Source organism: Aeromonas intestinalis, assembly GCF_054052485.1.
On sequence record NZ_JBSTYK010000001.1, the window covers coordinates 172,743 to 229,554 of the forward strand.

At 61.9% G+C, this 56,812-nt stretch carries 54 protein-coding genes and 1 pseudogene (2 of these 55 only partly in view); 33 read left to right on the forward strand and 22 right to left on the reverse strand.

What is annotated here, in order from left to right; all coding sequences use genetic code 11:
* The 8 genes from ACW5W7_RS00710 to ACW5W7_RS00745 all read left to right on the forward strand — a co-directional run.
* Nucleotides 1-138: the 3' end of an anthranilate synthase component 1 gene (locus tag ACW5W7_RS00710; protein WP_456500430.1), read on the forward strand. 1,524 nt of this gene lie to the left of the window's left edge; the window shows 138 of its 1,662 coding nt (coding positions 1,525-1,662); the start codon falls outside the window, past its left edge; it ends in the stop codon at nt 136-138.
* The gene (locus ACW5W7_RS00715; protein ID WP_456500431.1) at nt 131-730 is read left to right on the forward strand and encodes an aminodeoxychorismate/anthranilate synthase component II; all 600 of its coding nucleotides are present in this window, start codon (nt 131-133) and stop codon (nt 728-730) included. Before ACW5W7_RS00710 ends, ACW5W7_RS00715 begins: the two co-directional genes overlap by 8 nt.
* A gap of 10 nt (nt 731-740) precedes the next feature.
* A complete protein-coding gene (gene trpD, locus ACW5W7_RS00720) occupies nt 741-1,754 on the forward strand; it encodes an anthranilate phosphoribosyltransferase (RefSeq protein WP_456500432.1) in 1,014 nt (337 codons plus the stop codon).
* Nucleotides 1,755-1,834: 80 nt separating this feature from the next.
* Nucleotides 1,835-3,268: a bifunctional indole-3-glycerol-phosphate synthase TrpC/phosphoribosylanthranilate isomerase TrpF gene (gene trpCF / locus ACW5W7_RS00725; protein ID WP_456500433.1), complete on the forward strand. Its 1,434-nt coding sequence runs from the start codon at nt 1,835-1,837 to the stop codon at nt 3,266-3,268.
* A gap of 85 nt (nt 3,269-3,353) precedes the next feature.
* Nucleotides 3,354-4,547: a tryptophan synthase subunit beta gene (trpB, locus tag ACW5W7_RS00730; protein ID WP_456500434.1), complete on the forward strand. Its 1,194-nt coding sequence runs from the start codon at nt 3,354-3,356 to the stop codon at nt 4,545-4,547.
* Nucleotides 4,544-5,353 carry a tryptophan synthase subunit alpha gene (trpA, locus tag ACW5W7_RS00735; protein WP_456500435.1) on the forward strand — a complete coding sequence of 270 codons (810 nt, stop codon included), beginning with the start codon at nt 4,544-4,546 and terminating at the stop codon, nt 5,351-5,353. Before trpB ends, trpA begins: the two co-directional genes overlap by 4 nt.
* Before the next feature lie 941 nt (nt 5,354-6,294).
* Nucleotides 6,295-6,906 (forward strand): hypothetical protein, encoded by a 612-nt coding sequence (locus ACW5W7_RS00740; RefSeq protein WP_456500436.1) that lies wholly within the window; start codon nt 6,295-6,297, stop codon nt 6,904-6,906.
* Between the two features lie 458 nt (nt 6,907-7,364).
* Complete coding sequence (locus tag ACW5W7_RS00745; RefSeq protein WP_456500437.1) at nt 7,365-8,078, forward strand: hypothetical protein; 714 nt, start codon at nt 7,365-7,367, stop codon at nt 8,076-8,078.
* Between the two features lie 374 nt (nt 8,079-8,452).
* On the opposite strand, the pseudogene ACW5W7_RS00750 reads toward ACW5W7_RS00745, so the two are convergent.
* Nucleotides 8,453-8,603: pseudogene (locus tag ACW5W7_RS00750) on the reverse strand (metal-dependent hydrolase); the annotation flags it as partial.
* Between the two features lie 90 nt (nt 8,604-8,693).
* On the opposite strand from ACW5W7_RS00750, the gene ACW5W7_RS00755 reads away from it, so the two are divergent.
* Both ACW5W7_RS00755 and ACW5W7_RS00760 read left to right on the forward strand, forming a co-directional pair.
* Entirely contained in the window at nt 8,694-8,936 is a 243-nt protein-coding gene (locus ACW5W7_RS00755) for a DUF3297 family protein (protein ID WP_456500438.1), read from the forward strand.
* Nucleotides 8,937-9,098: 162 nt separating this feature from the next.
* Entirely contained in the window at nt 9,099-9,425 is a 327-nt protein-coding gene (locus tag ACW5W7_RS00760) for a hypothetical protein (protein ID WP_456500439.1), read from the forward strand.
* A gap of 201 nt (nt 9,426-9,626) precedes the next feature.
* Here the strand turns inward: ACW5W7_RS00760 and ACW5W7_RS00765 are convergent, their stop codons facing one another.
* The 3 genes from ACW5W7_RS00765 to ACW5W7_RS00775 form a co-directional block, all read right to left on the reverse strand.
* A complete protein-coding gene (locus tag ACW5W7_RS00765; RefSeq protein WP_456500440.1) occupies nt 9,627-10,838 on the reverse strand; it encodes a NupC/NupG family nucleoside CNT transporter in 1,212 nt (403 codons plus the stop codon).
* A gap of 289 nt (nt 10,839-11,127) precedes the next feature.
* Nucleotides 11,128-11,559: a DMT family transporter gene (locus tag ACW5W7_RS00770; protein WP_456500441.1), complete on the reverse strand. Its 432-nt coding sequence runs from the start codon at nt 11,557-11,559 to the stop codon at nt 11,128-11,130.
* 84 nt (nt 11,560-11,643) lie between these two features.
* Nucleotides 11,644-12,285: a DMT family transporter gene (locus tag ACW5W7_RS00775; RefSeq protein ID WP_456500442.1), complete on the reverse strand. Its 642-nt coding sequence runs from the start codon at nt 12,283-12,285 to the stop codon at nt 11,644-11,646.
* A gap of 63 nt (nt 12,286-12,348) precedes the next feature.
* On the opposite strand from ACW5W7_RS00775, the gene ACW5W7_RS00780 reads away from it, so the two are divergent.
* The 6 genes from ACW5W7_RS00780 to tauD all read left to right on the forward strand — a co-directional run bounded on the left by ACW5W7_RS00780 (nt 12,349) and on the right by tauD (nt 18,307).
* Complete coding sequence (locus ACW5W7_RS00780; RefSeq protein WP_456500443.1) at nt 12,349-13,278, forward strand: LysR substrate-binding domain-containing protein; 930 nt, start codon at nt 12,349-12,351, stop codon at nt 13,276-13,278.
* 134 nt (nt 13,279-13,412) lie between these two features.
* The gene (locus tag ACW5W7_RS00785) at nt 13,413-14,513 is read left to right on the forward strand and encodes an ElyC/SanA/YdcF family protein (protein WP_456500444.1); all 1,101 of its coding nucleotides are present in this window, start codon (nt 13,413-13,415) and stop codon (nt 14,511-14,513) included.
* A 345-nt stretch (nt 14,514-14,858) separates the two neighbouring features.
* Nucleotides 14,859-15,833, forward strand: a complete 975-nt coding sequence (gene tauA / locus ACW5W7_RS00790) for a taurine ABC transporter substrate-binding protein (RefSeq protein ID WP_456500445.1) — start codon at nt 14,859-14,861, stop codon at nt 15,831-15,833.
* A 16-nt stretch (nt 15,834-15,849) separates the two neighbouring features.
* Nucleotides 15,850-16,617 carry a taurine ABC transporter ATP-binding subunit gene (gene tauB / locus ACW5W7_RS00795; RefSeq protein WP_456500446.1) on the forward strand — a complete coding sequence of 256 codons (768 nt, stop codon included), beginning with the start codon at nt 15,850-15,852 and terminating at the stop codon, nt 16,615-16,617.
* Entirely contained in the window at nt 16,614-17,456 is an 843-nt protein-coding gene (gene tauC, locus ACW5W7_RS00800; RefSeq protein WP_456500447.1) for a taurine ABC transporter permease TauC, read from the forward strand. The genes tauB and tauC overlap by 4 nt, the downstream gene beginning before the upstream one ends.
* Nucleotides 17,453-18,307 (forward strand): taurine dioxygenase, encoded by an 855-nt coding sequence (gene tauD, locus ACW5W7_RS00805; protein ID WP_456500448.1) that lies wholly within the window; start codon nt 17,453-17,455, stop codon nt 18,305-18,307. The genes tauC and tauD overlap by 4 nt, the downstream gene beginning before the upstream one ends.
* A gap of 87 nt (nt 18,308-18,394) precedes the next feature.
* Here tauD and ACW5W7_RS00810 read toward each other — a convergent pair whose 3' ends face one another.
* The 8 genes from ACW5W7_RS00810 to ACW5W7_RS00845 all read right to left on the reverse strand — a co-directional run bounded on the left by ACW5W7_RS00810 (nt 18,395) and on the right by ACW5W7_RS00845 (nt 26,215).
* Nucleotides 18,395-18,763, reverse strand: a complete 369-nt coding sequence (locus ACW5W7_RS00810) for a DUF1428 domain-containing protein (protein WP_456500449.1) — start codon at nt 18,761-18,763, stop codon at nt 18,395-18,397.
* A 63-nt stretch (nt 18,764-18,826) separates the two neighbouring features.
* Nucleotides 18,827-20,188, reverse strand: a complete 1,362-nt coding sequence (locus tag ACW5W7_RS00815) for an MFS transporter (RefSeq protein WP_456500450.1) — start codon at nt 20,186-20,188, stop codon at nt 18,827-18,829.
* A 177-nt stretch (nt 20,189-20,365) separates the two neighbouring features.
* A complete protein-coding gene (gene cyoE, locus ACW5W7_RS00820; protein WP_349918677.1) occupies nt 20,366-21,259 on the reverse strand; it encodes a heme o synthase in 894 nt (297 codons plus the stop codon).
* Between the two features lie 10 nt (nt 21,260-21,269).
* A complete protein-coding gene (locus tag ACW5W7_RS00825) occupies nt 21,270-21,599 on the reverse strand; it encodes a cytochrome o ubiquinol oxidase subunit IV (protein ID WP_349918678.1) in 330 nt (109 codons plus the stop codon).
* A complete protein-coding gene (locus tag ACW5W7_RS00830; RefSeq protein WP_349918679.1) occupies nt 21,600-22,214 on the reverse strand; it encodes a cytochrome o ubiquinol oxidase subunit III in 615 nt (204 codons plus the stop codon).
* 4 nt (nt 22,215-22,218) lie between these two features.
* Entirely contained in the window at nt 22,219-24,195 is a 1,977-nt protein-coding gene (gene cyoB, locus ACW5W7_RS00835) for a cytochrome o ubiquinol oxidase subunit I (protein WP_349918681.1), read from the reverse strand.
* Nucleotides 24,196-24,198: 3 nt separating this feature from the next.
* Nucleotides 24,199-25,227, reverse strand: a complete 1,029-nt coding sequence (gene cyoA / locus ACW5W7_RS00840; protein ID WP_349918682.1) for a cytochrome o ubiquinol oxidase subunit II — start codon at nt 25,225-25,227, stop codon at nt 24,199-24,201.
* A gap of 544 nt (nt 25,228-25,771) precedes the next feature.
* Complete coding sequence (locus ACW5W7_RS00845) at nt 25,772-26,215, reverse strand: carboxymuconolactone decarboxylase family protein (RefSeq protein ID WP_456500451.1); 444 nt, start codon at nt 26,213-26,215, stop codon at nt 25,772-25,774.
* 119 nt (nt 26,216-26,334) lie between these two features.
* On the opposite strand from ACW5W7_RS00845, the gene ACW5W7_RS00850 reads away from it, so the two are divergent.
* Entirely contained in the window at nt 26,335-27,243 is a 909-nt protein-coding gene (locus ACW5W7_RS00850; RefSeq protein ID WP_456500452.1) for a LysR family transcriptional regulator, read from the forward strand.
* A gap of 88 nt (nt 27,244-27,331) precedes the next feature.
* Here the strand turns inward: ACW5W7_RS00850 and ACW5W7_RS00855 are convergent, their stop codons facing one another.
* Nucleotides 27,332-27,661 carry a DUF3634 family protein gene (locus ACW5W7_RS00855; RefSeq protein WP_456500453.1) on the reverse strand — a complete coding sequence of 110 codons (330 nt, stop codon included), beginning with the start codon at nt 27,659-27,661 and terminating at the stop codon, nt 27,332-27,334.
* Between the two features lie 85 nt (nt 27,662-27,746).
* On the reverse strand, nt 27,747-28,730 hold the full coding sequence (locus tag ACW5W7_RS00860) for a nucleoside hydrolase (protein ID WP_456500454.1): 984 nt from the start codon (nt 28,728-28,730) through the stop codon (nt 27,747-27,749).
* A 284-nt stretch (nt 28,731-29,014) separates the two neighbouring features.
* Between ACW5W7_RS00860 and ACW5W7_RS00865 the strand changes: the two genes are divergently transcribed.
* Entirely contained in the window at nt 29,015-29,593 is a 579-nt protein-coding gene (locus tag ACW5W7_RS00865) for a HutD family protein (protein WP_456500455.1), read from the forward strand.
* A 94-nt stretch (nt 29,594-29,687) separates the two neighbouring features.
* Here the strand turns inward: ACW5W7_RS00865 and azu are convergent, their stop codons facing one another.
* Nucleotides 29,688-30,143, reverse strand: coding sequence for an azurin (gene azu / locus ACW5W7_RS00870; protein ID WP_349918689.1), 456 nt, complete (start codon nt 30,141-30,143; stop codon nt 29,688-29,690).
* A 310-nt stretch (nt 30,144-30,453) separates the two neighbouring features.
* On the opposite strand from azu, the gene ACW5W7_RS00875 reads away from it, so the two are divergent.
* The 8 genes from ACW5W7_RS00875 to ACW5W7_RS00910 all read left to right on the forward strand — a co-directional run bounded on the left by ACW5W7_RS00875 (nt 30,454) and on the right by ACW5W7_RS00910 (nt 41,286).
* Entirely contained in the window at nt 30,454-31,524 is a 1,071-nt protein-coding gene (locus ACW5W7_RS00875; protein WP_349918690.1) for an FAD:protein FMN transferase, read from the forward strand.
* 158 nt (nt 31,525-31,682) lie between these two features.
* On the forward strand, nt 31,683-33,323 hold the full coding sequence (locus ACW5W7_RS00880; RefSeq protein WP_456500456.1) for a response regulator: 1,641 nt from the start codon (nt 31,683-31,685) through the stop codon (nt 33,321-33,323).
* Between the two features lie 57 nt (nt 33,324-33,380).
* Nucleotides 33,381-34,343, forward strand: coding sequence for an ion channel (locus ACW5W7_RS00885; RefSeq protein WP_456500457.1), 963 nt, complete (start codon nt 33,381-33,383; stop codon nt 34,341-34,343).
* A gap of 103 nt (nt 34,344-34,446) precedes the next feature.
* Entirely contained in the window at nt 34,447-35,253 is an 807-nt protein-coding gene (xthA, locus tag ACW5W7_RS00890; protein ID WP_456500458.1) for an exodeoxyribonuclease III, read from the forward strand.
* 218 nt (nt 35,254-35,471) lie between these two features.
* Nucleotides 35,472-35,900, forward strand: coding sequence for a hypothetical protein (locus tag ACW5W7_RS00895; protein WP_349918694.1), 429 nt, complete (start codon nt 35,472-35,474; stop codon nt 35,898-35,900).
* A gap of 289 nt (nt 35,901-36,189) precedes the next feature.
* On the forward strand, nt 36,190-37,695 hold the full coding sequence (locus ACW5W7_RS00900) for an efflux RND transporter periplasmic adaptor subunit (protein WP_456500459.1): 1,506 nt from the start codon (nt 36,190-36,192) through the stop codon (nt 37,693-37,695).
* 73 nt (nt 37,696-37,768) lie between these two features.
* Complete coding sequence (locus ACW5W7_RS00905) at nt 37,769-40,894, forward strand: efflux RND transporter permease subunit (RefSeq protein ID WP_456500460.1); 3,126 nt, start codon at nt 37,769-37,771, stop codon at nt 40,892-40,894.
* A gap of 44 nt (nt 40,895-40,938) precedes the next feature.
* Nucleotides 40,939-41,286, forward strand: coding sequence for a copper-binding protein (locus ACW5W7_RS00910; RefSeq protein WP_456500461.1), 348 nt, complete (start codon nt 40,939-40,941; stop codon nt 41,284-41,286).
* 74 nt (nt 41,287-41,360) lie between these two features.
* On the opposite strand, the gene ACW5W7_RS00915 is transcribed toward ACW5W7_RS00910, so the two are convergent.
* From ACW5W7_RS00915 to ACW5W7_RS00930, 4 genes are all read right to left on the reverse strand, one after another.
* Nucleotides 41,361-43,055: a pyridoxal phosphate-dependent decarboxylase family protein gene (locus ACW5W7_RS00915; RefSeq protein ID WP_456500462.1), complete on the reverse strand. Its 1,695-nt coding sequence runs from the start codon at nt 43,053-43,055 to the stop codon at nt 41,361-41,363.
* Between the two features lie 251 nt (nt 43,056-43,306).
* Nucleotides 43,307-44,323, reverse strand: coding sequence for a lipoate--protein ligase A (locus tag ACW5W7_RS00920; RefSeq protein ID WP_456500463.1), 1,017 nt, complete (start codon nt 44,321-44,323; stop codon nt 43,307-43,309).
* A gap of 84 nt (nt 44,324-44,407) precedes the next feature.
* Complete coding sequence (locus ACW5W7_RS00925) at nt 44,408-44,827, reverse strand: DUF6691 family protein (protein WP_456500464.1); 420 nt, start codon at nt 44,825-44,827, stop codon at nt 44,408-44,410.
* Between the two features lie 10 nt (nt 44,828-44,837).
* Nucleotides 44,838-45,251 (reverse strand): YeeE/YedE family protein, encoded by a 414-nt coding sequence (locus tag ACW5W7_RS00930; RefSeq protein WP_456500465.1) that lies wholly within the window; start codon nt 45,249-45,251, stop codon nt 44,838-44,840.
* 505 nt (nt 45,252-45,756) lie between these two features.
* Between ACW5W7_RS00930 and ACW5W7_RS00935 the strand changes: the two genes are divergently transcribed.
* A complete protein-coding gene (locus tag ACW5W7_RS00935; protein ID WP_456500466.1) occupies nt 45,757-46,128 on the forward strand; it encodes a hypothetical protein in 372 nt (123 codons plus the stop codon).
* 222 nt (nt 46,129-46,350) lie between these two features.
* Nucleotides 46,351-47,079, forward strand: a complete 729-nt coding sequence (locus tag ACW5W7_RS00940) for an MgtC/SapB family protein (protein WP_456500467.1) — start codon at nt 46,351-46,353, stop codon at nt 47,077-47,079.
* Between the two features lie 79 nt (nt 47,080-47,158).
* Here ACW5W7_RS00940 and dnaJ read toward each other — a convergent pair whose 3' ends face one another.
* The 3 genes from dnaJ to grpE form a co-directional block, all read right to left on the reverse strand.
* A complete protein-coding gene (gene dnaJ, locus ACW5W7_RS00945) occupies nt 47,159-48,295 on the reverse strand; it encodes a molecular chaperone DnaJ (RefSeq protein WP_349918706.1) in 1,137 nt (378 codons plus the stop codon).
* A gap of 112 nt (nt 48,296-48,407) precedes the next feature.
* Nucleotides 48,408-50,333 carry a molecular chaperone DnaK gene (dnaK, locus tag ACW5W7_RS00950; RefSeq protein WP_349918707.1) on the reverse strand — a complete coding sequence of 642 codons (1,926 nt, stop codon included), beginning with the start codon at nt 50,331-50,333 and terminating at the stop codon, nt 48,408-48,410.
* A gap of 303 nt (nt 50,334-50,636) precedes the next feature.
* Nucleotides 50,637-51,212, reverse strand: a complete 576-nt coding sequence (gene grpE, locus ACW5W7_RS00955) for a nucleotide exchange factor GrpE (RefSeq protein ID WP_349918709.1) — start codon at nt 51,210-51,212, stop codon at nt 50,637-50,639.
* A gap of 245 nt (nt 51,213-51,457) precedes the next feature.
* On the opposite strand from grpE, the gene nadK reads away from it, so the two are divergent.
* From nadK to ACW5W7_RS00980, 5 genes are all read left to right on the forward strand, one after another.
* Nucleotides 51,458-52,342, forward strand: a complete 885-nt coding sequence (gene nadK / locus ACW5W7_RS00960) for an NAD(+) kinase (protein WP_349918711.1) — start codon at nt 51,458-51,460, stop codon at nt 52,340-52,342.
* A 112-nt stretch (nt 52,343-52,454) separates the two neighbouring features.
* On the forward strand, nt 52,455-54,119 hold the full coding sequence (gene recN / locus ACW5W7_RS00965; protein ID WP_456500468.1) for a DNA repair protein RecN: 1,665 nt from the start codon (nt 52,455-52,457) through the stop codon (nt 54,117-54,119).
* Nucleotides 54,120-54,402: 283 nt separating this feature from the next.
* The gene (locus ACW5W7_RS00970) at nt 54,403-55,296 is read left to right on the forward strand and encodes a DHHA2 domain-containing protein (RefSeq protein WP_456500469.1); all 894 of its coding nucleotides are present in this window, start codon (nt 54,403-54,405) and stop codon (nt 55,294-55,296) included.
* 249 nt (nt 55,297-55,545) lie between these two features.
* A complete protein-coding gene (locus tag ACW5W7_RS00975; RefSeq protein WP_349918715.1) occupies nt 55,546-55,986 on the forward strand; it encodes a universal stress protein in 441 nt (146 codons plus the stop codon).
* Between the two features lie 245 nt (nt 55,987-56,231).
* On the forward strand, nt 56,232-56,812 hold the 5' portion of the coding sequence (locus ACW5W7_RS00980; protein WP_456500470.1) for an efflux RND transporter periplasmic adaptor subunit. Its footprint extends 583 nt past the window's final position; 581 of the gene's 1,164 nt are visible here — the first part of the coding sequence; it begins with the start codon at nt 56,232-56,234; its stop codon lies beyond the right edge, outside the window.

Below are 56,812 nucleotides of genomic sequence, written 5' to 3' on the forward strand. Positions count from 1 at the left end.
CAGGCCGAAGCAGACGAGACTCGTGCCAAGGCCGCCGCCGTGCTGGCCGCCATCGCCGCCAGCCATGGCACCTCCCTGCAGGCCCTGAGTCTGCAGGAGCACCAGTCAGTGCAGCACAAGGAGGCGCGCCATGACTAACATCTTCCTGCTCGATAATTTCGATTCCTTTACTTACAACCTGGTGGATCAGTTCCGTACTCTCGGCTACCCGGTGCGCATCTACCGCAACAGCCTGCCGGCGAGCCGCATCATGAATGAGATCGAAGCGGCCGGTGGCGACGCCGTGCTGGTGCTCTCCCCGGGCCCGGGCGCTCCCCATGAGGCGGGTTGCCTGATTGACCTCATCAAACTGGCCCGCGGCCGGGTGCCCATCATCGGCATCTGCCTCGGTCATCAGGCCCTGTGCGAAGCCTACGGCGGCACAGTCGGTGCGGCGGGTGAAATCGTCCACGGCAAGCGCTCCCTCATTGAACACAACGGCCACGGCGCCTTCGCCGGTCTGCCGAGCCCGCTGCCGGTGGCCCGCTATCACTCCCTGGTCGCGACCTATGTGCCCGAGGAGCTGACCGTGATTGCCCACTATCAGGGCATGCCCATGGCCATCGAACAGCGCGGCGAGCGCGTGCTCGGCTTCCAGTTCCACCCAGAATCCATCATGACCAGCGAAGGGGCCCGCCTGCTCACCCAGGCCCTCGCCCACGTGACGCGTCCCGAAAGCAGTGTGCGGTAAGGAGACCCCCATGCATCAACATCTCAATACCCTCTATCAGGGACAGTCCCTCTCTCGCGATGAAGCCCGTGATGCCTTCGGTCAGGTGGTGCGCGGCGAAGTGGACCCCATCGTGCTCTCGAGCCTGCTCACCGCCCTCAAACTCAAGGGGGAGACCCCGGAGGAGATCGCCGGTGCCGCCGATGCGCTGCTGGCCGAGGCCCGCGACTTCCCGCGCCCGGACTATGCCTTCTGCGACATCGTCGGTACCGGTGGCGATGGCCTCAATACCATCAACGTCTCCACCACCTCGGCCCTGGTGGCCGCCGCCTGCGGCCTGAAGGTCGCCAAACATGGCAACCGCTCCGTCTCGAGCAAATCCGGCTCGAGCGACCTGCTGGACAAGATGGGGATCAAGCTCGACATGAGCCCGGCACAGGCGCGCCGCTGCCTCGATGAACTCGGCATCTGCTTCCTGTTCGCCCCCCAGTACCACGCCGGGGTACGCCACGCCATGCCGGTGCGGCAGGCCCTCAAGACCCGCACCCTGTTCAACGTCTTGGGGCCGCTCATCAACCCGGCCCGCCCCACCTACCAGCTGATGGGTGTCTATGCCCCTGAACTGGTGCGCCCCATCGCCGAAACCCTGCTGGCGCTGGGCCTGAAAACCGGTATGGTGGTGCACGGCGCGGGGCTTGACGAAATCGCCATCCACGGCCCGACCCAGGTCGCCGAGATCCGCGATGGCGAGATCCGCGAATACCTCATCACCCCGGCGGACTTTGGCCTCGAGACCTATCCGGTCAGCGCCATCCAGGGCGGTGAACCGGAAGAGAACCGCGCCATCACCGCCGCCATCCTGGCGGGCGAAGGGACCCCGGCCCACAACGCCGCCATCGCCGCCAACGTGGCCCCCCTGCTGGTGATGGCGGGCAAGGCCCCCGACTTCAAGCAGGCCGCCGCCCTGGTGCTGGCCAAGCTCGAGAGCGGCGAGTGCAGCGCCCTCGCAAAGGCGCTAGCCAGCCTGAGCCATCAGGAGGCATGATGTCAGCCACGATCAAAGAGCGCCCACAAGGCGCTCACTCAGAACGCCCGCAGGGCAGTCAGCTTCGCAAGGATAACGAGATGTCAGACGTCATTGCTCCTCATGCTTTCTTGAACATGGCCTCCATCAGCCAGACCATCCTCGGCAAGATTGTGGCCGCCAAGCAGGGCTGGATTGCGGCCCGCAAGGAAGCCCAGCCGCTGGCGAGCTTCAAGGGCGCTCTGGTGCCAAGCGATCGGGACTTCGAGGGACAACTGCGCGCAGGTTCCACCCGCTTCATTCTGGAATGCAAGAAGGCCTCCCCTTCCAAGGGATTGATCCGCAATGACTTCAGCCCGGAGGCCATCGCCGATGTCTATGGCAAATACGCCACCGCCATCTCGGTGCTGACCGACGAGAAGTTCTTCCAGGGGGATTTCGCGTTTCTGCCACGGGTGCGCGCCCGGGTTCAGCAACCCGTGCTGTGCAAGGACTTCATGATTGACCCCTATCAGGTCTATCTGGCCCGCCACTATCAGGCGGACGCCATCCTGCTGATGCTCTCCGTGCTCACCGACGAGGGTTATAACGCCCTGTTTGCGGTTGCCAAAGAATTGGGTCTCGGGGTGCTGACCGAGGTGAGCAATGAGGAGGAGCTGGAACGCGCCATCGCCCTGGGGGCACCGGTCATCGGCATCAACAACCGCGATCTGCGGGACTTGAGCGTCGATATCGCCCGCACCGGCCAGCTGGCCGCCCACATCCCGGCCGATCGCGTAATCATCAGCGAATCCGGCATCCGCAACCGCGCCCAGGTGGCCGAACTGCGCCAGCATGCCAAGGGCTTTTTGGTGGGGTCCTCTCTGATGGAGGAGGCGGATCTGGAGGCGGCGGTACGCAAGCTGGTGCTCGGCCAGAACAAGGTGTGCGGCCTGACCCGTCCCGAGGACGCCGCCGCCGCCCATCAGGCCGGCGCGGTCTTCGGTGGCCTCATCTTCGTATCCAAGAGCCCGCGCTACGTGGACATCCCCGCCGCCCGCGCCGTGATGGCAGGGGCTCCCCTCTCCTATGTCGGGGTGTTTCGCAACGCCCAAGCCGCCACCATCGCCAAGACGGTGGACGCCCTGAACCTCGCCGCCGTGCAGCTGCACGGGGATGAGGACGTCGCCTATATCGAGAGCCTGCGCCCCCTGCTGCCCCCGAGCTGCGAGATCTGGAAGGCGGTTGGCATTACTCTCGATAAGACAAGCGGCGAGCCGTTGCCTAACCTCGACTTCCCGGCGGATCGCCTGCTGCTCGACACCAAAGTCGGCAGCCAGAGCGGCGGCACCGGCCAGGCGTTCGACTGGGCCCTGCTGACGGGGCTCGATAAATCCCGCCTGATGCTGGCCGGCGGCCTGAACGCCGACAACGCCTTGCAAGCCGCCCAGGTAGGTTGCCTCGGTCTTGATTTCAACTCCGGTGTGGAGAGTGCGCCGGGCCAGAAGGATGCACACAAGATAGCGGCCGCCTTTGGCGCACTGCGCCAACTATGAGGGCCAACGGTAAGAACGCCCTGCGCCGCTGAACATGCACCAAATTGATGAATCGCTTTCGCCTATAAATACAAGGAATAGTCCCATGACTCTGCTCAATCCGTTCTTCGGGGAGTTTGGCGGTATGTACGTGCCCCAGATCCTCGTCCCCGCCCTGCTCCAGCTGGAGAAGGCCTTCGTCGATGCCAAGGATGACCCGGCCTTCATCGCCGAGTTCGAGGCCCTCTTGACCGAGTACGCCGGTCGCCCGACCCCGCTCACCCTGACTCGCAACCTCACCAAGGGCACCAAGACCCGGCTCTATCTGAAGCGCGAAGATCTGCTGCACGGCGGCGCCCACAAGACCAACCAGGTGCTGGGTCAGGCCCTGCTCGCCAAGCGCATGGGCAAGACCGAAATCATCGCCGAAACCGGCGCCGGTCAGCACGGGGTCGCCACCGCCCTGGCCTGCGCCCTGCTTGGCCTCAAGTGTCGGGTCTACATGGGTGCCAAGGATTGCGAGCGCCAGAAGCCGAACGTGTTTCGCATGAAGTTGATGGGTGCCACCGTGATACCTGTGCATTCCGGCTCATCCACCCTGAAGGATGCCTGCAACGAGGCGCTGCGTGACTGGGCTGCAAACTACGAGAGCGCTCACTACCTGCTCGGCACCGCCGCCGGCCCCCACCCCTTCCCCACCATAGTGCGGGAATTCCAGAAGATGATCGGGGAAGAGGCCAAGGCCCAGTGCTTCGAGAAGGAGGAGCGCCTGCCCGATGCGGTGATCGCCTGCGTCGGCGGTGGGTCGAATGCCATCGGCATGTTTGCCGACTTTATCGATGAGCCGTCCGTGCGCCTGATCGGGGTCGAGCCCGGTGGTCACGGCATCGAGAGCGGCGAGCACGGTGCGCCGCTCGGTCACGGCAGCAAGGGGGTCTTCTTTGGCATGCACTCCTACCTGATGCAAGACAGCCAGGGGCAGATCCAGGAGTCCTACTCCGTCTCAGCGGGGCTCGATTTCCCCTCCGTCGGCCCCCAGCACGCCCATCTGGCCGCCATCGGCCGGGCAGAATATGTATCTATCACGGACAAAGAAGCGCTGGATGCGTTCCAGGTACTGGCCCAATCGGAGGGGATTATTCCGGCACTGGAGTCCTCCCACGCCCTGGCCCATGCCCTGAAACTAGCCCGCAGCGAGCCTGAGAAAGAGCAGGTGCTGATCGTCAACCTCTCCGGCCGTGGCGACAAGGACATCTTCACCGTCGCCGACATCTTCGAAAAAGAAGGAACCCTGTCATGAATCGCTACGCACAACTCTTCTCCCGGTTAGCACAAGCCAAGCAGGGCGCCTTCGTCCCCTTCGTGATGCTGGGGGATCCTACCCCCGAATTGTCGCTTGCCATCGTCGATGCCCTGGTCGAGGGGGGCGCCGATGCCCTGGAACTCGGCATCCCCTTCTCGGATCCGGTGGCGGACGGCCCCACCATACAAGGGGCGGCCCTGCGCGCCTTTGCGAGCCACACCACCCCGGATGACTGCTTCGGGCTGCTCGCCAAGATCCGCGCCAAGTACCCGGAGCTCCCCATTGGCCTGCTGGTCTACGCAAACCTGGTCTATGTGCGCAAAATTGACGGCTTCTACGAGAAGTGTCAGCAGGCGGGTGTGGATTCCGTGCTGGTGGCGGACGTGCCGGTGCAGATGTGCGAGCCCTACAAGGCCGCCGCCGACAAGTACGGTATCGACAGCATCTTTATCGCCCCGCCGAACGGCGATGCCGAGACGCTCAAAGCCGTGGCTGAGCTCGGCTCCGGTTACACCTATCTGGTGAGCCGCGCCGGCGTCACCGGCGCCGAGACCAAGGCCGGCATGCCGGTGGAAGGGCTCATCAACTCCCTGCGCGAGTTCAAGGCGCCCCCCGCCCTGCTCGGCTTTGGCATCAGCGAACCGGCCCAGGTGCGTGACGCCATCAAGGCCGGCGCAGCCGGTGCCATCTCGGGCTCCGCCGTGGTGAAGATCATCGAGACCCACCACCAGAACCCGGAACATATGCTCACTCGTCTGAAAGAGTTTGTGGAAGGGATGAAGGCGGCGACCCGCCACCCCTGATCCCCAGGCTGGGCCTGGCTTGGCCCCATAGCCCAGACCCTAAGCAGCAAGGGAGCCCAAGCGGGCTCCTTTTTATTTCCTTTATCAACCCCTGTCTCTTTGCCCCCTCGCCCTCTAAGAGAGGCTCGGGTGAAGGAGATCAGGATCTATGATGCGGCTACGCCGCATGGGATGCGAGGACTCAGTCCTCGATGGGGTTTCGCCCGCCCTTCGGGCCGGGGCGAGTGACTTTGGAAAGACCCAAAGTCACCAAAGGTCTTCTCCCCCGCCAAGCCGCCCGCCTGCGGCGGGTTTCCTCATATCACTCTCTGGGTCGGGCGGAACGCCGCAGATGGTACATCCCTGTACCAACTGTGGCTGCGCCGTCATCCCTGACGGCGCTCCTGGCCCACAGAGTTCGACTCGGCGGCTTGGAGGGGGATCAACACCATGCCAGCCCTCGGCTCCCGTGTAACCATAGACAAGCTCCCTCTCCCCTTGGGAGAGGATTGGGGTAAGGAAATTTCCGCACTCTCTACCAGCCCCGAGCCCACTGCAAGCAGCGGTTGCTCACTAATAGGTTGAAGTAGCTCAAGTTTCTATCAACGCCCTCTTTCCATGCCTCAAACCGGCCCCTTAAGATAGCAATCGACAATCCATCTCTCGGGAGGGGGTCATGGAAACCATTGTTGGTATCTCGCGGGTTAAAAGCAGCGGATTGGGGCTGTAGCTCAGGGGCGGTAGCTTTGCCTGAAGAGACTGACAAGCCAAGTGAATTAGTCTTTTTTAGATTGTCATCAAAGAATGATTCATAAAGACAGTCGTATTCGGATTAAAAAACCAAAAATAGAATTACTACTTTTTGGGTGGTGGTCAGTAATATAAAAATTGTTGCACTCGGAGAAATTACTAGCATCGCTCGAAATTTCCAGATTAGCAAAGAGCTTTTAAAGGAGAAAAGTTTGAGCTTCAGTGATGAATCTATTAATTACTTAATTCGAATGGGGGTAAATCCTGATCTGTACCATGCTGACTTATCATTGCGCTTCAATAATTATGTGAAGCTAATCGATTCATTGGTAATCAATTTTGGGGTTAGAACATCAAGTAGACTTGAAAATGAAGCCTTTAACTTGTATATAAAGCAATATGGTATCCCAAGCGATAGCAAAGTATTTAACCATGCCTATGAAATCTTTAATTACATAAGAATGTTCAAAGAGCATGGTCGTTTTGGAATTTTCAAGGGTAGACAAGCTGAATGGGAGGGACCTGTTGTAACTCTTCATCCAGAGGATGTTCCAAAATCAGACGTAGATGTATTGACTGAAGGCATGCCAATCTACCGAGGTATGTCTGAAGCTGAATTCAATAGTGGTCAGTTTGGACAGTCTTGGACAACTAATCTTGAAGTAGCCAAAAGGTTTGCCAAAGATACTTACAGTGACATGCCGCAAGGTATCGTAGCTAGAGCTTTTCTGGACAAAAACAATGCGATCTATCACTCCCAGACGGACTTTGAATTAGAAGTGATAATGGCACCGCAGAGTGTAGTGTCGGCGGATAGAATTTAAAAATAACAAGCCAATTAAGTGTGCCCCCTTTGGTTGCCGGACGTAGCTGATGCTCCACCACTTATTATGATGTTATAGGTGCTTATTCATTTTTATCGAGCAGGTAGAAAGGTTTTCGCAAGCAGTTATTTTTTCGCATCGCAGTTGATTCAACTTTTTAGTTCCTTGTGCTTGTAGGTTAGTCTCGCAGTTTGAAAGGACGTGGTTTCCGGAAATAGTGGTTTAATCGGTTGGCGAAATTGGAATTATAGTCTTGCAGCTTCTTTTCCGTTGCGACTAAATCAAATCGATGTGAAAATCAACGCCAGCAATGTTAATCTGGCATGTTATTTGTTTCTGCAAGAGCTTGTATCTTTGCACTCATAGAAACGAGCCAATAACAATACGCGCCAAGTTTATCGCAATGCGCAACTTACAACCCGCCCTGTACTTAGCGTTATGCGTCTTAGGGAGTGAGAGTGTCTACCATATTTGCTTTTGTGAAATTATTTGAAAAAAGAGAGTACGCTGAAGACTTTATGAGCGGTAAATTGTTCATGAATACCATTCGCTCATTCAAAGAGTACAAGGATGAATCTGGCGAATTACGCGGTGACGAATATGAAGGAATTGTAGCTCTATATCAGCCTGATAAATTAAGTGAAATCCGTTTTGGTGAGTATATTATTCCAGCTTCGAATTTGGCAGCACCTATAGTTGTGCACGGAGATCATCTGCTAAGTCATAATGTCTTCTGCATATATTCTCTGAACAGTCGAGGTCATGATACCATTTCATCGGAAACGCTATCGGATTTCAAACGAACTCTTGAACTTCATGACTCATGTTTTGGGTTGGGTAAGCTGTGTGTTGTTATCTTAAACGCATCGCAATTTATCGAACGCTGTACATCTGCAATAGAAAAGCTCAATTTCCCTGGCAATCTTGGATTGATTGACTATTTCAATGAGCATGAATTTCACGGAAATATGCCAGAGGATAAGCTCGGCTACCAAAAACGGAGTTTATTCTCTCATCAACGCGAGTATAGGGTAAAGATTGATACCAATCGTGCGGAGCCAAGTCCCTATACCTTAGAAATCGGTGACTTGAGCGATATCGCGGTAATAACTACACCAAAAGAATTCAACGCTCAGTTGGTGTTGAAACTACCTGATGGTAACCATACATAACAAAGTGCTGCTATGGAAAATTGACTCGCTGGCGATCCTGAGTTTCAGCAGAGCGCTGCGTTAGCCGTCATGTATTTATTTTAAGGGAATTAATAACACCCCGATAAATACCACTGTAGTATCTGGTATTGTACTGTCAGAAATTAATGATAAAGTGAGAATTATTTTTCTTCAAAGAGTGAACGTGTAGTAGTCAACTAAATCCGGACACTTGATTGGACGGATTCTCAGCTTCAAAAAATAGAACATCCACCTTTCTGAACAAGGCGTAAGGTAGCCAGCACCCAGGAAGACGGGTATCCTTTACCCATATAAAGAGCAACTTTCGACTGGAATGGTGCACGATATATCCAACAACCTTGCCAATTCCACCACTACTGCCGCCTACCCCAAACCAACCACCCCATCAACACAATCCCTGGCAGCCACCCAATAGAGTTCGGAGAAGATCGCCGCCTAACCTCGGGTGGTGAGGTAGGCCCCCAGATTGAAGGAGGCGACGCGGATTATCTGCCATGGAGCAAAGAGCCATACGGGATGGCACGCCACCAGCCTTGAGCCCACGGCGGGCATTGCCTACAATGGCCCACTTTTTATCAAACTCAGGTCTATAAAATGAGCGACAACAAACCAGCCCTGCCCGACCGTCTGGCGGCCAACCCGCGCAGCCCGCACTATGTGGCGGAGTGCTTCGAGCACGAGATCGGCATTCGCGTGAACGGCAAGGAGCGCACCAATGTCGAGGAGTACTGCATCAGCGAAGGTTGGGTGAAGATCCCCTCCCCCAAGGCCAAGGATCGCTATGGCAATGCCATGCTGATCACCGTCAAAGGTACCGTCGAAGCCTTCTACGCCTAAGCGTATTGCCGCGCCCTGATCAGGGCTCGATATCCCAAATACCGGCCTCGCGCCGGTGTTTTATTTTTCAGCCTCTGGATGCGCGGATAAGCCGAGGTTCCTGTTAACCTCTTCAGCCGACATCCATAGCAAAAATACAGCCCTGACGGCTGAACCCTTTTTATGACCGAGATGAATCGAAAGACAACAAGGCTAGCCGCACTCTGTTTTTTCCTGTTTCTCACCCGGCTCGGATTTCGCGCTTTTGGCTACGACCACCTTTATCACAATCCAAACGATGCGTACGGCATATCGGATTTGATTGAACTGGCATTAGCCATGATCTATCAGGTGGGCATGGCTCTGTGCATATTGCATGCTTTTCGGATACTGCTCCGCCACTGGGATCAGGGGGCTTTGGGAGCCTCTTTGCTCCTCGCCCTCTGTACCCTGCAATGGCACAGCTATGACTATCTTCACAACTTGGCCGCCACCCTGACCATCCAATGACGTCCCCTCCATTTCATCGGCAGTAATACCAATGGCTCGTCCGACATCGCCCCATCAGGCCGAGGATCCGGCCTCAACCATATAAAAAGCCCCGTCTGGCCTTGCGGCGAGACGAGGCTTTATCATTTTTTATGATTAAACAGCCAACTTCATTAGCTAACCTAATGAGCTGACATCTTCTCTGGACCAGAATCCAGGGCCTTAGCCCAGTGAGGCGAAGATCCCGGCCAGGGTCGCACTCATCAGGTTTGCCAGGGTCGCGGCCAGCACGGCCTTGAGGCCCATGTTCGCCACATCGTGGCGGCGCTCCGGCGCCATGGTGCCGATGGAGCCGAGCTGGATGGCGATGGACCCCAGGTTCGCGAAGCCGCACAGGGCGAAGGTGATGATGATCTGGGTGTGGGCGCTCAAGGTCTCCTTGATGCTGGCAAAATCCAGATAGGCGACGAACTCGTTCATGATGACCTTCTGGCCGATGAGCGACCCTGCCGCCATTATCTCGTTGCTTGGCACCCCGATGAGCCAGGCGACGGGGGCAAACAGGTAGCCCAGCAGCAGTTGCAAGGAGAGCTCGGGCCAGCCGAACCAGTCACCGACCGCACTGAAGCCAGCGTTCAGCATGGTGATGACGCTGACAAAGGCCAGCAAGATAGTGCCGATGGCCACGGCTATCTTCATGCCCCCCATGGCGCCACCGGCCAGCGCGTCGATGGCGTTGCTGTAGTCGCTCTTGTCCAGGGTTATCTCGTCTTGCTCACGCACTCGCTCCTGCTCCGGCACCAAGAGCTTCGCCATCAGCAGGCCCCCCGGCGCCGCCATGAAGGAGGCGGCGATGAGATATTTGAGATCCACGCCGAGGCCGGCATAGCCGCCGAGCACAGATCCCGCCACCGAGGCCATGCCGCAGGTCATCACCGCGAACAGTTCGGAGCGGGTCATGCCCGCCAGAAAGGGGCGAATGAGCAGGGGGGATTCCCCCTGGGAGAGGAAGATGTTGCCGGTGGCCACCAGGGATTCGGCGCGGCTGGTGCCGAGCAGGCGGTGAATGCCGCCCCCCAGCACCCGGATCACCCACTGCATGATGCCGAAGTGGTAGAGCACGGCGATGAGCGCGCTGATGAAGATGACCAGCGGCAGCACCCGCACCGCGAAGATGAAGCCGTTGCTCGCCAGATCGCCGAACACGAAGCGGATGCCGCTGTCGGCAAAGCCGAGCAGGGCGGAGACGCCGTTGCTCAGGGCGCCGAGCATGGCTTGGCCGGGCGGGAAGTAGAGCACCAGGGCGGCGAAGCCGGTCTGCAGGGCCAGGGCCCCGAGCACGGTGCGCCAACGGATGGCGCGGCGGTTTTCACTGGCCAGCCAGGCGATGAACATCAGGGCCAGCATGCCGACCAGACTCAATAACAGGGTCATCTTGCACCTATGAAGAAGCGGTTTCATATGGCAAGTCTGCAGACGGGGGCGCGAGGGCGTCAGGCGGGGCGTGCCGACCACGCGACACACAAGCCACAAACCTACGGTTCAGTGGCGGGTCCCATCCTGGGGTCATTCACGTTCCGGGTGACGGCGAGTATCGGTGACGCCAGCCGCGCAGGGTCGGCGGCTGGCAGGTCGGGCGGCGATGGTACAGGGATCCAGATCACATAAAAAGCGGTAAAACGATTCGATATCGAAACAATATTCGACACCATCCCTTCTCCTCTCAGCGCAGGGCTTGTCTCCCGCTGGCGAGACGCTGCAACCCGGCCCCCACCAGCACCAGCGCCGCCCCCAGCAGATCGGTCCAACCGAGGCGCCCCGCCAGGGCATCCAGGGCCACGCCCCCCACCAGCTGGCCGGTGATGATGAGCAGGGCGCAGGCCAGGGCGCCGACCCGGTTGATGGCCCAACTGCTGATGGCGACGAACAGCGCGCCCAGCACGCCCCCCACCAGCAGCCTGGGATCCAGCCCGGCCAGCCGCTGCCAGGGGGCTCCCATCACCAGCAGCATGGCGCCGAGCAGCAGGAAGCCCAGAAGATGGTTGGCCAGGGAGGCGCCGAGCGCCCCGCGAGCGGTGGCGAGGCGGCCGTTGAGGGTGCGCGACAGGCTGACCGCCACGCCGTTGAGCAGTCCCAGCAGGATCAAGAGGGTCATCGTTCTCTCCTTATCAATAACAAAAGGGTGGCAGCCATGATCGGGGCGAACCACTCCAGGGCACCGGCAATATCGCAGCGCCTGCTAACCCAGCACGATCAGCAGGGCGCCGGCCATCACCAGCGAGGTGGCGAGCCAGTCCCTCCCCGCCAGGCGACGGCGAGGCAGGCCGAACCAGCCGAGTGCGTCGCACAGGGCCCCGAACAGCAGCTGGCCGAGCAGCAGCAGAGCCAGGGTCCCCGCCATTCCGAGGGGCGAGTTGAGGCAAAACGCCGCCAGCACCACGGTGAGCGCCCCCGGCAGGCCGCCAAACCAGGCCCAGAGCGGGGTTTTCTGCGTCTGAGCAGGTTCTGCCGTCACCAAAGTGGCGGCAGGCTCGCCCTGACGGAGGGTGGCACTGTGGCTGTCTGGCACTGAGGGCGTTGAAAGGGAGCCGCTCTCGGCGGCTGTTTTCCCCGCCGTTGCGGCCCCGGCACTGCGTCTGCGGTTAGCGTTCACTCTGGCCACGAGCCCCCAGAGCAGGGCGGCCACCAGGGTGCCGATCCCGTGGGCCAGCCAGCTCGCGAGCCAGGGATCGGTCGCCTGGGCCAGGGCGCCGTTGCGCTCGATCATCAGCGCCAGCAAGAGACCGGCACCGAGGGCGGCCAGGGCCCCGACGGCTTGCCCGCCATGAAGGCGCAAAGCGCCGCGGGAAGTACCGAGAGAGGTGACAAGGGTGGAAGACATGACAGGGCTCCTTTAACGCGATAGGAGCAGGATAGATTGTCTTTATTCCGGCGATAATCCACCATGACGTCACAACTTTGTTTCCAGTTCGAGAACGATATGAACCAGGATGCCTTCGCCCTGCTCCCCGCCTTCGTCGCCGTGGTGGAGGCAGGCAGTTTCTCCGGTGCGGCGCGCCAGCTGGGGGGCAGCAAGTCGGCGCTCAGCAAGAAGGTGAGCCAGCTCGAGCAACTGCTCGGCTGCCAGCTGCTCTATCGCACCACCCGATCTCTCAGCCTGACCGAGGCGGGGGAGCGCTACTTCGAGACGGTGCGTCACGCGGTGCGCCTGGCCGGCGAAGGGGAGGATGCCATCGGCGCCCTGCAGGCGGCGCCCCGGGGCCTGCTGCGGGTCACCGTGCCCATGGTCTATGGCCGCCGTCATGTGGTGCCCCTCATCCCGGACTTTCTCGCCCGCCATCCCGAGGTGCAGCTGCAGTTCGAGATGAGCGACGAGCAGCGGGATCTGGTCGCCGAGGGGTTTGACGTGGGGCTGCGCATCGGTGCCCTGGAGGATTCGAGCCTCATCGCCCGCCGCCTCGCCCCCTGCCACAGCACCCTGTGCGCCGCCCCCGCCTATCTGGCGCGGGCGGGGGTGCCCCAAAGCCCGGAGGATCTCGAACGCCACAACTGCCTCTTCTACTCCCTGTTTCGCGGCGGTACCCAGTGGCGCCTGCTGGGGCCGGATGGCGAGGTGGGGGTGACCCCCTGGGGCAACTTCGAGGTGAACAACAGCGACGCCATTCACAGCGCCCTGCTGGCGGGCCTTGGCATCGGCAACATGCCGGATTTCATCGTGGGGGATGATCTCGCCGCCGGGCGGCTGGTCAGCGTGCTGCCCGCCTATCGGCTGCCGGAGCACGGCATCTGGTGCCTCTATCCACGCCGGCGTCACCTGCCCGCCAAGGTGGCGGCCTGGCTCGCCTTTCTCGACGAGCAGCTCGGTCAGCCGTGATGACCCTCATCTCGGGTTCATCGGTGCGGTTCACGTTTTCTTCATCCCAAACCGGGTAGAATGCCAAGACCAAGCTCATGTTTTTATTGAAAAAGCGGCAGGAGATGCAAGCCCTCCTGCCCCAAGGAAGCCCGATGAAAAGAACCGCGATTGCCCTGACCCTGGCCAGCCTGCTGGCACTGCCGGCCCTGATCCCGAGCGTCGATGCCGCCCCGGTGCGCTCCCTGCAAAAAGAGCAGAACTACGGCCAGTACATCAGCAAGCGCCAGGTGGTGGATCAGCTGCTGGCGGATGCCCTGCACATCTTCAAGTCACCGGCCCGGGTCTCCGATGCCGGCTTCACCGCCAAGATGCCGAGCAACATGGAGCAGGTGACAGATCTGCTGCTGCAGGCCCACCAGCTCGAGCCCTATCGCACCGATCTCCTCATCTCGGCGGCCAACGCCCAGATCTACAACGGCAACGTGGACAGGGCCATCGGCCTGTTCGAACAGGCCCTCACCGCCGCTCCCGACGATCTCGACATCAACAGCTACCTGGCCACCTGGCAGCGCTTCAAGGGCAACCAGGCCAAGGCCGACGGCTATTTCAAGCGGGTGAGTGAACTCAACGGCGGGCGCGCCGCCGACTTGCAGCGCCTCTTCGAGACCGTGGACAGGGTGGTCGCCACTCCCCTCAAGGAGCGCCAGGGTCGGGTGGAGAAGAGCGGGCGACGCGCCATCGTCACCCTGGGTTATGCCCTCAACCCCGATGGCACCATGAACGACATCCTGTTGGGGCGCCTCGAGACCACCCGGGTGCTGGCCCAGGCCAACCCGGCGGCCCTCATCATCCTGACAGGCGGCGTGCCCCAGAACCGGCAGACAGAGGGCAAGCTGATGGCAGACTGGCTGGTGAAGAAGGGGATCGACAGATCTCGCATCATCGAGGAGAACTACGCCACCAGCACGGTGGACAACGCCCTCTACAGCGGCTATGCCCTCGCCCGCCACCAGATAGAGTTCGCTACCCTGGTGAGCTCCGCCAGCCATGTGCGCCGGGGCCAGACCCTGCTGGAGATCGCCAGCTGGCAGAGCGGCCCCGCCGGGCTCAAGGTGGACAGCGTCGCCTACCCGGACAAGCCGCTCTCCACCCTGGCCAAGGCGAGCGACAGCGAGCTGCTCGGCATCTACCGGGATGCCCTGCGCACCTATGGCCTGTGGAGCTATCGCTCGGCGCCGCTGATCGAGCGCTGATCGAGGCCCTGATCCCCGGCTCCCCTTTACCACGCCCGGGCCCGCCAAACGGCGGGCCTTGCGCTTCGACCCTCGGGGTCCTGTCCCGCCCTCTCCTGCTCTTTTCTTTTCCCTGCCCCGCTCCTGCTCGCTCACCCTGCCATCCCTCGCCGCGCCCTCGCCCATGGGGTCATTGCCAAGGGGTGCATAAGCACTTCACAACCCGGCATATCTCAATTAGCTCATTGATTTGTTGCTCTTTTTCTAAGAACCATAAGGCATGAGAGCGCGTTTCTCGTTCCTTCATTCCCCAGCGCGCTTTGGACAAAGATGTGGCTTCCAACACCCCAGACAAGGAAGTGCATCATGACAGCAAAAGGCATCTCTGTGTGGCTCGCGGCCTCCGTCCTGCTCAGCCAGTCCGCCCAGGCGGTGGACGTCACCGTCGCCTACCAGACCTCCGCCGAACCCGCCAAGGTGGCCCAGGCCGACGGCACCTTCGCCAAGGAGAGTGGCGCCAAGGTGGAGTGGCGCAAGTTTGACAGTGGCGCCAGCGTGGTACGGGCGCTCGCCTCCGGCGACGTGCAGATTGGCAATATCGGCTCAAGCCCCCTGGCGGTGGCGGCGAGCCAGAACGTGCCCATCGAGGTATTCCTGCTCGCCTCCAAGCTCGGCGACTCCGAGGCGCTGGTGGTGAAGCAAGGACTCGCTAACCCCCAGGATCTCGTTGGCAAACGCATCGCCGTGCCCTACACCTCCACCACCCACTACAGCCTGCTGGCGGCCCTCAAGCACTGGGGGGTCGACCCGGCCAAGCTGCAGATAGTGAACCTGCAGCCGCCGGCCATCATTGCCGCCTGGCAGCGCGGTGACATCGACGGTGCCTATGTGTGGGCCCCGGCCCTCAACCAGCTCAGCAAGGAGGGCAAGGTGCTAACCGACTCGGCCCAGGTGGGGACATGGGGGGCGCCGACCCTGGATGTGTGGGTGGTCCGCAAGGACTTTGCCAAGTCTCACCCCGAGGTGGTGCAGGCCTTCGTGAGCAGCACGCTCGCGGCCCAGCGCGGCTATCTGGACAACCCCGAGGGCTGGCTGGCCCAACCGGAGAACCTCGACAAGCTCGCCCGCCTGAGCGGCGTGCCCGAGGCGGATATCCCCGAGCTCGTCAAAGGCAACACCTACCTCGACGCCCGCGCCCAGAGCGCCGAGCTCGGCACCCTGGTGAACCAGACCATCGTCGACACCGCCCGCTTCCTCGAGGGACAGGGCAAGGTGGCCAGGGCCGCCGACGACTATCGCCAGTTCGTCACCGACCGCTTCGTGAAAGCACTACCTCAATAAGCCACAGGAGGCGAGTATGCTGCATATCTCTCGCGTGTCTGCCGAGTACGCTGGCAAGAAGGTGCTCGACAACATCAACCTCTCCCTCGCCGAGGGGGAGCTGATGGTGGTGCTCGGCCCCTCGGGCTCGGGCAAGACCACCCTGCTCAACCTGGTGGCCGGTTTCGAACCCTGCCGCCATGGCCAGATAAGCCTGGGGAATGAGCCTGTCATCGGGCCCGGTGCCGAGCGCGGCGTGGTGTTCCAGAGTGAGGGGTTACTCCCCTGGCACAACGTGCAGGACAACGTGGCCTTCGGTCTGCAACTGGCCGGGGTGCCCAGAGCCAGTCGCCATGAACAGGCGCAAGCCTTGCTGCGCCAGGTGGGATTGGAAGGGGCGGGGGAGCGCGCCATCTGGCAGCTCTCCGGCGGCCAGCGCCAGCGCGTCGGCATCGCCCGGGCCCTCGCCACCCGGCCGCAACTGCTGTTGCTGGACGAGCCGTTCGGCGCCCTGGATGCCTTCACCCGGGAGCAGATGCAAACCCTGCTGCTGCGGCTGTGGTCTGAGGCTCGCCGCCAGGTGCTGCTCATCACCCACGACATCGAGGAGGCGGTGTTTCTGGCAACCGACTTGGTGCTGCTCTCCCCCTCCCCCGGCCGGGTGCTGGAGCGGCTCTCCCTGAACTTCGGTCGCCGCTTCGCCGCCGGGGAGTCCAGTCGCAGCATCAAGTCCGATCCGGCCTTCATCGAGCGGCGAGAATACGTGCTCGGCCGGGTATTTGCCGAGCGGGAGGCCTTCGCATGAACCAGACCCTGACCCAGCCCCTGGCCACGCCCGCCACCCAGACCACCCGCAGGCCGCTGCGCTGGCCCCTCGGTCGCCGCCTTGGTCTGAGCCTTGCGACCCTCACCGCCCTGCTGGCCCTCTGGTGGCTGGTGGCACGCCTTGGCTGGATTGACCCCCTGTTCCTGCCGCCTCCCGAGCGGGTGCTGGGGCAGCTCGTCACCATCGCCGGGCCGCAAGGCTTCATGGACGCCACCCTGTGGCAACACCTGGGGGCGAGTCTGGGCCGCATCCTGATCGCCCTGGCGGCCGCCACGGTGTTTGGCATAGCCGCGGGCATCGCCATGGGGCTCAGCCCCACGGTGCGCGGGGTGCTGGATCCCCTCATCGAGCTCTACCGGCCGGTGCCGCCGCTCGCTTACCTGCCGCTGATGGTGATCTGGTTTGGCATCGGCGAGACCTCCAAGGTGCTGCTCATCTATCTGGCCATCTTCGCCCCCGTGGCCATGGCCACCCTGGCGGGCGTGCAGAGCGCCCAGCCGGTGCGACTGCGGGCGGCCCGAGCCCTTGGCGCCACCCGGACTCAGGTGCTGTGGCACGTGATCCTGCCGGGGGCCTTGCCGGAGATCCTGACCGGGATCCGCATCGGCCTCGGCGTGGGCTGGTCCACCCTGGTGGCTGCCGAGTTGATTGCCGCCACCCAGGGCGTGGGCTTCATGGTGCAATCCGCCGGCGAGTTCCTCGCCACCGACGTGGTGCTGGCCGGCATTCTGGTGATCGCGGTGATCGCCTTCGTATTGGAACTGGGTTTACGTGCATTGCAGCGCAGGCTGACGCCCTGGCATGGAGAAATACAATGAATGACAACAAGCTGACCATCACCCCGCTCGGCCCCCACATAGGTGCCGAAATTGCCGGTCTCACGCTGGCCGAACCCCTGAGCCAGGCGCAGTTCGAGCAACTCCACCGGGCCCTGCTCAAATACCAGGTGCTGTTTGCCCGCAACCAGCCCATCACGCCGCGAGCACAGCGGGCGCTGGCGAATCGCTTCGGGGATCTGCACATCCACCCCGTCTATCCCCACAGCGAGGAGGCGGAGGAGATCATCGTGCTCGACACCCATGACGACAACCCGCCGGACAACGACAACTGGCATACCGACGTCACCTTCATCGAGACGCCACCGGCGCTCGCCATCCTGGCCGCCAAACAGTTGCCCCCCACCGGGGGAGACACCCTCTGGGCCAGCGGCATCGCGGCGCTGGCGGCCCTCTCCCCGCCCCTGCAAAAACTGCTGGCGGGGCTGGAGGCGGAGCATGACTTCACCAAATCCTTCCCCGCCCATCGCCATCAGGGCAGCGAGGAGGAGCGTCAACGCTGGCAGGCAGCGGTGGCCAGCAACCCGCCCCTGCGCCATCCGGTGCTGCGCACCCACCCGGTGAGCGGCCGCCAGGCGCTGTTCGTGAACGAAGGTTTCACCACCCGTTTGCCGGACCTGCCGGCCCGGGAGAGCGAGGCCCTGCTCGGCTTTCTGTTCGATCACATCCGCCGCCCCGAGTTTCAGGTGCGCTGGCGCTGGCAGGAGAACGACATCGCCATCTGGGACAATCGGGTGACCCAGCACTACGCCAACGCCGACTACCTGCCGGCTCGGCGGGTGATGCATCGCGCCACCATCCTCGGGGACAGGCCCTTCTGGCGAGCGAGCTGAAGAGCGCCGCTTTTCCCTGAAAAATGGTCACAAAAAAGCCCGCCGATGGGCGGGCTCTGGTCATGGCCTCATTCTGCGAGGTCGGCATCAGGCCTTGAGATCCAGCACGGCATTGAAGCCGCCGAAGATCATGCGGGCACCATCGAAGGGCATGGGCGGGTTGTCGGGGTTTTTCGGATCCATCCTGGGATCCTGCATCATCTTCTTCATCGCCTCGTCCCGGGTGGCCTTGTCCGGCCACTCCACCCAGGAGAAGACCACGGTCTCATCTTCCTTCGCCGCCACGGCGCGGTAAAAATCGGTCTGCTTGCCGTGGGGCACGTCGTCCCCCCAGCACTCCAGCACCCGGATCGCACCGAGTTCGAGGAAGAGGGGATCGAAGTGTCTCGCATGATCGATCATGGCCTGCTTGTTCGCCGTGGGTACGGCGATCACGAATCCATCCACATATGACATGGGAGCGTCCTCCTTGCTTGGGGATTTCAGCATAGCAAGGGAGTCCGGCCACCGCCCCGAGCCTCAGGTGGCGATCAGCCGCTCCAGATCGCTGCGACTCAGGTGTTTGGTATCCACCTTCACATACAAAGAGCGCTCCTCGCCCACCAGCAGCACGGCGCTCACCCCGTCACAGGCGCGCACCTTCTGCTCGAGGGCCTGCGTGGGTGCGACACCCTCTGGCAACACGATGCGCAGGCTGCTCACATAGGGGGGCTCCTGCATGGTGAGGCTGACCCCGAACCAGAGCAGGGCCAGGACGGCGCAGCCGCCAAATACCAAGGCTGCGCCCCCGATGCCGTAAAGCAGCCCGCCCAGACTGCCGCCGATGGCGACCCCGATGAACTGGCTGGTGGAGTAGACCCCCATGGCGGTGCCCTTGTAGCCCGGCGGGGACTCCTTGCTGATGAGGGACGGCAGCAATGCCTCCATCACGTTGAAACCGATGAAGAAGATCTGCAGCCCCGCGAGCAGGCCCCAGAGTTGCAGGCCAGCTTGCCAGAGCACCAGCTCGGCGATGAGCATCACCAGCACGCAGAGCTGGAATACCCGCTTCATCTGGCGGCGCTTCTCGGCATAGATGATGAAGGGCACAACGCTCACGAAGGCGATCAACATGGTGGCGAGATAGGCCTGCCACTGGTGCTCCCGCGCCAGCCCCGCCTGCTCCAAGAGCGGCGGCAACGCCACGAAGCTCGACATCAACAGGGTGTGAACGCAGAGGATGCCGAGGTTGAGTTTGAGCAACCTAGGGTTGGTCAACACGGTGCGAAAACCGCCCCGCACCATGGCGGATTCGCGATTTTGCAGATGGGCCTCAGGCCTTGGCACCGCCCAGATCACCAGGGCGATGGCGGCCAGAGCCAGCAGGGCTATGAGCCAGAACAGGCCGGACAGGCCCAGGGCATGGGTGATGAGGGGGCCGGTCACCATGGCGATGGCGAAGGTGATACCAAAGCTCACCCCGATGAAAGCCATGGCCTTGGTGCGATTCTGCTCCCGGGTGAGATCCGAGAGCAGGGCCATGACGGCGGCGGAGATGGCGCCACTGCCCTGCAGGGCGCGGCCGACGATGACCCCCCAGATGGAGTCGCTCAGGGCGGCGACGACACTGCCGAGTGCAAACATCAGCAGACCGCCGACGATGAGGGGCTTGCGCCCGATGCGATCGGAGAGCAGGCCGAAGGGGATCTGCAGCAGGGCCTGGGTCATGCCGTAGATGCCGATGGCGAGCCCGATCAGCGCCTCGGAGGCGCCGGCCAGGGACATGCCGTAGGTGGTCAACACCGGCAGCACCATAAACATGCCAAGCATGCGCAAAGAGAAGACGGAGCCGAGCGCCCAGGTGGCGCGTTGCTCGCCCCTCGTCATGGTGAAATCATTCATGATGGCCTCGATAGACAAGAAGAGAGAAGAAATCCGGACCCGTGACGTCTTGCATTCGTCCGCAGAAACCGGGCAATCACCCCGCACGGGGGCCACATAATAACAGAGCCGGGAAGGTTCCCGGCTCTGGATTCTATTGATTTTCCTGCGTCACATCACAGCGGTGAACCACAGCACTCAAGGCAGCATGGTCACCAGGACCGGCGCCGCATCGGGCTGGAAGTCTACCGACATCATCACGCTCAGGCAGGTGATGGTGACGATGGAGAACATGAACAGCTTGCGGGCCCAGAGGGAGTCATCCACCGCGGCCTTGTAGCCGGACAGCGCCATCCCCAACCACCAGACACTCACCGCCGTGGCGACGATCAGATACTTGTAACCGGCGTAACCGCCGAGGAACAGCATCAGGGTCGGCACCATGAAGGCCAGGATGTAGAGGGTGATGTGGTGTTTGGCCACCGAGATCCCCTTCACCACCGGCAACACCGGGATGTTGGCGGCCTGGTAATCCTTGAAGCGGAAGATCGCAATCGCATAGGAGTGCGGCATCTGCCACAGGCTGAAAATCGCCAGCAGGATCAGCGCCCCCGAGTCGAACTGGCCGCTCACCGCGCAGTAGCCGATGACCGGTGGCGCGGCGCCGGAGAGGCTCCCCACCAGGGTGCCATAGACCGAGTGGCGCTTCATGTAGAGGCTGTAGACCCCCACATAGACCAGGAAGCCCAGCACTGCCAGCAAGGCGGCCAACGGATTGGCCGCGAAGTAGAGCAGTGCAATGCCCGCAACACCGAGCACGCTCGCATACCAGAGCGAGACACCCGGTGCGATCAACCCCTTCACCAGCGCACGGTTCTTGGTGCGCTCCATGATGCAGTCGATGTCCCGGTCGATGTAGTTGTTGAACACGCAGCCGGAGGCGACCACCAGTGACACCCCGACCATGGTCAGGATGAACAGAGGGACGTCGAGGCTCCCCTTGGACGCCAGCAGGAACCCTCCGATAACCGAGATGAGGTTACCGAAGATGATGCCTGGCTTGGTCACTTGCAGGTATTGCTTCATCATCACATCAACCCGCTTAGTGAACCATCATGTTGATGTTGAGGTTGTACATGATCCACAGGGAACCCACCACGACTATGGCGATGATGAGCACGGTGAAGACCAGGGCCACCAGGTTCCAGCGCTCCTCGGAGGAGGTGTTCATGTGCAGGAAGTAGACCAGGTGCACGAAGATCTGCACCACCGCCATGCCGACCACGGTGCCGAGCACCACGGCGTGAGAGGCGGAGCCGTCCATCACCATCCAGAACGGGATCGCCGTCAGGATGAGTGACAGCACGAACCCTATCATGTAGGACTTGACGCTGCCGTGGCTGGCGCCGTGATTGTCAACAGAATGACTCATTTACATGACCCCCATCAGATAGACCACGGTGAAGACGCAGATCCAGACCACGTCCAGGAAGTGCCAGAACAGGCTCAGGCACATCAGGCGAGTACGGTTGCGCTCGGTCAGCCCCTTCTTGGTGATCAGCACCATCATCACGATGATCCAGATAAGACCGCTGGTCACGTGGATACCGTGGGTACCCACCAGGGTGAAGAAGGCGGAGAGGAAGCCGCTGCGATCCGGGCCCGCATCGTTGACGATGAGGTGGTGGAACTCGTAGATCTCCATGGCGATGAAGCCGGCACCGAGCAGGAAGGTCACGAACAGCCAGGTGTTGACGGCAGAGACCTTGTTCTTGTTCATCGCCAGCATGCCGAAGCCGAAGGTGATGGAGCTCAACAGCAGCAGCATGGTTTCGGCGAACACGAACGGCAGTTCGAAGATGTCCTTGCCGGCGGGACCGCCGGCAGTGCCGTTGACGAGAACCGCATAGGTTGCGAACAGGGTCGCAAACAGGATGCAGTCACTCATCAGGTAGATCCAGAAACCGAATACCTTGGTGGCACCGGCGTCATGGTGCCCATGATCGTCATGGGCGCCGTGAGTGTGATGGAGTACGTCAGTTGCCATAGCGTCAGGCTACCTTGTTGATGTTGTCGAAATGCTGACCTTCGATACGCTCGATCTCGTCAACCTGTACGTAGTAGTCCACATCGTCGTTGAAGCTGTGGATGATCCAGGTGGCGATCATGCCGACGAAGCCGGCGATGGCCATCCACCAGATGTGCCAGATCATGGCAAAACCGAACACCACGCTGAAGGCGGCGATGATCACACCGGCACCGGAGTTCTTGGGCATATGGATGGGAGCATACTGGGCCGGCTTGCGGTAGGCGCTACCGTCTTGCTTGGCTTCCCAGAAGGCATCCAGACCCTTGACCTTCGGCTCGATGGCGAAGTTGTAGAACGGCGGCGGCGAGGAGGTCGCCCACTCCAGGGTACGGCCACCCCAGGGATCGCCGGTCAGGTCACGGTTCTTCTCACGGTCACGGATACTGACCACGATCTGGACGACCTGGCACAGCACGCCGAGGGCGATGAGGCCGGCACCGCAGGCAGCAACCACCAGCATGCCGTGGAACTCGGGATCGATGTTCTGGCTGACACGACGGGTCATGCCCATGAAGCCCAGTACGTAGAGCGGCATGAAGGCCACGAAGAAGCCGACAATCCAGCACCAGAAGGCACGCTTGCCCCAGACGTCATCCAGCTTGAAGCCGAATGCTTTCGGGAACCAGTAGGTGATACCGGCGAAGCAACCAAACACCACGCCGCCGATGATGACGTTGTGGAAGTGGGCGATCAGGAACAGGCTGTTGTGCAGCACGAAGTTGGCAGCCGGCACGGAGAGCAGTACCCCGGTCATCCCACCCACGGTGAAGGTGATGATGAAGCCGACGGTCCACAGCATGGGGGAGCTGAACTCGATGCGACCCCGGTACATGGTGAACAGCCAGTTGAAGATCTTCACCCCGGTCGGGATGGAGATGATCATGGTGGTGATGCCGAAGAAGGCATTCACGTTGGCGCCGGATCCCATGGTAAAGAAGTGGTGCAGCCAGACGATGAAGGAGAGCACGGTGATGGCCACCGTCGCCCACACCAGGGAGGTGTAGCCAAACAGCTTCTTCTTGCAGAAGGTCGCCACCACTTCGGAGAAGATCCCGAACACCGGCAGCACCAGGATATACACCTCGGGGTGACCCCAGGCCCAGATCAGGTTGATGTACATCATCATGTTGCCACCCATGTCATTGGTAAAGAAATGGGTACCCAGGTAGCGGTCTGCGGTCAGCAGGGCGATGGTGACGGTCAGGATCGGGAAGGAGGCGATGATCAGGATGTTGGCGCACAGGGCGGTCCAGGTGAACACCGGCAGACGCATCATGGTCATGCCGGGGGCACGCATCCGGATGATGGTGGCAAAGAAGTTCACACCGGTCAGCAGGGTGCCTAACCCTGAGATCTGCAGACTCCATATCCAGTAATCGACCCCGACGCCCGGACTGAACTCCAGTCCCGACAAGGGCGGATAGGCCAGCCAGCCGGTCTGGGCGAACTCACCGACCCCGAGGGAGATGTTGATCAGCACCACGGCCGCGGCGGTAAACCAGAAGCTCAGGTTGTTCAGGAAGGGGAAGGCAACGTCACGGGCACCGATCTGCAGCGGCACCACGATATTCATCAGGCCGATCACCAGTGGCATGGCCACGAAGAAGATCATGATGACGCCGTGGGCGGTGAAGATCTGGTCGTAGTGATGGGCATTCAGATAGCCTTCACCACCGGCGGAGGCCAGCACCTGCTGACCACGCATCAGCACGGCGTCGGCGAAACCGCGCAGCAGCATGACCATGCCCAGGATGAGATACATGATACCGAGGCGCTTGTGATCCACCGAGGTGAACCACTCTTTCCACAGGTATTGCCATTTGCCGTAATAGGTGATGAGCCCGGTCAGCGCCAGCCCACCCAGAATGATACCGACTATCGTGACCATGATGATGGGTTCATGGTACGGGACAGCCTCGAGTGTCAATTTTCCAAACATCAATTATTCCTCGGATCCTGCTTTCACACTCTTGTCAGCCATCGACGTGGCCATGTGTCCTGCATGCTCGTCATGATTCATGGCCGCGTGGTCCATGGTGTCCTCATTGGCGGACTCATGGTTCATGGCCTCGTGCTCCATGGCGCCAGCTTGCTTGGCGTCGTGGCCACCGTGGGACATACCGCCCATGAACTTGTTGATCACATTGACGAACAGCTTGGGATCGGCGCTGGCGAAGTACTCAACCGGGTGGTTTTCGCTCTTCTTGGCCAGAACATCGAACTCACCCATGGTGTTCAGTGCCTTGGAGGAGGCTTTCACCTTGGCGACCCAGGCGTCGAAACCGGCCTGATCCTGTGTCGCGATGGCGTTGAACTTCATGCCGGAGAAACCTGCGCCGCTGTAACCGCCGGAGATGCCCTTGTATTGGCCTGCCTCGTTGGCGATCAGGTGCAGCTTGGTCTGCATGCCCGCCATGGCGTAGATCTGGCCACCCAGCTGGGGAATGAAGAAGGAGTTCATCACGGTGTCTGAGGTCACGCGGAAGTTGACCGGGGTGTTGACCGGGAAGGCCAGCTCGTTGACCGAGGCAATGCCCAGTTCCGGATAGACAAACAACCATTTCCAGTCGAGGGAGATGACATCCACCTGGATCGGTTTCACATCAGACTCCAGCGGCTTGTAGGGGTCGAGCGAGTGGGACGTTTTCCAGGTAATCACCGCCAGGATGGCGACAATGATGACGGGTACGGTCCAGACAACCGCTTCAATCTTGTTGGAGTGGGCCCAGTCCGGCGCGTAGGTGGCTTTGGTGTTGGACGCTCGGTATTTATAAGCGAACGCCACCGCCATGATAATCACGGGCACCACCACAATCAGCATCAAGCCGAGTGCGGTCAATATCAGTGATTTCTGCTCCAGACCGACTTGCCCCTTGGGGCTCATCAGAGCCATGTCGCAGCCGCTCAGCAAACCAGCAGTCGCGATCAACAGCAAAGCGCCCAAGCCCCTCTTCACATCAAAAGGTCTCATGCAATGTCCTCATCTTCCCAAGGCTTATTGGTATAATTAAAAAATGCAGCATTTTATTGCATCAGACAGGCATGTGAACAACATGAAAAATTAATCCCAAAATTGTTTTCAAGCTGATACAAACACACAGTGGATGTTAATTACTTGACATCGACCAATTAACTCGGATCCCCGCCCAGCAATTCATCTCCCGTTAATTTTCTACACGGCCAAAAACGCTCACTAATTAAACGAAAACATCATTCATCCTTATATTTCCAATGGACAAACGGAAATCAGGGCTTCATATCGCTCCCTCACATCCGGCATTCTCATTACCAGTTCCTTGATCTGGCGCCATGAAACTATCACAAAAATATAAATTAATTAATCAAACGATCGTATGATTAACTTCTTGCATTCAAAAAAGAACCCATTTCCTCCTCAACTCCCTCCTTTTTCGGCCCCACAAGGCGAAAAAAAACGGGCCCCCTGCGGGGACCCGTCATCAGCACATTCTGCCGCCATTTCTTGTTAACACGATATTAACAAATGACATCTGATGTCAGCCGTGGGCATGCTCCATCCGGGTAGCGACCGCAACCCGATTCCATGCGTTGATGGTGATGATCTGCATCAGACACTGGGCCAACAGGGTCTCTCCGAGCAGAGTCAGCCCCCGCTGATAGCTCTCCTCGCTGAGCCCCTGTTCGGCGATCAGCGTCACCTCGTCGGTCAGGGCCAGCACGGCTCGCTCCCGCTCGTCGAACAGCGGGGATTCCCGCCAGGCAGCCAGCGCCAGCAGCCGCTGAGGGTTCTCCTGCTGCTGCAGTGCCACCGCCCCGTGCATCTCGATGCAGTAGGCGCAGCCGTTGATCATGGAGGCTCGCAGCTTGATGAGCTCCTTGAGGGCGGGGGGGATCCCGGTAGTGCCGAGATAGGTTTCCAATCCTCGCATGGCCTGGATGGCGGCGGGGATCTGGGTGGCAAGCTGGATACGGTGGGACATGACAAGATTCCTTCGATGAGCGCCCCCATGGGCGATGAGGGCATTGTCCACTCTCATCCAGATGAATAGAATATGGCCGTAATCGGCAACAGTTTTGCGTTAAACGCAAAGGATGAGTCATGCTGGATCGCATCCGTATCCTGGCCCAGGTGGTGGAGTCAGGCAGCTTCTCCCGCGCCGCCCGCGCCCTCAATCTGGCCCCCTCCTCGGTCACCCGCACCATCGACGGTCTGGAGCAGCAGCTCGGTGTGCCGCTGTTCAAGCGCAGCACCCGCCAGCTGGTGTTGACCGATCAGGGGGAATACTTTCTCGCCCGCTCCCTCCCCCTGCTGGAGGAGGCGGATCAGCTGGTGCAGTCCCTCCAGCCCCTGTCCGGTGCGCCGCAAGGGGGGCTGCGGGTGTCCGTGTTCGAGAGCTTCGGTGCCGCCTGGCTGGCACCCCGGCTGCCCGTCTTCCTCGCCCGCTATCCCGGCGTGCGCCTCGAGATAGAGCTCGACAACCGGCTGGTGGATCTCGACGCCGAGAACGTGGATCTGGCCGTGCGCATCGGGCGCCCTCTCGACAGCGGCCTGCACGCCCGCCGCCTGCTGGCGAACCGCACCCTGCTGGTCGCCTCCCCCGACTACCTGGCAACCCATGGGGAACCGACCCACCCCGGCGACATTGCCAATCACAACTGCCTCATCCGCGGTCAGGGCCGGCAACGACAGCACTGGCATTTTCAGCAGGGGGCTGAGCGTCAGCGGGTCGCGGTGCAGGGCAATCTCGCCTCCATCGGCGGTACCCCGCTGCTGTGCGCCGCCAAGGCGGGCTGCGGCCTGCTGCTGCTGTCGAGCTGGATGGTACAGCAAGGGCTGGACGAGGGTTCCCTGCTGCCCGTCCTGCCCGACTGGCAGGCATCTCCCTACGAGGATCGTCACGACGAGATCTATGCGGTGTTTCGCGGCGGACGCTTCTTGAAACCCCAGACCCGCGCCTTCATCGACTTCCTGATAGAGGTGATGAAGCCCCTGCAGGGGCCCCGTTGAGAGTGAAACGCCAACCCGCCAACAAGCAAACGCCGGGCAGCGGCCCGGCGTAGTCAGCACTTGAAAGAGTGAGTGGCGGCAGCCGGGCTCAGTGGGACTTGCGCCCATCCGGACTCGGCGCCGGACCGCGATAATCACCATAGGGGAAGATGTTGCGCAGCCGCTGGGCCACGGGCTCAGGAATGGAGCGGGAGAAGACGAGGCGTACCCCGTTGCCATCCCGCTGCCCCAGTATGCGACCGCGCACCGGGTCATGCTGCAGCACCTGTTTGGCCTGCGTCAGGAAGCGCGGCGGCACGGTTCCCCGCTTCACCACCACCTTGCCGGGGGCGAGCCGGATCTCGAACAGGGCGCCGCGCCCCAGCTTCATCAACCACCAGATCAGGGCTATCGCCACCACCAAAGACAACCAGGCCATCCGTGCTTCTCCTTGTATCCCATTGATGGCCTCAGTATAGGCCTCACCGGCGGCCGATTATCGGGGGAGCATCACGCTTTGCCCATCACCGCTGGCCGTCCTGGCGACTCTTGCTCCAGGCCACCAGCGTCTCCCGATAGAGTGACAGCAGCGCCTGATCCCGCACTGCCACCCCGACCCGCTGGACAGGACAGGCGGCCCACTCGTCGTGGGGATGGGCCTTGCCATCGAATTTTTGCAGGGTGTGGCCGATGGCCGGCCCCTCACTGATGACCCGCACCGGCCCTTCCCGCAGGGTGAACAGGGCAGGATCGATGACATAGGCGATGGCGGAGGGATCGTGCACGTGACAGCCATCCAGGCCGATGCGGTCGGAATAGAAGCGCAGGTAGAAGCGGCTCACATCCCACAGGAAGCGGCCCGGCTCCCCGGCTTCGCTGCGCAGGGCGTCCAAATAGGCGCTGCTGAAGAAGCTCTGCTGGGTCACGTCCAGCCCGATGATCACCACGGGCCAATCGGCGGTGAACACCCGATCCGCCGCCTCGGGATCATCGTGAATATTGGCCTCCGCATAGGGGGTCACGTTGCCGCGATGGCCGTTGACGCCAAAGGCCCCCCCCATCACGACCACTTCTTTCACCAGCCCGGTGATCTCGGGGGCCGCTTCGAGCGCCAGCGCCAGGTTGGTCAGCGGCCCAATGGTCACCAGGGTGATCTCGCCGGGCGCCGCCTTCAGCGCCTCGACGATGTATTGCCAGGCGGGGCGAGCGTCCGCCTTGATGCTCACCTCTCCGGCCTGCACATCCCCAAAGCCGGTGGGACCATGCACCACCGTGGTCGGGCCGACCGGCTCGCGTTTGAGCGGCGCCGCGGCGCCCTGGACCACGTCGGCCTTCATGCCATATTGCTGCTTGAGCCAGAGCGCGTTGTGGGTGCCGTTTTCGATGGTGGCATTGCCAAATACCGTGGTGATGGCCATCAGTTCGATGGCGGGGTGAGCCTCGGCAAACAGTATTGCCATGGCATCGTCGATGCCGGGATCCGTATCCAGAATGATCTTGTGAGTCATGGTGCCTCCATACAGCGAAGCTGCCAGTGTAGCGAGTCGGGAGCGCTTTAACAGCGTCGCCATCACAGCCTCGGGGTTTCGTGGGAACAAGACGCTGAGCTGGCGACAGATTGCTCAATCCAGCGCCATCAGGAAGATACCGACCACCGGAACAGGCCTCCTTCTTCCCGCCATTGGCCAGTAAATGGCCAACCGGACGGGCCCGATGGCGGCTCGCCTTGTGGGGCCGCGGCCGGGATGGTATCACTTGGCCTCATCCCTTGATTGCCACAAAGAGGCCCACAGTGATCACCCTGATCAAAGAGTCTGACCAGCTGAAGATGCCCTGGAAGAACAAGCAGGGCACCACGGCCCAGATCCTCATCGCCCCCAAGGGGAGCAGCCTGGAGAAGCTCGACTTTGACTACCGCCTGAGTTCAGCCCCCATCAAGGGGCCGGGCCCGTTCTCTAAGTTCCCCGGTTATCAGCGCATCCTGCTGCCCATCAGCGGCGCCGGTTTCGTGCTCAACGGCCACCCCTATGCCACCCATGAGGCCGCCCATTTCAGCGGGGACGACGAGACCCACTGCGAGTTGCTGAAAAAAGAGGTGGTGGATCTGGGGCTTATCTATGACCCCGAGCGCATCAGCGCCAACCTGCGGGTGCTCAACCTCCCCTTCCCCTTGAGCCTGACGCTGGAGGCGGACAAGACCTATCTCTGCCACCTGCTGAGCGGCCAGTTGGAGGTTGATGGCAAAGCCGTGGCGGTCAATGAAACCCTGGTCATCACAGGGGAGGAGAGCATCCGCTTCGAGTGCCAGAAGAAGACCACCATCGCCTTCTTCACCCTGCAAGCCAGCGAGCAGGCGCAGGCCGCAGGCTGAAGGCGGCGTTGCCCTGATTGCTAGCACCGAACGCCAGAGACAAAAAAGCCGGGATAACCCGGCTTTTTATCGGCATCGTCAAACGCCAGGCGGCTTAACCCACCTTGAAGGTACCCTTCATCATGGCGAAGTGGCCGGGGAAGGAGCAGAAGAAGGTGAGATCCTTGCCCGCCAGCCCCTCGGTCTTGAAGGTGACGCTGGTGCTCTCGCCACCGCCCACCAGCTTGGTGTGCGCCAGGATGCGGGCATCGTCCTTGGGCAGGTAGTCGTGATCGGCGCCGGCGCTCATGCCTGCGGTGGCGACCGCCTGATAATCGGCGGTGTTCGACAGCACCCAGTTATGCCCCATGGCCGTCACCGGCATCTTGCCCGAATGGTGCAAGGTGATGGTCACTTCCTTGCAGGTAGCCGGAACACTCATCTCCTTCAGGTTGAACTGCATGGCATCATTGCCTTCAATCGCCAGGGCGCATTCGTCTGCCTGGGCCGGTGCAACCATGCCCAGGGCGGTCAGTGAACCAAGAAACAGCAGGGTAATGGCCTTTTTCATCATCTTCTCCTTCGATTGGCTATGGATGGCAACACGCTTGCCTGCAGACTCGCCTCGGCGATGGGCAAAGATGCTGTCGTAATCGATCTTCATTCTACCGGACTGTCATCAATCGACGATGGCTTTTGCTCAAAGCTGCGGACCAGGTCACTCGTCTGAGGCTCATTCTCGGCCACCGTGCGACAGCATTTTCTGATCAGAGTGCCACACCGGTTAATTATTTTCCGCCCCGAGCGGGCAATAAACTCGTCAGCACGGACCGGGTTGGCTAAGCTGCCCGCCCGGATTTCATTGCTTATGAGCGTAGTCGATGTCGTTTTCCGCACCGCTTTCCCCCCTTCGCCACGGTGCCCTGCTGGCCCTGATGCTGCTGCTCAGTGCCTGCCAGCCGAGCCCCACCCAGACGCGAATCCAGGGCAATACCATGGGCACCTACTTCGTGGTGACCATCACGGATACCTACCCGGGTGGAAAGCCTGCGCTGCAAAAAGAGGTCAACGCTCTGCTGGCCCGGATGAACAAGGAGATCTCCACCTATGATCCGGACTCCCTCATCTCCCGCTTCAACCTGGGACCGGCCAACGCCCCCACCCTCATCCCGGCCACCATGGCCAAGATCGTGCAACAAGGCATCGATGTCGGTCACCTTACCGGCGGCAAGCTAGATGTGACCGTGGGGCCCCTGGTCAACCTCTGGGGCTTCGGGCCGGACAAACGCCCGGTCAAACGTCCCTCCCCCGAGCAGATAGTCCGTGCCCGCGAGCGGGTCGGCATCGACAAACTGGGTCTGACGCCACAGGGGGATCACTTCCTGCTCACCAAGCGCATTGCGGACCTCTACCTCGATCTCTCCACCCTGGGAGAAGGGGCTGCGTCTGACGAGATTGCCGCGCTACTGGAGCGCAAGGGGGTCGACAACTACCTCATCGAGGTGGCGGGGGCCGTGCGCAGCAAGGGCCACAACAGCCAGGGCAACCCCTGGCGTGTCGCCATCGTCGAACCCTCAGGCAAGCCAGGCACCATCGAAGACGTCGTCACCCCCAACGGCATGGGGCTCAGCACCGCCGGCAGCTATCTCAACTATTACGAGCTGGACGGCAGGCGCTATTCCCACATCATCGATCCCGCCACCGGCGAACCCGTGACCCACAAGCTGGTCTCCGCCAGCGTCATCACCAAGACCACCCTGGAGGCCGATGCCCTGGACACGGCGCTCATGGTGATGGGGCCCGAGCAGGCCATGAGCTTCGCGCGTCGCCATCATCTGGCCGTCTACCTCATCGTCAAGACGGAGCAGGGTTTCGAGGCCAGATACACCCCGGAGTTTGCCCCCTATCTCTCCGCCAAGCCGCAAACCGGCGCCACCAAGCCCGTTTCCTGAGCGAGACGGGGCCAACCACAGCTCCAGTTGCGCACTTTCCTGCCGGCAAGGCACGGATTTGTGAGGGACGACACGGGCAATTGCGCCGCCGGATTGCCTGTCTGCGGGCTTTGGTGGCACACTTCCCTCATCCCATCCCAGCGCCCTGATCCAGACAGATGCAGACTCCCGAGCCAGAGAAAAAAGCCCAGCCCAAGCCCAGACGCATACTGTTGGTCAACGAGCAGCGCTCCTTCCAGATGATGATGAAGGCCATGCTGCTCAACATCGGCATCAATCGCATCACCTACATCAACTCCGCCGAGGAGGCCAGACGCCGCTGCCAGAAAGAGACCTTCGACATCTATCTGCTGGACTATGAGCTGGGCAGCGGGGAGAACGGTCGCCAGCTGCTGGAGAGTCTGCGGGATCAGAAGCTCATTCCGCCCCAGAGCGTGGTGATCATGGTCAGCAGCGACGGCTCCCGGGCCATGGTGTTGAGCGCCCTTGAGGCCGAACCCGACGAATACCTGATGAAGCCCTTCTCCCAGGAGCAGTTCTCGTTTCGCTTGAAGCGCGCCCTCGCCCGCCGCCAGGCCCTGGAGAGCGTCTTCACCGCCCTCACCCAGGATGATCTGCCAGCCCTGATTGAGGCATGCGCCGCCCAGGCCGATCAGGTGCCCCGCTTTGCCAACTTCTGCCGCTGTCTGCAGGCCGACACCCAGCTCAAGCTCGGTCAGGCGAGGGAAGCCCGCAGCCTGATGCGCCAGTTGCTGGCCGGACAGGAGAACAGCTGGGCCCGGCTCACCCTTGGCAAGGCCTGCCATACCCTCGCACTGCATGAGGAGGCGGTGAGCCACCTGCAGGTGACCCTGAAAAATGCCCCGCTGATGGTGGAGGCCTACCTCTGGCTGGCGGAGTCCCAGCTCGCCCTCGGCAACAGCGATCTGGCCCAGCAGGAGCTGCGCCGGGCGGTGGACATATCCCCCCAGTCAGTCCAGCTCTCCCGCCGACTGGCCGAGGTCTGCCTGCTGCGCCACGACTACGGTCAGGCCAAGGATGTGTTGCTCTCCCTCATCGATCTCTCCCGCAACTCCATCCACCGCACCCCGCACTATCTGGGGGCCTACATCCAAACCCTGACCCTCTATGCCCTCAACAGCAACGACGGTTATCACATCGCCAACCTGCAAAAGCAGGTGAATTCGGCCCTGTCCCGCATTCGCGACTCCCTGATGATGGCGGAGTTCAACTACCCGGTGTTCGAGCAGATCTGCCAGGCCAGGGTGCAGATCGCCCTCGGTGAACTGCTCAGGGGCAAGAAGATGCTCTACCGCGCGAACCAGAACTGGCTGGATCAACCCGAGACCATGCCCCCCGCCCTGCTGGGAGAGACCATATTGGCGCTCTATCAGCTCGGCGAGTTCGAGTACGCCGAGAGTCTGCAGGCCCTGCTGGCGGAGGATGAAGACAGGCTGCTCACCACCTGCATCCAGGTCACCCGGGATGACAAGACGGTGCAGGAGCGCCGCCAGCGCTACCAGCAGCTCAACGAGCTGGGGATCAAGGCCTATCAGGGCGGAGAGCTGGAGCAGGCCCTCAGCCACTTTCGCGAGGCCCTGCGCCGCACCCCGGCCAACACCGGGGCGGCCCTCAACAAGATCCAGGTGCTGCTGCAACTGATGCAGAAGAACCGCAAGAGCCCGGAATTTGGTGCCGAGTGCCGGGAGACCCTGGAGGTGCTGGAGGGCATTCCCTTGAATCCCGCCCAGCAGGAGCGTTTTCGCAAGCTGCGCCAGGAATATAACCAGCTCAACTGAGCGCCTCCCATCCCCCCTCACCTATGCTGATACCAGTTCAGCGAGGGAGAGGACAGCATGGCAATGTGCCGGTATCTGGTGGCCGATGGCCGCCACTGCAGCGAAGAGGCGGGAGAGCAGGATCTGTGCCGCTGGCACGACCCCAAGGGGGATCATCAATCCCCCGGCACCCTTCAGGCGCTGGAAAACTATGTGCGCCAGGGGGGCCTGTGCCACGGCTTGCAACTGGCCAGGGCCGAGCTCGCCGACCTCAACCTGGTGAACAAGCAAGGCCCTCAGGGTTTCTTGCTGGAGCAGTGCAACCTCTATCGCGCCAATCTGCGCGGCGCCCATCTCTACGGCCTCAGGGTGCACGGCGGCAGCCTGATGAAGGCCGACCTCAGCGAGGCCAATCTGCACTGCGCCGAGCTGCACGACGTGAACCTGCTCGGCATCCGCTGGAAGAACACCCGCCTCGACAACCTGGATACCGGCAAGCGGCTGATGCAGGACAGGAAGGGGCGCCGCGAGCGGGATCCAGTCCAGGTCCGCGTCTGGTTCAAGGAGGCGGAAGAGACCTACCGGGATCTGCGCAAAGCCTCGGAGGCCCAGGGCATCTTCACCATGTCCGGGCGCTACATCCAGCAGGAGCTCACCATGCGCCGCCTGCAGATGCCGTTTTGTTCCTACCAGCGCTTCGCCTCCTGGATAGTGGATCTCTTCTGCGGCTACGGTGAGGCACCCATGCGGGTGGTGCTCTTCTCCCTGCTGCTCATCTTCATCTGCAGCATCTTCTACTTCTTCTTTGGCCTGAGCTTCAGCGGCAATCATCTCATCTACCAGCCACAGGCGAGCCTCGAGCAGAACGCCTTCTTCCTGCTCGAGTGCCTCTACTACAGCGTGGTGACCTTCACCACCCTGGGCTATGGGGACTTCACCCCCGTCGGCCTGTCGCGAATTGTCGCCGCCTTCGAGGCCTTCACCGGCAGCTTCACGCTGGCGTTGTTCGTGGTGGTGTTTGTCAAGAAGATGACCCGTTGACCCGCCACGGTTCAGGGACTGGCCTCTGGCCCGCCCCGCACTTGCATCCGGGGCGGATCCCGAGTTCAATAGCCACTAATAAAAACGACATGAGCATCCCGACATGAAGATCATCTCTTTCAATATCAATGGCCTGCGTGCCCGTCTTCATCAGTTGCAAGCCATCATCGACAAGCATCAGCCGGATGTGATCGGCCTGCAGGAGATCAAGGTCCACGACGAGGCCTTCCCGGTGGCCGACGTGGAGGCCATGGGTTATCACGTGGCGTTCCACGGCCAGAAGGGCCATTACGGGGTCGCCATCATGAGCAAGCAGGCCCCCATCGAGGTGCAAAAAGGCTTCCCCACCGATGAGGAAGATGCCCAGCGCCGCATGATCATGGCCAGTTTCAAGCGGGAAGACGGCTCCATCATCAAGGTGATGAACGGCTACTTCCCCCAGGGGGAGAGCCAGGATCACGAGACCAAGTTCCCGGCCAAGCAGAAATTCTACGAGGACTTGCAGCACTATCTCGAGACTCACCACAGCCCGGACGATCAGATAGCGCTGATCGGGGATATGAACATCTCCCCCACGGATCTGGACATCGGCATCGGCGAGGCGAACCGCAAGCGCTGGCTGCGGGACGGCAAGTGCTCCTTCCTGCCCGTCGAGCGGGAGTGGATGGAACGCCTGAAAGGCTTCGGTCTGACCGACACCTTCCGCGCCGCCAACCCCACCGAGTGCGAGCGCTTCTCCTGGTTCGACTACCGCTCCAAGGGTTTCGACGAGAACCGGGGCCTGCGCATCGATCTCATCATGGCCTCCGATGCCCTCAAGGACACCGTGACCGAGACCGGCATCGACTACGAGCTGCGCGGCATCGAGAAACCCTCGGATCACGCCCCCATCTGGACCTGCTTCGCCTGACACCAGAGCCTCTCTGGCTGACAGACGCCACACTCGTCAAACAAGGCACCCCGGGGTGCCTTGTTTGTTGCAACAGAGCCCAGGCAGGGGCATCCCGTCCCCCATGGCTCGCCATCACGGTGCGGCGCCACGACTTTCCACCTCTTGAACGCAAGGCGCCCTTGACCTTACCCCTTTAGTAAGGTTTACATTCGCCCCAACGTTTATGGGAGTTGTCCATGCTGTCATCGAGATTGCCCACTGTGCTCATCGCCCGGCTGTTGCTGGCGCTGGTGCTCGTGTGCAATCTGACCCTCTGCATCAGCTGGCACGGCGCCGCCCCCGACGACGGGGCCGCCATGGGGATGTCCGCCTCCATGGGCGGGGAACTCGCGGCCATGCAGAGCCTTGCCTGCCACGACAGCCAGGCCAGCCCCCAGAGTCAGGATGATTGCCAGATGCACGGCGGCCTCAGTGCTGGCGGTGCCGGCCTGCCCTTGCTGGCCGCCCTGCTGATCCTCTTTGCCCTGCCCCTGTTGTTGATGCCGCGCCTCGGGGATCTCCTCGCCCTGGATCAGTGGCTGCGCAACCCCTTGCTGCGCCTGCGCGGTGCCCACCCTCCCTCCTGGCCCAGACGGCATCTGATGCTCTCTGTGCTGCGCCATTAGAAACATCTTCTACCGCTAGCCTGCGTGATGGCATGTCCATCGCCTAAAGCAACCCGTACCAGTCGATTATGTCGCTGGCATCCCGTTTGCCAACCAGGCCTGCCAACCGCGATCCCGCTCTCCATTCCCGTCGGCCCTTGTCAGGCCCGGCTATCAAACATGGCGGATCCCGGCCCGGCCTGACGGCTCGTCAGAAGAGAAGATGTACCATGTCATCAGCCAAGATTGCCGCACCACGGCGCCCTGCGGGTCTTCCCGCCACCTGCCCGACTCTTGCGGGGAGGCAGCCATGAACAAGAACCTCATCCTCTGTGCCCTGCTGCTCGCCATCGGCGCCGGCGGTGGTTATCTGGCCGCCACCCGTCTCGCGGGACAGGGCGCCAGCGCCGAGAAGACCCCCCTCTACTGGGTCAACCCCATGGATCCGCGTGACAAACGCGATGGCCCCGCCAAGGACAACATGGGGATGGACTTCATTCCCGTCTATGAAGAGAAACAAGGAGGGTCGCCCGGCACCGTCACCATCAGCCCCCAGATCCAGCAAAATCTGGGAGTGCGGCTCGCGGCGGTGGAAAGGCTGCCCGTCCACCAGCAGATCGAGACCGTGGGTTACGTGGGTTATGACGAGGAGCGGCTGGAGGCCATCAACGCCCGCATGGCGGGCTGGATCCGCAACCTCGCCATCAAAAACGAGGGGCAGAAGGTGGCCAAGGGCAGCTTCATCTACGATCTCTACGCCCCGGATCTGGTGAATGCCCAGCACGAGTACCTGCTGGCGCTCAACACCACCAACCCCCTGCTGCTGCGCGCCGCCGAGGGCAAGCTGAAATCCCTGCAGGTACCGGCGGATCAGATAGCCGCCCTCAAGCGCAGCCGCCAGGTGCAGGAGACCATCCGCATCTATGCCCCGAGCAGCGGCTATGTGTCTGAGCTGAAAGTGCGCGAAGGCCAGTATGTGGAGCCCGCAGCCCCCCTGTTCAACATCAGCACCCTCTCTCAGGTGTGGGTCAGCGCCGAGGTGTTCGAACGCCAGGCCGCCCAGCTGAACGTCGGCGACCCCGTCACCATGACCCTGGACTATGCCCCCGGCCGCCAGTGGCAGGGCAAGGTGGATTACCTCTATCCCACCCTGGATGCCCAGACCCGAACCCTCAAGGTACGGCTGCGCTTTGACAATCCGGACGAGTTCTTGAAACCCAACATGTTCGCCAAGGTGAGTATCCGAAGCGGCAACGGCGCTCCCCAGAACCTGGTCCCGAGCGAAGCGGTGATCCGAACCGGCAGCCAGAACCGGCTGGTGCTGGCCCTGGCGGATGGCGACTTCAAGTCGGTGGCCGTGACCCTGGGCCCCCAGTTTGGCGACAAGGTGGCCATCCTGGAGGGGGTCGAACCCGGCGATCGCATCGTCTCCTCGGCCCAGTTCCTGCTCGATTCCGAATCCAGCATCACCTCCGACTTCCAGCGTATGACCGCGATACGGCCCCAGCAGATCTGGACCCAGGGGGAGATCCAGGCGGTGGATCTTGCCGGTCGCACCCTGGGGGTCGCCCACCAGCCCATCCCCGAGTGGCAATGGCCCGCCATGGAGATGGACTTCACCGTCGCCGAGGACGTCGACATGAGCCAGCTGAAACAGGGCCAGAGCCTGCATCTGCAGGTGGAACAAGAAGGGGATGAGTACAAGATCGTCAACGTTCATATCGAGGATGCCAACAAAGCCGCCCCTGCCAACGATGACATGAAGAGCATGGAAGACATGGATCACAGCCAGCACGACATGGGGGACAAATCATGAGCCCTGCCTTGATCCGCTGCGTTACCGGTCAGCCCTCCCAGCCACCCGCGGGCCCTGAGCGAGGAGCCACATCATGATCCCATCGATTATTCGCTGGTCCGTCGGCAACCGCTTCCTGGTGCTGCTGCTGACCCTCATGATCACCGCCTGGGGGCTCTGGTCGGTGAAACAGACCCCGGTGGACGCCCTGCCGGATCTCTCCGACGTCCAGGTGATCATCAAGACCTCCTACCCGGGCCAGGCGCCCCAGGTGGTGGAAGATCAGGTCACCTACCCCCTCACCACCGCCATGCTGGCGGTGCCGGGGGCTACCACGGTGCGCGGCTACTCCTTCTTCGGCGACTCCTTCGTCTATGTGCTGTTTGACGACAGCACCGATCTCTACTGGGCCCGGGCCCGGGTGCTGGAGTACCTGAGCCAGGTGGCCCCAAGCCTGCCCGCCTCTGCCCAGCCCCAGCTTGGCCCCGACGCCACCGGGGTGGGCTGGGTCTACCAGTACGCCCTGGTGGACAAAACCGGCAAGCACGACTTGAGCGAGCTCACCTCCCTGCAGAACTGGTTTCTGAAGTACGAGCTGCAGACGGTCAACGGGGTCTCCGAGGTCGCCACCGTGGGCGGCATGGTGCGCCAGTATCAGGTGCGGGTGGATCCGGACAAGCTGCGCGCCTACGGCATCCCGCTCTCCCTCATCCAGACCGCCATCGAGATGGGCAACCAGGAGACCGGTGCCTCCGTCATCGAGATGGCGGAAGCGGAATACATGGTGCGCTCCAACGGCTATCTGAAGAGCGTCGAGGATCTGAAACAGATCCCCCTCGGCACCAGCGTGCGGGGCGCCCCCCTGCTGCTCGGTGACGTGGCGGAGGTGATCACCGGCCCCCAGAGCCGCCGTGGCATCGCCGAGCTCAACGGCGAGGGGGAAGTGGTGGGCGGCATCATCGTCATGCGTTACGGGGAGAATGCCCAGCACACCATAGACGGGGTCAAGGCCCGCCTCGCCCAGCTCAAGTCCAGCCTGCCGGACGGGGTGGAAGTGGTCACCGTCTATGACCGCTCGGATCTCATCGCCCGCGCCATCGACAACCTCTCCGGCAAGCTCATCGAGGAGTTCGCCGTGGTGGTGCTGGTGTGTCTTGCCTTCCTGTTCCACCTGCGCTCCTCCCTGGTGGTGGTCATCTCCTTGCCCATCGCCATCCTGGTGGCCTTCATCGTCATGCACCTGCAGGGGATCAACGCCAACATCATGTCCCTTGGCGGCATCGCCATCGCCATCGGTGCCATGGTGGACGGGGCCATCGTGATGATAGAGAACGTCCACAAGCACATGGAGCGGGAGCAGCTCACCGACAAGAACCGTTGGCGCATCATCGTGGAGGCGAGCATAGAGGTGGGTCCCGCCATCTTCTTCTCCCTGCTCATCATCACCATGAGCTTCCTGCCGGTGTTCGCCCTGGAGGCCCAGGAAGGACGCATGTTCCACCCGCTCGCCTACACCAAGACCTACGCCATGGCGGCGGCGGCCGGGCTCTCCATCACGCTCGTGCCAGTCATCATGGGCTACTTCATCCGCGGCAGGGTCTTGCCCGAGCAGGCCAACCCGCTGAACCGGGGCCTGAGCAATGGCTATATTCCGCTGCTCAATGCCGTGCTGGCACGCCCCAGGACCACCCTCGTCACGGCGTTGGTGGTGACGGTGGTGGGCTTCTGGCCGCTGCACTATCTGGGCTCCGAGTTCATACCGCCGTTCGATGAGGGGGACATCATGTACATGCCCACCACGGCGGCCAACATCTCGGTGGGCAAGGCGCGGGAGATCCTGCAGCAGACCGACAAGCTCATTCGTACCGTGCCCGAGGTGGCGAATGTGTTCGGCAAGGCGGGCCGCGCCGACTCCGCCACCGATCCCGCCGATCTGGTGATGATGGAGACCAGCATCCAGCTCAAGCCCCGGGATCAGTGGCGCCCCGGCATGACCCCGGAGAAGCTGAAAGAAGAGCTCGACTCCCTCATCCGCTTCCCCGGCCTCACCAACGCCTGGGTTCCCCCCATCAAGACCCGCATCGACATGCTGGCCACCGGCATCAAGACCCCGGTGGGGATCAAGATTGCGGGCCCCGACCTCAAGATCATTCAGGAGATTGGCCAGCAGCTTGAGCAAATCGTCGGCAAGGTCGAGGGCGCCTCGTCCGTCTACGCCGAGCGGGTGGCGGGCGGGCGCTACGTCAAGGTGGATATCGACCGTCTGAAAGCGGCTCGCTATGGCCTCAACATCGCCGAGGTGCAGGCGGTACTCGCCACCGCGGTGGGGGGCATGGACGTGGGCCAGACCATAGAGGGGCGCGAGCGCTATCCCATCAACCTGCGTTATCCCCAGAGCTATCGCGACTCGGTGGCGAGCCTGGAACTGCTGCCCCTGGTCACCCCCAAAGGAGAGCGCATCGCCCTGGCGGACGTGGCCCGGGTCTATATCAGCGACGAAGCCCCCATGCTCAGGAGCGAAAACGCCCGCCTGAACGGCTGGGTCTACGTGGATATCCGGGACAGGGACATCGGCTCCTTCGTGGGCGAAGCCAGGGCCGAGGTGGAAAAACAACTGGTGCTGCCGGCGGGTTACGCCCTCACCTGGTCCGGGCAGTATGAGTACATGGAGCGGGCCAAGGCGCGTCTGGCCTACGTGGTGCCCCTGACCCTCGCCATCATAGTGCTGCTGCTCTATCTCGCGTTTCGCCGCTTCCAGGAGGTGCTGCTCATCCTCATCACCTTGCCGCTCGCCGTGGTCGGGGGGATCTGGACCGTCTGGCTGCTGGACTTCAACCTCTCGGTGGCGGTGGGGGTCGGCTTTATCGCCCTGGCCGGGGTGGCGGTGGAAACCGGCGTGCTGATGCTGGTCTACCTCAACCACGCCTGGGACGATCTCGTCGCCCGCGGCAAGCCCACCCTGCAGGGCCTGCACGACGCCGTCATCCAGGGGGCCGCCCTGCGCCTGCGACCCAAGATGATGACGGTGGTGACCATCATCGCCGGCCTGTTGCCCATCATGTGGAGCCAGGGTACCGGCTCCGAGGTGATGCAGCGCATCGCCGCCCCCATGATCGGCGGCATGGTGACGGCCCTGGTGCTCACCCTGCTGGTCCTGCCTGCGGCCTTCTATCTGTGGCGACGCCGCGCCGTGGAACGGGCACAAAGCGATGCCCAATGATCCGAACTCACTATCCAGACCCATTGAATGACAAGGAAAACATCATGAATATCAAAACATTGACCCTGACCCTCCTGCTCGGTTTCGCCTCCCTTCAGGCCCAGGCCGAGATGACCATGAACCACGAGGGGCACGACATGTCCCAGATGGCGGACAAGGAGATGGGGGACATGACCATGACCCGGGGGGTCATCACCCGCATCGACAGCGAGAACGGCAAGGTGGGGATCAAGCACGAGGCCATCACCAACCTCAAGATGCCCCCCATGACCATGGTGTTCCGGGTGGCGGATCCCGCCCTGCTGGAGGGGTTCAAGGCCGGGGATGCGGTGAACTTCCATGCCGCCAATCCGGCCGGCAAGCTGACGGTGACCATGATGCAGCAGCAGTAACGGCTGCCCAGAGCAATAAAAACGGCGGGATTATCCCGCCGTTTTTCTTTCTGACATCACAAGATGTGGTGATATCAGCCGCGAATATGCTCGATGAAGGCATCGATCTGCTCCCGGCTGCAGGCCGGGTTCATGAAGACCGCTTTTTCCCCCGCGATATAGGAGTACTTGCCCCGCTCGTCATACTCGGAGTGGGCCACCGCCTCCACCCAGTTGGTGTAGAGTCCCACCTTGCCGCGATGCTTGAACAGGTTGCGGTGATAGTCGGTGTTGCGTTGCAGCCGTGCCTTGTAGGCCGCATCCGTGCTGCGGGCCAGCTCGAAGGCGAACTCGGCCTCCGGATCCTGCACCCACTCCGGGTTGTAGATCTTGAAGCCCACGCTCGGCCCCTGGTTCTCCTGGGCCACCAGCTTGACGTTGCCGAGCTGGCTCAGACGGAAGCGGAAGTAGTTCGCGTTCTGCAGACAGTGGGCCAGCACGGTGCGATAGCCCTCCACCCCCATGTAGTTGAGGGCCGCATAGGCGCCGAACAGGCCGCTCGCGCCGCGGGAACACTCGATGGTGGACTGCAGGTGGGTCTGACCCTGGATGTCCCGCTCGAAATAGGAGAAGTTCTCCGGATCGTTCTCCATCGCCTTGAGGTCATCCTGCTCCTTGATCATCACCAGGCTGGAGGTGTAGGGCACATAGCCCCACTTCTGGAAGTCGACGGTGAAGGAGTCGGCGTATTTGAGTTCGGCGAAGCGCGCCACGTTGCGCTCAATCCCCGCCAGGGTGGCGGCGTTGATGGCAAGCGGGTTGGCGGCAAAGTCGTAATCCAGGAAGAAGATCATCGACCAGCCGATGGCGGCATCCACGTGGATGTGGGGCTTGACCGCCACCTCGAAGCGCTCGCACAGGCGATCCCGCAGCTCCACCACGGGTTTGACCTGATCCACCCCGAAGGTGTCGGTGGTGCCCATGGTGAGCATGATGGTGGGTACCACGTGTTTGAGGGCAAAGCAGGCGGTCAGGGTGCGCTCGAGATCCACCAGATCGATGTCGTTGTTCTCGCCGACCTGGATGCGGATGGTCTTGTTCTCGATGTCCACCCCGAGCAGGGAGAGGTTGGTGATGTTGGAGTAGTGGCCGCCCTGGGAGTTGATGATGCGGTAGTCCTGATAGTGGCCAAGCCCCTTGTGCTTGGCCTCGGGCAGGCTCTTGCGGATGCCGAGCAGGTAGCCGTAGAGGTTACAGAAGGTCCCCCCCTGGGTGAAGATGCCGGTGGCGCGCTCGGGATCGTAGCCCGCCAGCAGGGCTATCTGGCGCACCACCTTTTTCTCGAGCTCTTCGGCCACCCCGGCGTACTCGGAATAGACCAGGTTGGGGTTTGCGAGGATGCCCATCTGGGCGCCATAGATGGCGGGATCCGCCGACATGGTGATGACGTTCTCCACGCTGGCGGGGTTCTCCCAGTCTTTGGAGAGGGCGCCGGCAAACAGCAGCTCGGTCATGGGCTCGCCCGGCGCGCGCATGGCTTGCGGCACCGGCATGGTCTCGCAGAGATCCGCGAGGCGGGCGTGGCCGTCCGGCCAGGCGTTCAGCCGCGCATCGGGTGCCAGGCCGCGGGCGCGAAACTCGTTGAGGGTGGCGAAACCGGGCTCGCGAAACACCGGCCAGAGCTCGGGATTGCGGGAGAAGTAGTGAGCCTTGACGGTGGCGAAGCGGGCGGCGAAGGCGGGGGAGACGGCGTTGACGCCGTCATCTTTCAGGTAAACCAGGTCACTCATGTTGATACCATTTGGACTGCAACGATGGGTCCGGTTATACCCGCAGGGCTGCATTTGAAACAGCGACAATAACTAATGGCCTGCCCTACTTTTTATCATGCCCCAGTCAGGGCAAGGGCTGGCTGCAAGGGGGCGTCTCCGGCCCGTGACCGTTTCGTGATCCCGCTCTCACCCGCCGTGATGCCGCGCTGGAGCGGGTAACCCGGCAGGCCTGATGCAGCCCTGGGTTCAGCACCTGGCGCCAGCCCGATTTAGCGCAGCGCCGACACCAGCCAGCCCTGAAGTTCGGCCAGCTCGGCCGTCTGCCCAGGAAACGCCCGCTGCAGCTCGCTGAGCAAAGCGCCGATGGCCTCGGGCCGATAGGCGATGCCGGGCAACCGCTCGGCCAGGGCATCCAGGGGCGCGGGATCCAGGCTGTCGCTGAAGATCTGCACCCGGCCGATGACCCCCTTCTCCACATCGAAGTGCAACTCCACCCCGCCCCAGCCGAAGCGCTCGTCCAGCTGATGGCTGAAAGATGGCGCATGGCCGAAGTTCCACTCCCAACTGCGCTGGCGGGCGAAGGTCTCGGCAAAGCCCGGCAGGTCCGGCAGCCGCTCGGGGGAGATATGCTCGGGTTTAACCCGCTCGCCGTAATAGGCGAAGAAGGCTTCAAGGAGGGCCTCACTCACCCGCTCATGATCGACTCCCGGCAGCAGTTCGCTCAGGTTGGCGACCCGGCTGCGCACCGAGGTGATGCCCTTGGCCGCGAGCTTCTTCGGATCCGGGTTCAGGTAGTTGGCGAGGCGGCTGAGATCGGCGTCCAGCAGCAGGGTGCCGTGGTGAAAGCCGCGATCATGGGTCTCCCGATAGGCCGACCCCGATACCTTGCGATCCCCGTCCGGGGTCGCCACCAGCAGATCGTTGCGACCGGAGGCGAAGGCCTCCACCCCCAGCCGCTTCAGGGCATCCAGCACGATGGCGGTGGAGATGCTCTTATCATAGCCGGGCTTGCCCGCCATGAAGGTGAAACAGCTGTTGCCAAGATCATGGAACACGGCGCCGCCGCCGCTGCTGCGCCGGGCCAGGGTCACCCCGTCCTCCTCCATGCGGCGGGTGTTGCACTCCTTCCAGGGATTCTGGGCACGGCCTATGACCACCGTATTGGCGTTGCGCCACAGGAAGAGCACCCGCTGGCGCGGATCCATCTGGCGGAAGATGCACTCCTCCACCGCCAGGTTGAACAGGGGATCGTGGGAGTCGGAGATGAGCAGGCGCAGAGGGAGCATGGGCAAGCCTTGTTCGGAGTATGGGAGCCCGATACTACCACCTCGGGCCGGAAGATGGGCCCTGCCCACTCGGGAATACCGGGATCAAGGAGCCCGTTGCCAGCCCCTGTCCACCAGCAGCCCCACCACCACCATGGCGATGACGAAGAGCCCGATCAGGGGCTGGCCAGCGGTGACCAGCGCCAGGGCCGGCCCCGGGCAGATGCCTGCCATGCCCCAGCCGATGCCAAAGAGGGCGGCACCCCCGAGCAGGCGGCCATCCAGGGTCGGTGCGGGCACATCGGCGATGGGAGCCCCCGACAGGCTCTGGCGACGGGGCCGTATCAACAGGAAGTACCCCGGCATGAACACCAGCAAGGCGCCCCCCATCACGAAGGCCAGACTGGGATCCCAGGCTCCGGCGAGATCGAGAAAACCCAGCACTCTCGCGGGATCCACCATGCCGGAGAGGGCAAGACCCAGCCCGAACAGCAGGCCGCAGAGCAGGCTCGTCAAACGTTCCATGGTGACTTCCTCACAGCAGGTGGCGGCTGACAAACACGGTGAGTACCGCGGTCGCCATGAAGACGAGGGTGGCGACCAGGGAGCGGCGCGACAGTCGCCCCACCCCGCAGATGCCGTGGCCGCTGGTGCAGCCGTTGCCAAGACGGGTGCCTACCCCCACCAGCAGACCCGCCAGGGCGACCCAGGGCCAGGGGGGCAGCACCGCCAGGGTCGGCAGGCTGGCCCAGCCGAGGGCGAAGGCCGGCAGGGCACCACCGGCCAGCCCCAGCAGGAACAGCCAGCGCCAGCCTCCCCGCTCCTGCAGGGCCCCCGCCAGTATGCCGCTGATCCCGGCCACCCGGCCGTTGACCAGCATCAGCAGCAGGGCGGACACACCGATCAACATGCCGCCCCCGAGGGCAAACAACCACTGGCTTTCAAACATGGGACTCTCCTGCCTGGGGAAATGGGGACGCGCTCTGCTCGCAACGCTGGCGAAGCGGGCCCTGCCGTTTAATTAGATATCGCTAATAAAAGCCATTCTATCGCCGCACCCAACATTAGCAACATCTAATTTACGGCCACCATCGAGGCCCGGCTCTCTGCCCGGCCGGGAGTTGGCACCAACAACGACAGGCACCGGAAAGGTGTTTCCAGATGTTGCTGCGCCGCCCCCATCCTTTACCTTGGCGGCCCGGATCTGTACCATCTTGCCGTTCATTCACAGCGGAGACCATCAGTGGGCAACTCATCAAGTGACTGTAGCAAGCCGGCCATGGGCGTCGGCAGCCAGGTCGCGAGCTAGCCGCAGCAATCGTTCTGCCGCGCCTCGCACCCCGCGAGAGGCGAGCATCTCCTCCCTTTCTCCTTTTACACTTGACGTCAAGTGACCGGCTGCAAGCACCGGACACCTTGCCTGCATAGTTTCTGCTTCCCACAAGGAGGCTGCTATGCGTTTTGTTTCAACCCGTTTTGCTTCAATGCCCGCCCGCACTGCCGTGCGCCGCGCTCACACCCTGCTCGACAAGCTGGGGCTCGCTGCCCTGTCACGCAGGCTGGCAAAACCCAAATCCCAGCACTACCGGCTGCGGATCCGCTGCCAGGGCCGGGCCGACATGCTCCCGGTACTGGAACTGGTGGCCCACACCCTGCAACCGGCGGGGCTGCATCCGGTGCCATCGCTGCGACCGGGGCCCGGGGAAAGACGGGAGCTGGTGCTCAACCTCGACTGCACCCTGCCCCAGCGCCGCTACCTGGTGCAATTCGTCCATCAGGTCGGCCTCAGCCACCCGGTACGCTGGGAACTGCGCCCCGGCCCCTGATCCCGACTCGGGAACCAGGGGGCACAGTCGCCCCGCAAGCCCCGCAATGCCGGGGCTTGCTCATTACCCGGGGCCAGCCATCCGGGATGCTGGCCATCGCCCTCCGTGCAACATATTCATCTACCATGACGGCCTTTCACGCACGGGTTCATCTTTCATTTTGCGTATGGCAGCGATTCAAGCTGCCTTCTCGCAGGCCGTCGTCATCAAGAGGAGTACGCCATGAGAATGTGGCAACAATTTGATCTGCTGGCCCTGACCGACACCCTGGCCAGCCTGCTGCTGGCCTTCGTGCTGGGCAGTCTGGTGGGGCTGGAGCGCCAATATCGCCAGCGCACCGCCGGTCTTCGCACCAACGTCCTGGTGGCCGTGGGGGCCGCCCTGTTCGTCAATCTGGCCCAGCGCATCTATGACCTGCACGGGGGCAGCTACGGGGTGGTCCACGTGGTGGCCTATATCGTCTCCGGCATCGGTTTCCTCGGCGCCGGTGTCATCATGCGGGAATCGGGCAACATTCGCGGCATCAACACCGCCGCCACCCTCTGGGGGGTCGCCGCCGTGGGGGCCGCCTCTGGCGCCGGTTTTGCCATGGAGGCCGTGCTCGGCGCCCTCTTCGTGCTGGCCGCCAATACCCTGCTGCGCCCCCTGGTCAACCAGATCAACCGCCACCCGGTGGACAACGAGGATACCGAACTGACCTATCGCGTCACCGCCCTCATCCGTCGCACTCACCAGAAAGAGGTGCTGCCCTGGCTGGAGCAACAGCTGGAGCAGGCCAACTACCCCCTGAGCGAGCTCGATATCGAGCCGTTCGGGGAGCAGGATCTGGAGATCTCCGCCGTGCTGCTCGCCACCTCCATCGATGGCGACGAGCTGGATGCCCTGATGAAGACCCTGGGTCAGCATCCCCGCATCAAGCAGGTGTTCTGGCGCACCAGCACCACGGATTGAAGCTCCCAAGGGGGGCTATCACCCGAAACAGGCAAAAAGAAAGCCGGCACTGGGCCGGCTTTCTTGCATCACAAGAGAATCACTTGGTCAGGTCGTCGAAGAAGCGTTTCACCCCTTCGAAGAAGCCTTCCGATTTGGGCTTGTGGGTCTTGGCGGCGGCACCGCTGAACGACTCGTCCAGCTGACGCAGCAGATCTTTCTGGGTGTCGGTCAGCTTGACCGGGGTCTCGATGACCACCTTGCACATCAGATCGCCAACCTGGCCGGAGCGCACGGACTTGACGCCCTTGCCCCGCAGACGGAACAGCTTGCCGGTCTGGGTCTCGGCGGTCACCTTGAGCTTCACCCGGCCATCCAGGGTCGGCACTTCGATCTCGCCGCCAAGGGCCGCGGTGGTGAAGCTGATGGGCACTTCGCAGTAGAGATCGTTGCCATCGCGCACGAAGATCTCGTGCTCCTTGACGTGGACCTGTACGTAGAGATCCCCGGCCGATGCACCGGCTTCCCCCGCTTCCCCTTCGCCGGAGAGACGGATGCGATCGCCGGTGTCGACACCCGCCGGGATCTTGACCGACAGGGTCTTGGTCTTCTGGTAGCGACCTTCCCCATGACACTTGCGGCAGGGATCCTTGATGATCTTGCCACGGCCGTGACAGTGCGGGCAGGCCTGCTGCACCGCGAAGAAGCCCTGACGCATCTGTACCTGACCGGCACCGTGGCAGGTCGGGCAGGTCTGGGCCGTGCTGCCGGTGTGGGCACCGGAGCCGTTGCAGACCTCGCAGTGGACCTGGGTCGGGATCTTGATCTCCTTGGAGACCCCGCGCACCGCCTCTTCCAGTGTCAGCTCCATGTTGTAGCGAAGGTCGGAGCCACGGGCCGGGCCACGACGGCCACCACCACGACCACCGAAGATGTCGCCAAACACATCGCCGAAGATGTCACCGAAATCGGCACCGCCGCCGAAGCCGCCGTGACCGCCACCCTGGCTCTGATCCACACCGGCATGACCGTACTGGTCGTAGCGGGCACGCAGGTTCTCGTCGGTCAGGACCTCGTAGGCTTCCTTGACCTCTTTGAACTTCTCTTCGGCGGCCGCATCACCCTGGTTGCGATCGGGGTGATACTTCATCGCCAGACGCTTGTACGCCTTCTTGATCTCGCGCTCGTCGGCACCTTTTGCCACCCCGAGCACTTCATAGAAATCGCGCTTCGACATACTCATCCTGTTGCTATATCAGCAGTTACGCAGACGGGCGTTGGTCACCCAACGCCCGTAAATTCATCGACCAAGCCGTCGGGCGAAGTGGCTTCGCCCGACTGGGTGTGGCTTATTTCTTGTCGTCTTTCACTTCTTCGAACTCGGCGTCGACCACGTCGTCGTCAGCCTTGGCAGAAGAAGCCTGACCGGCGTCAGCACCGGCGGCGCCTTGCGCCTGGGCTTGCTGCTGGGCAATCTCCATCAGCTTCTGGGACGCCTCCATCAGAGCCTGTTGCTTGGCTTCGATGGCGGCCTTGTCGTCACCCTTGATGGCGCTTTCCAGCTCGGACAGGGCGGTCTCGATCTTGGTCTTGTCGTCCGCAGGCAGAGCTTCACCGGCTTCGGTGACCTGCTTGCGCACGGAGTGGACCAGACCGTCAGCCTGGTTGCGGGTCTGCACCAGCTCTTCGAACTTCTTGTCCTCGGCCGCGTTGGCTTCGGCTTCGCGCACCATGCGTTCGATCTCGTCATCAGACAGACCGGAGGAGGCCTGGATGGTGATCTTCTGCTCCTTGTTGGTCTCCTTGTCTTTGGCGGAGACGTGCAGGATGCCGTTGGCGTCGATGTCGAAGGTCACTTCAATCTGCGGCAGACCGCGCGGTGCCGGGCGGATGCCTTCCAGGTTGAACTGGCCCAGGGACTTGTTGTCGCTGGCGCGCTTGCGCTCACCCTGCAGCACGTGAATGGTCACGGCAGACTGGTTGTCTTCGGCGGTGGAGAACACCTGGGACTTCTTGGTCGGGATGGTGGTGTTCTTCTCAATCAGCGCGGTCATCACGCTGCCCATGGTTTCGATACCCAGGGAGAGCGGAGTCACGTCCAGCAGCAGTACGTCTGTCTTGTCACCGGACAGTACGGCACCCTGGATGGCGGCGCCCATGGCCACGGCTTCGTCCGGGTTGACGTCTTTACGCGGCTCTTTGCCGAAGAAGTCGGCAACGGTCTTCTGAACCAGCGGCATACGGGTCTGACCGCCCACCAGGATGACGTCGTCCACTTCAGACACGGACAGGCCGGAGTCCTTCAGGGCGACACGGACCGGCTCCAGGGAATCCTTGACCATGTCTTCCACCAGGGATTCCAGCTTGGCGCGGGTCACCTTGATGTTCATGTGCTTCGGACCGGTGGCATCTGCGGTGATGTACGGCAGGTTCACGTCGGTCTGCTGAGCGGAAGAGAGCTCGATCTTCGCCTTCTCGGCGGCGTCTTTCAGACGCTGCAGGGCCAGTTGGTCCTTGCGCAGGTCGATGCCCTGCTCACGCTTGAACTCATCAACCAGGTAGTTGATGACGCGGTTGTCGAAGTCTTCACCACCCAGGTGGGTGTTACCGTTGGTTGCCAGCACTTCGAAGGTGGTTTCACCTTCCACTTCGTCGATCTCGATGATGGAGATATCGAAGGTACCACCACCCAGGTCGTATACGGCGACCTTGCGCTCACCCTTGACCTTGTTCACGCCGTAGGCGAAAGCCGCGGCGGTCGGTTCGTTGATGATGCGCTTGACGTCCAGACCCGCGATGCGACCGGCATCCTTGGTAGCCTGACGCTGGGCGTCGTTGAAATAGGCCGGCACTGTGATGACCGCTTCGGTCACCGGCTCGCCCAGGTAATCCTCGGCGGTCTTCTTCATCTTTTTCAGCACTTCGGCAGAGATCTGCGGCGGTGCCATCTTCTTGCCTTTCACTTCAACCCAGGCGTCACCGTTGTCAGCCTTGGCGATGGCGTACGGCATGATCTCCAGATCGCGCTGCACTTCGTCGTCTTCGAAACGACGGCCGATCAGACGCTTGATGGCGAACAGCGTGTTCTTCGGGTTGGTGATGGCCTGACGTTTCGCCGGCTGACCAACCAGGATTTCGCCGTCATCGGCATAGGCAATGATGGACGGAGTAGTACGGTCGCCTTCCGCGTTCTCGATCACGCGAGCATTATCGCCATCCAGAATAGCGACACAGGAGTTGGTAGTACCCAGGTCAATACCGATGATTTTACCCATTTGACGAATCTCCAAATACTTTGAATAAACTGGCGAGGGGCTCGCCTTAATACGTTAACGGCTAGGTGGGGCCTGCCACTGTGGCTTTCAAGCTCCCGGCATCACATTTTGTCGCCCCTTGAATGGGGTCCATCGAGGATGCCGCCGTGGCCTTGTCACCTATATGGGGTCGCAACTTCGCGCTTCAAGCCCCGGCTTGAAAAAACTGTATCAACTGTGCCGATTTAACCCGAGCCCGGACACAGGCGCGGCATCGGGCAACAAAAAGCCCGCCGAGCGGCGGGCTCAAGGGGGGGACGCGTCTCAGGCCGGAGCCTTGGAGACCATCACCATGGCCGGACGGATCACGCGACCGTTCAGCTCGTAGCCCTTCTGCATCACGGCGATGACGGTATTCGGCGCCAGTTCTGCGTTTTCGATCATGCTCATCGCCTGATGGGCATTGGGGTCGAACGGCTGGTTCTGGGGATCCAACGCCACCAGGCCGAACTTGGCGACCCCGCCCTGCATGGATTTCAGGGTCAGCTCAACCCCTTCGATCATCGGCTTGAGGGCTTCGTTTTCCTTGTCGGCGAGCTCGATGGCACGCTCCAGGTTGTCCAGCACGGGCAGCAGTTCGCCGGCAAATTTCTCCAGCGCGAACTTGTGCGCCTTCTCTACGTCCTGGGCCGCGCGGCGACGCAGGTTTTCCATCTCGGCGACGGCACGCACGGCGCGCTCACGCTCATCGGCAGCCGCCTGCTGGGCCGCTTCCAGTTGCGCCTCAAGCTCGGCGATGCGGGCCTGCTCGGCTGTCACTTCACTGTCTACATCGGTCGGCTCGACTGGCTGGGCATCCACTTGCTCCATCGCTTCAACCTTTTGCTCTTCGTGGTTCATGACATCTCCAATATTCAGGGTGACTTCAAACAAATCAGGGCAGCCTGGCTGCGATCAATGGCGCTATTATGGGGACGCAGCCCCCGCTTTCAAGGGGAAAAGGCCAGAACATGGAGGATGAGGCCGCTTTGCCCACTCTTTCACCGCCGTTCAGGGTGGGATCAACCCAGTCCGCATGGAGGCAGACAAATCCCCACCAAAGCGAGGTATACTCCCCTCAATACTTGGCCCAGACCCGATAACCTATGGATTCTCCGTTCAAAACCATCGCCCTCATCGGCAAACCCCATCATGAAGGCGCCAACCAGACCCTCAAGGGCCTCTATCAATATCTGAGTACCCGCGGCTTTCGGGTGCTGCTCGAGAGCCGGGTCGCCCAGACGCTGGGGATCCAGGGAGAGAGCGTGCTGGATCTGGTGCAGCTCGGCGAGCAGGCGGATCTCGCCATCGTCGTCGGCGGGGATGGCAACATGCTGGGGGCGGCCCGGGTGTTGTCCCGCTTCGATGTGGCGGTGATCGGGGTCAACCGGGGCAACCTTGGCTTCCTCACCGATCTCTCCCCTCAGGATTATCTGCTGCCGCTCGAGCAGGTGCTCTCCGGCCACTTCAAGAGCGAGCATCGCTTCCTGCTCGAAGCCGCCGTCTATCGCCACGGGGAGCGCAAGTCCAGCAATCTGGCGGTCAATGAGGCGGTACTCCACCCCGGCAAGATTGCCCACATGATCGAGTTCGAGGTCTATATCGATGGCAGCTTCATGTACAGCCAGCGCTCGGACGGCATCATAGTCGCCACCCCCACCGGCTCCACCGCCTACTCCCTCTCGGCGGGGGGCGCCATCCTCACCCCCAAGCTGAACGCCATCACGCTGGTGCCCATGTTCCCCCACACCCTGAGCAGCCGCCCCATCGTGCTGGACGCGGACAGCGAGGTACGATTGCTGGTCTCCCCCGACAACCAGGATGACGCCATGCAGGTGAGCTGCGACGGCCAGGTGACCCTGGCGGTGCACCCGGGAGACGAGATCCTCATCAAGAAGAGCAACCACAAGCTGCACCTGGTGCATCCGCTGGATTACAGCTACTTCCATGTGCTGCGCAACAAGCTCGGCTGGGGCAGCAAGCTGTTCTGACATCCCTGACACGCCCCTTTTGCATCCTGCTGCGGGCCGACACTTTACTGTATGCAAAACCAGTATATACTGGATGCATACACAGTAATGTTGGCCCACACAGGATGAGACCATGCTGACCCAACTGACCATCACCAACTTCGCCATCGTCAAGTTTCTCGAACTCGACCTGCAAGCCGGCATGACCTGCATCACCGGGGAAACCGGGGCGGGCAAGTCCATCGCCATCGATGCACTCGGGCTTTGCCTTGGGGAGCGGGCCGAAGCCAGCATGGTGCGACCTGACAGTGACAAGACCGAGGTCAGTGCGCGCTTCCTGCTGGACGGCAATCCTGCCGCTCGGGCCTGGCTCGTCGCCAACGAGCTGGAAAACGAGGGAGAGTGCATCGTGCGGCGAGTGCTCTCCGCCGAGGGGCGATCCCGCAGTTACATCAACGGGGTTCCGGTACCCCTGGTGCAGCTCAAGAGCCTGGGTCAGATCCTGGTCAACGTCCACGGTCAACATGCTCATCAGTTGCTGCTCAAACCCGACTATCAACTCGCCCTGCTGGACGGTTACGCCGGCCACCACCTGCTGCTGGACGACGTGCGCCACCATTACCAGCAGTGGCGTCAGCTGCAAAATGAACTGAACCGCCTCAAGGCCGAGCAGCAGCAGCGAGAGGCCCGCCGCCAGCTCATCGAATACCAGGTGCAGGAGCTGGACGAATTCGCCTTGCAACCGGGGGAATTCGAAGCCATCGAGGAGGAGCACCAGCGTCTGGCCAACGGCACCGAGCTGATGCAGGAGTGCGGAGCCTGCCTGGATCTGCTCTATGACAACGAGGAGACCACCATCGCCGGTCTGCTTCAGCTCGCGGTGGACAGGACCGAAACCCTGGTGGCCATGGACAGTCGTCTCGGCAACGTGCTCGGCATGCTCAATGAGGCCCTGATCGGCGTGCAGGAGAGCCACAGCGAGCTGCGCAGCTACCTGGATCGACTGGAACTCGATCCCGAGCGCTTCAACGAGCTGGAGGCCCGCCTCTCTCGTGCCATCAACCTGGCCCGCAAGCACCACGTCAAACCGGCCGAGCTCGCCCAGCACCACCAGGAGCTGGCGGGAGATCTCGCCCGCCTCAACTCCGATGAGGAGCGGCTGGAAGGCATGGAGGACGAATTGCTGCGAACTCGCCAGGCCTTCGTACAGGCGGCAGAGGTACTGAGCCAGAGCCGCCAGCGTTATGCCGAGGAGCTGAGCACCAAGGTGAGTGCCAGCATGCACGAACTGGCCATGCCCGATGGCCGCTTCACCATAGAGGTGCGCCCCGATGCCCAGAGCAGCCTGTCGCCACTTGGCATCGATCGGGTGGAATTCATGGTCACCACCAACCCGGGGCAACCCATCCAGCCCCTTGGCAAAGTCGCCTCCGGTGGCGAATTGTCGCGCATCAGCCTGGCCATCGTGGTGATCAGCGCCCGCAAGATCTCGACCCCGACCCTCATCTTCGATGAAGTGGATGTGGGGATCAGCGGCCCGACCGCTGCCGTGGTCGGGCGCCTCTTGCGTCAGCTCGGCGAGTCCACCCAGGTGATGGTGGTCACCCACCTGCCCCAGGTGGCAGGCAAGGGGCACCAGCACATGGTGGTGAGCAAGCACACCGACGGCAAGACCACGGAGACCCAGATGCAGGCACTCAACCCCGGGGCACGGCTCAACGAGCTGGCCCGGCTGCTCGGAGGGGATCAGATCACTGACAACACTCTGGCCAACGCCCGCGAGCTGCTCGCCTCATAGCGCAAGGAGGGGAAGGGGCAACCCCCTTCCTCTCCTTGGAACAATCAAGATGAAATAACCACCGAGCCAGCACATACAACTAAATAACCATACCATTCAAGCATTTAAATCCACTAAATTGATGCAATTCTTCTATCTATAACCCCTCCCCGTACCGACAGATCCCCCTAAGTGATGACGCCCAAGCGGCAACCCAGTGTAAACTCCCTCTATCCTTCCCTCTGGTCGGTCTCGGCAACATGATCTCTGCCAACCCCCCCCCTCTCAATCAGGAAACCGCCCCATGATCCAGGTCTTTGGTCACAAGAATCCCGACAGCGACAGCATCTGCACCGCCCTGGTCACCGCCGACTGGCTCAACAGCCAGGGTCGCCCTGCCCGAGCCTTTGCCCTGGGAGCCCCCATCGCCGAGACCCGCTTCATTCTGGAAACCGCCGGAGTGGAGGCGCCTCCCGTGTTGACGGGCAGCGTGGCCGACACACCGGTATTTCTGGTGGATTTCAGCGAGCTGGAGCAGGGACCGGAAGGGCTGGCCGATGCGGATGTGCAGGGGCTCATCGACCACCACCGCATCGGCACCCTGATCACCCGAGGCCCCCTCGATGCCTGGGTGAGAGCCGTCGGTTGCAGCGCCACCGTGCTGCTCGAACTGATGGGCCATGAAGGCCTCTCCCGCCCTCAGGCCAGGTTGCTGCTGGGGGCCATCGTCAGCGATACCTTCAACTTCACCTCCCCCACGACCACGGTGCAGGACAGGCTGGCAGTCGAACGCCTGCTGCCCATCGCCCAGCTGGAACTGGCTCCCTTTGCCCAGACCCTGCTCGAGCGCCGTACCCAGTTGGGGGATACCCCCCTGTCCGAGGCCCTGGTCGCCGACGAGAAAGCCTATCAGATAGGGGGACATGCCCTCATGGTGAGCCAGATCTGTGTGATGAACCCGGCCGAGATCATAAACCGCTCCGATGAACTGCAGCAGGCCATGACAGCGCGACTGATGAAAGACAAGCTGGATGGGTATGTGCTGATGCTGACGGATCTCGCCAAGGGAGAGAGCCAGCTCTTCTTCGCAAGCCAGGGGATCTTGCCCGGCGAGCCTGTGCATCTGGCTGGCGCCGTCAGCCGCAAGAAGGAAGGGCTGCCCTGGTTGACCCGTTACTTCACCCAGCAACCCGCTTGATATGACCCCTCAGGCCCTCGCCAGGTGCGAGGGCCTCAACTTGGTTAACAGGTCCTTGTCAATTCTTGCAACATTTCCTTCATTTTCCATTCAACTCAATCTGTTATGATGATGTAAATGGAGCCGGAGCCCACTGCCATCATCGACAATTCGTGACTCAGTCGCCGCGCACCGGGTTCGTTTGTTCTGACATTTTGTGGACAGCCAAGGCTGGCGCCACCTGTCCGCACCTGCCGAGGAGAACTGCTTATGAGCCCGACCAATATAGTGCTGTTGCTGGAAGGCAAGGATTACGAGCAGGAGACGCTGACCAAGGCGAGCCACCTGGCACAGGCCATGGGCTGCAAACTGACCCTGCTGCACCTGACTCACAGCAGCAAGATTCGCCAGCAGAGCCTGTCACTGTCCCAGGAGGAGCGCAGCGCCCAGGGCACTCTGGATGCCAAGGCCGTCATCAGCCAGCTCATCACCCAGTTGCACCACCCGGTGGATTACCAGTGTCTGGTGGTCGATGATGTGGTCTCTGCACTCAAGCACTGGCTTTCGTCAGAACCCAACAGCCTGTTGCTGGTCGGCAGTCGCCACCACTGGATGGAAGGCTCGCTGGCACGGTTGCTGCTCTACAAGCTGCCCGTCGATATCCAGATCTGCCACGAGCCCTATGCAGAACCCCTCAAGGCCGTCGGCTGACAGACCCGGACCCGCTATCATGCGGGTCCTTCCTCCAGGCAGGAGCCTCCTGCTCCACTCTTGCCTGCTCGCCCATCGTACCTGCGCCCCATGGGCGGGATCCCTCGCCGTGATGACACCCGACCACCCAGTAATGATGATGTTATCTACATAATTACTTACACATTGTTCGCTGTTTTTTAAGCCCCATTTGCTGCAGCATAGGGCCCCTGCGCGCCTTGGCAGATTTCCGTTCAGGTAGACAAATGAAAAAATTCCCCAGACAGGGCAGGTTTGCCCTGCTCGTGCTCGTCCCGCTGGCCCTCATCGTCTGGCTCGCCTGGCCCGGCAAGAAATCGGATCCCGTCCTGACCGCCACCGTCACCCGCCAGGACGTGGAGCAGACCGTGCTCGCCAGCGGCGTACTGCAGGCCATCGAGCAGGTGGATGTGGGGGCCCAGGTCTCGGGCCAGGTCACTTATCTCGCGGTCGAAGCCGGGCAGCAGGTCAAGCAGGGAGATCTGCTGGCCGAGATCGATCCCCTCATCGCCCAGAACAACCTCAAGACCGCCGAGGCGGATCTCGCCAGCCGCCGTGCCCAGCTCAAGATCAAGCAGGCTCAGCTCAAGCAAAATGAACTGGCCTGGCGTCGTCAGCAGCAGATGTTCCGTCAGGAGGCGAGCTCCCGGGCCGATCTCGAGAGTGCCGAGGCCCAGCTCGCCGTCACCCGTGCCGAGTTGCAAAGCGCCCAGGCCGACATCGACAATGCCGTCATCAAGGTGGATCGCACCAAGACAGAACTCGGCTACAACCGCATTCAGGCCCCCATGGATGGCACCGTCATCTC

Excerpts from the sequence above, each read along its gene's own strand:
- ACW5W7_RS00715 (WP_456500431.1), top strand. The coding sequence starts at position 131 with ATGACTAACATCTTCCTGCTCGATAATTTCGATTCCTTTACTTACAAC.
- trpD (WP_456500432.1), top strand. The coding sequence starts at position 741 with ATGCATCAACATCTCAATACCCTCTATCAGGGACAGTCCCTCTCTCGC.
- trpCF (WP_456500433.1), top strand. The coding sequence starts at position 1,835 with ATGTCAGACGTCATTGCTCCTCATGCTTTCTTGAACATGGCCTCCATC.
- trpB (WP_456500434.1), top strand. The coding sequence starts at position 3,354 with ATGACTCTGCTCAATCCGTTCTTCGGGGAGTTTGGCGGTATGTACGTG.
- trpA (WP_456500435.1), top strand. The coding sequence starts at position 4,544 with ATGAATCGCTACGCACAACTCTTCTCCCGGTTAGCACAAGCCAAGCAG.
- ACW5W7_RS00755 (WP_456500438.1), top strand. The coding sequence starts at position 8,694 with ATGAGCGACAACAAACCAGCCCTGCCCGACCGTCTGGCGGCCAACCCG.
- ACW5W7_RS00760 (WP_456500439.1), top strand. The coding sequence starts at position 9,099 with ATGACCGAGATGAATCGAAAGACAACAAGGCTAGCCGCACTCTGTTTT.
- ACW5W7_RS00765 (WP_456500440.1), bottom strand. The coding sequence starts at position 10,838 with ATGACCCTGTTATTGAGTCTGGTCGGCATGCTGGCCCTGATGTTCATC.
- ACW5W7_RS00770 (WP_456500441.1), bottom strand. The coding sequence starts at position 11,559 with ATGACCCTCTTGATCCTGCTGGGACTGCTCAACGGCGTGGCGGTCAGC.
- ACW5W7_RS00775 (WP_456500442.1), bottom strand. The coding sequence starts at position 12,285 with ATGTCTTCCACCCTTGTCACCTCTCTCGGTACTTCCCGCGGCGCTTTG.
- ACW5W7_RS00780 (WP_456500443.1), top strand. The coding sequence starts at position 12,349 with ATGACGTCACAACTTTGTTTCCAGTTCGAGAACGATATGAACCAGGAT.
- ACW5W7_RS00785 (WP_456500444.1), top strand. The coding sequence starts at position 13,413 with ATGAAAAGAACCGCGATTGCCCTGACCCTGGCCAGCCTGCTGGCACTG.
- tauA (WP_456500445.1), top strand. The coding sequence starts at position 14,859 with ATGACAGCAAAAGGCATCTCTGTGTGGCTCGCGGCCTCCGTCCTGCTC.
- tauB (WP_456500446.1), top strand. The coding sequence starts at position 15,850 with ATGCTGCATATCTCTCGCGTGTCTGCCGAGTACGCTGGCAAGAAGGTG.
- tauC (WP_456500447.1), top strand. The coding sequence starts at position 16,614 with ATGAACCAGACCCTGACCCAGCCCCTGGCCACGCCCGCCACCCAGACC.
- tauD (WP_456500448.1), top strand. The coding sequence starts at position 17,453 with ATGAATGACAACAAGCTGACCATCACCCCGCTCGGCCCCCACATAGGT.
- ACW5W7_RS00810 (WP_456500449.1), bottom strand. The coding sequence starts at position 18,763 with ATGTCATATGTGGATGGATTCGTGATCGCCGTACCCACGGCGAACAAG.
- ACW5W7_RS00815 (WP_456500450.1), bottom strand. The coding sequence starts at position 20,188 with ATGAATGATTTCACCATGACGAGGGGCGAGCAACGCGCCACCTGGGCG.
- ACW5W7_RS00825 (WP_349918678.1), bottom strand. The coding sequence starts at position 21,599 with ATGAGTCATTCTGTTGACAATCACGGCGCCAGCCACGGCAGCGTCAAG.
- ACW5W7_RS00830 (WP_349918679.1), bottom strand. The coding sequence starts at position 22,214 with ATGGCAACTGACGTACTCCATCACACTCACGGCGCCCATGACGATCAT.
- cyoB (WP_349918681.1), bottom strand. The coding sequence starts at position 24,195 with ATGTTTGGAAAATTGACACTCGAGGCTGTCCCGTACCATGAACCCATC.
- cyoA (WP_349918682.1), bottom strand. The coding sequence starts at position 25,227 with ATGAGACCTTTTGATGTGAAGAGGGGCTTGGGCGCTTTGCTGTTGATC.
- ACW5W7_RS00845 (WP_456500451.1), bottom strand. The coding sequence starts at position 26,215 with ATGTCCCACCGTATCCAGCTTGCCACCCAGATCCCCGCCGCCATCCAG.
- ACW5W7_RS00850 (WP_456500452.1), top strand. The coding sequence starts at position 26,335 with ATGCTGGATCGCATCCGTATCCTGGCCCAGGTGGTGGAGTCAGGCAGC.
- ACW5W7_RS00855 (WP_456500453.1), bottom strand. The coding sequence starts at position 27,661 with ATGGCCTGGTTGTCTTTGGTGGTGGCGATAGCCCTGATCTGGTGGTTG.
- ACW5W7_RS00860 (WP_456500454.1), bottom strand. The coding sequence starts at position 28,730 with ATGACTCACAAGATCATTCTGGATACGGATCCCGGCATCGACGATGCC.
- azu (WP_349918689.1), bottom strand. The coding sequence starts at position 30,143 with ATGAAAAAGGCCATTACCCTGCTGTTTCTTGGTTCACTGACCGCCCTG.
- ACW5W7_RS00875 (WP_349918690.1), top strand. The coding sequence starts at position 30,454 with ATGTCGTTTTCCGCACCGCTTTCCCCCCTTCGCCACGGTGCCCTGCTG.
- ACW5W7_RS00880 (WP_456500456.1), top strand. The coding sequence starts at position 31,683 with ATGCAGACTCCCGAGCCAGAGAAAAAAGCCCAGCCCAAGCCCAGACGC.
- ACW5W7_RS00885 (WP_456500457.1), top strand. The coding sequence starts at position 33,381 with ATGGCAATGTGCCGGTATCTGGTGGCCGATGGCCGCCACTGCAGCGAA.
- xthA (WP_456500458.1), top strand. The coding sequence starts at position 34,447 with ATGAAGATCATCTCTTTCAATATCAATGGCCTGCGTGCCCGTCTTCAT.
- ACW5W7_RS00895 (WP_349918694.1), top strand. The coding sequence starts at position 35,472 with ATGCTGTCATCGAGATTGCCCACTGTGCTCATCGCCCGGCTGTTGCTG.
- ACW5W7_RS00900 (WP_456500459.1), top strand. The coding sequence starts at position 36,190 with ATGAACAAGAACCTCATCCTCTGTGCCCTGCTGCTCGCCATCGGCGCC.
- ACW5W7_RS00905 (WP_456500460.1), top strand. The coding sequence starts at position 37,769 with ATGATCCCATCGATTATTCGCTGGTCCGTCGGCAACCGCTTCCTGGTG.
- ACW5W7_RS00910 (WP_456500461.1), top strand. The coding sequence starts at position 40,939 with ATGAATATCAAAACATTGACCCTGACCCTCCTGCTCGGTTTCGCCTCC.
- ACW5W7_RS00915 (WP_456500462.1), bottom strand. The coding sequence starts at position 43,055 with ATGAGTGACCTGGTTTACCTGAAAGATGACGGCGTCAACGCCGTCTCC.
- ACW5W7_RS00920 (WP_456500463.1), bottom strand. The coding sequence starts at position 44,323 with ATGCTCCCTCTGCGCCTGCTCATCTCCGACTCCCACGATCCCCTGTTC.
- ACW5W7_RS00925 (WP_456500464.1), bottom strand. The coding sequence starts at position 44,827 with ATGGAACGTTTGACGAGCCTGCTCTGCGGCCTGCTGTTCGGGCTGGGT.
- ACW5W7_RS00930 (WP_456500465.1), bottom strand. The coding sequence starts at position 45,251 with ATGTTTGAAAGCCAGTGGTTGTTTGCCCTCGGGGGCGGCATGTTGATC.
- ACW5W7_RS00935 (WP_456500466.1), top strand. The coding sequence starts at position 45,757 with ATGCGTTTTGTTTCAACCCGTTTTGCTTCAATGCCCGCCCGCACTGCC.
- ACW5W7_RS00940 (WP_456500467.1), top strand. The coding sequence starts at position 46,351 with ATGAGAATGTGGCAACAATTTGATCTGCTGGCCCTGACCGACACCCTG.
- dnaJ (WP_349918706.1), bottom strand. The coding sequence starts at position 48,295 with ATGTCGAAGCGCGATTTCTATGAAGTGCTCGGGGTGGCAAAAGGTGCC.
- dnaK (WP_349918707.1), bottom strand. The coding sequence starts at position 50,333 with ATGGGTAAAATCATCGGTATTGACCTGGGTACTACCAACTCCTGTGTC.
- grpE (WP_349918709.1), bottom strand. The coding sequence starts at position 51,212 with ATGAACCACGAAGAGCAAAAGGTTGAAGCGATGGAGCAAGTGGATGCC.
- nadK (WP_349918711.1), top strand. The coding sequence starts at position 51,458 with ATGGATTCTCCGTTCAAAACCATCGCCCTCATCGGCAAACCCCATCAT.
- recN (WP_456500468.1), top strand. The coding sequence starts at position 52,455 with ATGCTGACCCAACTGACCATCACCAACTTCGCCATCGTCAAGTTTCTC.
- ACW5W7_RS00970 (WP_456500469.1), top strand. The coding sequence starts at position 54,403 with ATGATCCAGGTCTTTGGTCACAAGAATCCCGACAGCGACAGCATCTGC.
- ACW5W7_RS00975 (WP_349918715.1), top strand. The coding sequence starts at position 55,546 with ATGAGCCCGACCAATATAGTGCTGTTGCTGGAAGGCAAGGATTACGAG.